The following is a 57,120-nucleotide window of genomic DNA, read 5'->3' on the forward strand; positions in this document are numbered from 1 at the left end:
GGCGCCACCAGCAGTTCGTATTCGACAGAGGGCAAGCCGGCGCTGGTGCGCTCCGGCGTGGGAAAAGCGAGGTTCTTCTGTGAAAACAGGCTAGTAACGCCGGCGGCGTTGGCCCCATGATAAGCGCCCTCGAACTTGAGAATCTTGGGGCGTCCAGTAAATGCGCGAGCCAGTTGCTGGCAATACATGGTGGCTTCGGTGCCCGATGCGCAGAATCGAAGGTGCTCGGCAGCCGGACTGATTCTGCAGATCTCTTCGGCAAGTTGCAGCACCGGCTCATTCAGATAGGCAAAATTCGACCCTTTCGTCGCCTGTTCGCGGACCGCCTCGACCACTTCGGGACAGGCGTGGCCGACCAGACACGAGCCCCAACCCATCGAGAAATCGATCAGCTCACGCCCCTCGGTGTCCCACAAACGGCTCCCGAGGCCAGAGCGAATCGTCAGCAGCGCGTCGTGCGGCAGCCCGAACTCGCCGTTCGATATGCCTCCGGGGAAAACTTCCAATGCCCTGCTCCGCACGTCGCCGGGCACGCTTTGATGCCCGCCGTCTACCCTATGTTCCTGTGTCATTGCCGCTCCTATGCTCACGTAGTCCCGAGAATAGTGACAAGCGTAGATTCCGCGCTCCCAACGGTCAAATTAATATGACTGCAATTTTTTAACATTAGAATTAATAGTCCTACCTTGGGAGGATTTGATGCGCTATTTCCAGTTGCGCGCGTTTGACGCAGTCGCACGAGAACGGAGTTTTTCGAAGGCCGCCAGCCTGCTGGGCCTGACTCAACCGGCCATCACCACGCAAATACGCAATCTCGAGGAGTCGTGCCAGCAAGCCCTGTTCTTGCGGACGCCAGAGGGCGTCTATCTGACCGACGCGGCAAAGCCGCTGTTCGAGTTGACCCGGCAGATGTTCGCGACGGAAGAGCAGATTGAGGACCTCGTGAGCCTCGCCACGGCGTTCAGGCACGGCAGTCTGAAACTTGCCGCGGATGGTCCTCATGTCGCACTCCAGGTGGTTGCTGCATTTAGAGCGCAATATCCGGGCATCGATATTTCCGTCTCCTTGGGCAGCCAGCGCGAAGTGTGGGCCGATCTCCTCGGTTATCGCGTGGACGCGGCGGTAATCGGCAACGCCGCCAGCGACGACCGGGTCATGGCCATTCGTGTCGCGCAGCAGGACATGCGGGTTCTAGTACCGAAAGATCATCCACTGGCGGCTTTTGAGAGCGTTTCGCTTGCCGATCTTAAAGCCCATCCCATCATCCGTCGTGGGTCCGGTTCCAATACCCAAAGACTCATTGACGAAGCCTTGCAGCGTGCCCAATGCGCACTCTCGACCGCGATGGAACTGGGCAGCCGGGAGGCTGTTGTCGAGGCCGTCAAGCAAGGCCTCGGCATCGGGTTCGTCCTCGAACGCGAGGTCCCTGACAGTCCGCGCATTGTCGCCATTCCATTGGTTGAGCTGCGCGCCTGCAACATCGACTCCGTGGTGTGCCTGCACAGTCAACGCAAGCGCGGGATTGTGCAAACCTTTCTGAGCGTGGCAGCGACGCTTGATTTGACGCTAACGTCCAGCGCACCGCGAGCCACCTGACCTCTCACCCATCATAAGTTCAGCGTGATTTCTCGCCGCCAGATGGCTCGACGGTTGCCAGACTCAGAGCTGCACACCCCGCGTCAGCGCGCCATCCACTACGAAATTCGCCCCGCTTACAAAGCTGGCCGCCGGACTTGCAACGAATGCAACCGCGTTCGCGATCTCCTGCGGACGCGCCATGCGTCCGCTAGGATTCAACGCCAGTGCTTCGGCGAATAGCTGCGGATTGTTCTTTTCGATGTGATCCCACACACCCCCTTCAAAGTAAACATTGCCCGGCGACACCGTATTCGCGCGAATGCCCTTTGGCGCGAGCTGGTATGCGAGACCTTGCATGTAGTGGATCAACGCCGCCTTGAACGTACCGTAAGGGCCTGCGGCAAAGTCGATCTCACGGCCCGAGACACTTGAAATCGCGATGATCGAGGCAGCCTTGCTCGCTTCGAGAAACGGCAACGCCGCTTCGACGAGATTCACCGTACCCATCAGGTCGGTTTCGAACTCCTTGCGCCACGACTCGAGGTCATTGCCGATCGACAGCGCACTCACGTTGGCGACGACAATGTCCAGACCGCCCAGTTGCGCCGCAACCTCCCGGGTCCAGTTCTGCAACGCGGGGCCGTTCGAGACATCGACCGACGCGCCGACTACTTTGACAGCGCCGCCGCTATGCTGCGCGAGGGCCGCCACCGTTTGCTCCACCGTCGCGCCGTCACGAGCGCAGATCGCGACATCGGCTCCTTCGGCCGCAAGTGTTTGCGCAATAGCAAGGCCAATACCCTTGGTGCCGCCCGTCACGAGCGCCTTCAAACCTTTGAGTTTCAGATCCATGGGGGCTTCTCCTCAGGCAGCCGGTGCAAGATATTTCTTGCTGATCGCTGCGCCAACCGAATACTTCGGGTCGACGAAATTCCCCAGCCTCACCTGACCGCACTGGCTCAGCATCATGTAGGCATCCCAACGGTCGAAGCCGTATTCGCTCTCCATCCAGCGGACCAGTTCGTTGTACGCGATGCGGGTCGCGTCCTCGAGCGGACGCGCACTGCCGATCGACATCAGCAGCGCATCGGTTTCAAGGCGCGGCCATTCGATATGCCAGCCCTTGATCAGATCGACATGAATCGTGGTCGTGCTGGAGAACTCCACGGCAGTGCCGCAGACCTCTCCATCCCCCTGGCAAGCGTGTGCATCGCCGATAAAAAGGCGCGCACCGGCCGAACGTACCGGCAGATAGGTGATGCTGCCCGGGCCCATATCGGGTACGTCCATGTTGCCGCCGTGATTGTCCGGCGTGAGTGAATTGATCGAGTCGATTTCCGGCGACAGGCTAAGCGTTCCGATGTGCGGCTTGTACGGCAGTGTGACGCGTTTGCTCCAGTAGACACCCTCCTCGTCCACGTCGATCTTGCGGGTAATCTCCGGCAGCGGTTCGTTGAGCGTTGCAGTGTATTCCGTACCCGTCAGCGCCCCGAAGCGCGGAATCAGGCAGCAGGTTCCACGCGGATTGTCGCCGCGCGGCAGCATCGATTCGATGTACACCGCGACCACATCGCCCTTCTCCGCGCCATCGATCATGATCGGGCCGCTCTGTGGATTGAGGAACGGCACCCGCAGCTTCTGGCTCGGGAGATCCTGTTCCGTGAGAATTTTGCCGTCGAACGCGTCGCGCGTCTGGACGATCACGCGGTCTCCCGGTGCGATGCTCAACACCGGCGCTGAGTATGGGCCGATCGTGTAGTGAAAGGTGCCCTGACGCGCTTCCGTGAGTTCATGCGTTTCTCCGACCTCGCCGCGAGCAACGCCGCGTGTGTGCATGATCGATTGTTTGAGCCAGTTCATTGTGGTGTTCCTGTTGCAATGGGGGTTTGTCTAAGTGAACGGTGCGCACGTGGTCGCCGCCGCTTCACACTGAAATTAGCGATCTGACGTTATTGGCTTCCATCTGGTCCCCGCGGCCCGCCGATACCACCTGACCACGCACCAGCACCACGTAGTCGTCAGCCACCGCCTGGGCGAAATCGAAGAACTGTTCAACCAGCAGAATTGACAGCGCTCCCTTCAGCGAGCGGATCACCTCTTCGATCTCCTTAACGATCGATGGCTGGATACCTTCGGTCGGTTCGTCGAGTATCAGCAACTTGGGGTTGGTCAAAAGGGCCCGGCCAATTGCAAGCTGCTGTTGTTGTCCGCCAGAGAGATTGCCCGCAATGCGCCGGCGCATCGTTTTGAGCACCGGGAAGGTATGAAAGACGTCGTCGAACGAAAACTGCTTGCCGCGCGCGGTCTGGTTGCGTTCACCGGCGTATGCACCGATGCGCAGGTTTTCTTCAACGCTCAGCAACGGAAAGATCTCGCGTCCTTGCGGCACGTAGCCGAGGCCAGCCAGCGCGCGCCGGTGCGAAGGCGTGCGGGTGAGCGGCTGGCCTGCCAGCACGATTTCACCGCCCTTGACCGGCAGCAAGCCGACCAGACACTTCAGCAGCGTGGTCTTGCCCACGCCGTTACGGCCGAGCACTACCGTACAGGCGCCTTCGGCCACGTTCAGCGACACGTCGCGCAGCGTGTGACTGCTGCCGTAAAACTGATTGAGTGCGGAAATCTTAAGCATACTCACCGTCCCAGATAAACCTGAATCACGCGTGGATCGTTACGCACGCTGTCCATCGATCCTTCACCGAGCAACCGCCCTTCATGCAGTACGCTCACGAGGTCCGCGATTTCCCCGACGAAATCCATGTCGTGCTCGATCACGACCACGGCCCGTTCGGGCGATTTGAGCCGTGCGATCAGTTCAGCCGTGCGCGCGGTTTCGTGATCGGTCATGCCGGCGACCGGTTCGTCGAGCAAGATCACCTGTGGGTCGGCGACAAGCAGCATGCCAATCTCGAGCCATTGCTTCTGGCCATGCGATAGCGTGCCGGCGATACGGTGCCCTTCGCTCTCCAGACCGATCGTCTCGAGCACTTCATCGATACGTCGATGCTGTCGTGCGCCAAGACGCGAGCGGACCATATCCGCATAGCCGCGGCCGTTGCGAATCGCGAGCTCGAGATTTTCGCGGACCCGCAGCGCTTCGAATACGCTTGGCTTCTGGAACTTGCGGCCAATGCCGAGACGCGCGATCGAGGTTTCGTCGAGCGCCGCGAGATTCGTGACTTTGTTCAGAAAGACCTCGCCGGCCGCGGGCCGGGTCTTACCGGTGATCACATCCATCAAGGTGGTTTTTCCCGCACCATTCGGGCCGATGATCGCGCGGATCTCGCCATAACGGAATTCCATCGACAGATTGGTGATGGCCGCAAAACCGGAAAACCTGACGGACAAGCCGTTGATATAGATTGCGGTGGGAGACACAGGCTGGTTCATTGACGGCCACCTTTGCTCTCGCTGCCCGCGGCCTTGAAGGTGCCCCACACACCGTTGCTGAAATAAACGACGATCACCAGTGTGACGCCGGCAAGAATGAACGGCCACACTGCAGGCAATTGCGCCGTCAGCCAGAACTTGAGGCCATTGACGACGATCGCGCCCACAATCGCACCGATCAGCGTCCCTCGCCCACCGATGGCCACCCACACGGCGATCTCGACGGACAGCTCGGGCGACACGATAGTTGGGTTGACGATACCGACCTGAGGCACGTACAGCATGCCGGCCAACGCTGCGAGGACAGCCGAGAGGCACCATGCAAACAGCTTCAAGGTATGCGTGCGATAGCCGAGAAAGCGCATCCGGGCTTCGTCATCGCGTACCGCGATCAAAGCGCGGCCAAAGCTGGAGCGTGCAAGATAGCGCGCCCCGACATAAGCGGCTACCAGCAGCAAACAGGAACAGACCGCGAGGCCGATCTGCGTCGTCACGCCAGCGAGCTTGTAGCCCGCGAGACTGGTAAACCCCGTCATGCCGTTGTTGCCGCCGAACCCGACGTCGTTGATAAACAGCAGCAACATCAGTGCATACGTCAGGGCTTGCGTAATGATCGACAGGTACACCCCGTTGATGCGCGAGCGGAAAGTCACGAAGCCGAAAACGCCCGCTACCAGCGTCGTCACGACAATCGTGAGCAATATGGTCACGTCGAGCCGCGAAAATAACTTCCACGCGGCCGGAAAGTCACTCGCCCCCATGTATTGCAGGAAATCGGGCAACACATGGGTCTCGGCGTAGGCGCCGTTGAGCAGATAAATGGCCATCAGATAGCCACCTATGCCGAAAAATATGCCGTGCCCGAGACTCAGGATGCCTGCATAACCCCAGACCAGATCGAGTGCTAGCGCGAGTAGCGCAAAACACATGATCTGGCCGATCAGGTTGATGCCGAACAACGACAGATGCAACGCGTTCGACTCGGGGATCACGAAATATGCGAGGGGCAGATAGAGCGCCACCAGGACCAGCACGGGAACCATGCCGAGCTCCACTGTCTGGCCCAGCCATCTGGTTGCGGATGAGGACACGGTGAATCTCCTGCTGGTGCGCGGATCGGGAAACGTATTCATACGCGGGTCTTCAATGCAAAGAGTCCTTGAGGGCGCTTCTGGATGATCAGCACGATCATCAGAAGCACGACGACCTTGGCGGCCACCGCGCCATAGAACGGTTCGATAAACTGGTTGATTTCGCCGAGCGCGAGCGACGACACGACCGTGCCCGCAAGGCTGCCTGCGCCCCCCAACACGACGACCATGAACGAGTCGACGACGAAGCCCGTGCCCATCGACGGATTGACACTGGCAATCTGGGTCAACACGACGCCGGCAAGTCCAGCGAGGCCGGCGCCAAGGCCAAACGCAACGCGGTCCACACGCTCAGCCGGCACGCCTAGGCAGCGTGCCGTGTCGCGCAGTTGCGTCGTCGCGCGCATCAGCAGTCCCAGCTTCGTGAAGCGAATCAACGCAAACGTCGCGGCGAAGATAAGCAGCGCGAGCACGATCGCAAAGATGCGATTGAAGGTCACGAAGAAGCCCGGCGCAACCTGCATGCCGCCATTGAGGAACCCCGGCGTGATGAATTCCACGTTTTGCGAGCCGAACAGAACCTGAATCAGCTTGATCAACGCAATGCTGATGGCCCACGTAGCGAGCAACGTCTCCAGCGGCCGGCGATACAGAAACCGGATGACGAAAAATTCCAGCAACATGCCGCATACCGCACAAATCACAAACGCCACCGGAATGGCGACAAAGATATAGGCGTCGAATAGCCCCGGCAAGTGCGCCTGCATCAAGCGTTCGACGAGATAGGTTGAGTACGCGCCGATCATGATGAACTCGCCATGCGCGAGATTGATCACGCCCATCAGACCGAACACGATCGACAGGCCGAGTGCTGTGAGCAGCAAGACGCCGGCGTAGCTCAAGCCGCTAAAGAGGATCGAGAAGACCTTGCCGAACGAAAGCCAGGTGTCCATGCTCAGGATGGCGCGATGCACCGCAGCCAACACCACAGGATCCGAGCGCACCGAATCCTGGGCGGCAAAGTTCGCCAGCGCGGTGCGTGCGGTTTCGCTCGGAACCTCGGCCACCGCCTTGATGGCGGCCAACCGGTCAGCCTGGACGTTACTGTTCAGGCCGCGCTTGGCCAACGCGAGCGTGAGCACAGTTGCAGTGTCCGGATCCCGCTCCTGCTTGATTGCACGTGCAACGATCGCAGGATCGAGCAAGGCAAAGAACTTGTCGACTTGACGTGCAGCGGCTGCGCGGGTGTCCTGCTGCGGCGCGAACAGATCCATTTCTGCTGACGCCACCGCGAGTTTGCGCATCATCACGATGCTGGGAACGTACGGCGAATCCGCCGTCGCCGCGCCGCTGGGCTGAAGGCTCACCGCGTCGAGCGCAGGGCTTCCCTGAAGCGTCGCATGGCCATTGGTGCCACACACCAGTGCGCCGTTGCGGATCGCGTCGACAATCCGGCCGGCCCACGCGCGGTCCTGCGCGTTTGGCGACACAACCACCTCGACGAGCTGGCCCAGCGCAGCGGCCTTGTCACCGTCCGGGGCACAGAACGACGCCAAGAGCGCCGCACGGTTCGCTGCGGCGGCAGGCGCTGCGCGTGCCGGTGTGACCCAAACAAGCGCCAGACACGCGATCGTGAGAAAGATCTGCCTGAAATTGATCATGAGTATTTCCGTTCAATCCTGCGATAGGACCGGCGTGGATTGCGTACGCCGGCCCCGACTGCCTCATCGGTTGCGCTACGCCTTGCCGATAAACGGGCTAAATGGCACAGGCTTTACGATGTCTTTCGATTTCCACAGAATGTCGAAGCCCTGATTCGCGTTGATCGAACCGATCATGTCGCCGCGCCACAGGTACTGCGAGGACGCGTCCATTTTCACGGTGTACCCGGCAGGATCGACCATCGACTGGCCTGCAAGGGCCTTGCGCACCGCATCCGTACCGGTCGAATTGGCCTTGGCGGCAGCCTGCGCCCACAGATTGATGCCAAGGTAGGTCGACACCATCGGATCGATCACCATGTCCGGTCGATGCTTCAGGTTGTGCGCGCTCACGTAGTTCTTCCAGTCGCTCTTGAACTGGCGGTTCTGCGGCGTATCGACGTTCTGGAAGTAGCACCAGCAGCTCAGGTGACCAACCAGCTGCTTGGTGTCGAGACCTTCAAGATCGCTATCGACCACGTCCAGTCCGAGAATCGGAATGTCGGTTGCGCGCACGCCCTGGTTGATCGCTTCCTTGAACATCGCCGGGATCGAATCGCCGACCACCGTCATCACGACAATGGCCTGACCGCCCGGCTGCGCGGCGAAGTCTTTGATATCGCGCACAATGGTCTGGAAGTTCGACTGCCCGAACGGCACGTAATGCTCGCGCCACGCCGAGTCGGGAATGTTCTTTGTCTTCAGATAGCCCTTGAGCATCTTGTTGATCGTACGCGGCCATACGTAGTCGCTGCCGATCATATAGAAGCGCTTTGCGCTGCCACCCTGATCGCTCATCAGGTAGTCGATCGCGGGCAGCACTGAACTGCTCGGCGGTGAATTCAGATAGACCACGTTCTTCGACTGCTCTTCGCCTTCGAAGTGAAGCGGATAGAACAGCAGACTGTCCTGCGCCTCGACCACCGGCAACACCGACTTACGCGATACCGACGTCCAGCAGCCAAACAGCGCCGCACATTTGTCGCGCAAGATCAGTTGCTTCGAGAGTTGCGCATACATCGGCCAATCCGATGCGGGATCGACCACCACGCCCTGCAGCTGGCGCCCGAGCACGCCTCCCTTGGCGTTGATCTGGTCGATCGTCATCAACGCAGTGTCCTTGAGCAGCGACTCGCCGTTGGCCATCGTGCCCGACTGCGAAAACAGCAAGCCGAGCTTGATTGGCTCGCTGGTTCCCGCTGCCAGCACAGCCTTAGGCAGCGAGCTGCCCGCGGCAGCGACCAGACCAGAACTGACTGCCGACAGGAAGGTACGTCTTTTCATGTGCTTCACTCCGACATGGATTAGAAATCGCAAACGCAAAAAGCCCGAAACCAGACGAACTGGTTTCGGGCTTTTTTGGCCGGTGCCGATCAAGACGCCTTTGTCTCGAACGACGAAATAGGTGCTGATGTTTCCCGTTGTGCACGACGGGTCAGCGAGAATCTATAAGCAATGGCTATGCCAGCGTGTGCTCCACTCCAACCATCGCACAGCGGAATACCTTGTTGCGAGCCGCACGCAAATTGATCGCTTGCATTTCAGCCCACGAGACCGGCATCATAAATACCAGTTGTTTGCGCAACTGGTTTTGAAGCAGCGCACAACGACGGTGCCTTAGCGCACCAACCACGCGCGGCGCGCACAAGTAACGCACCTCCCAAACGCAACACTGTCTTTCAACATTTCTTCGAATGACCCGTATTGATTCCGCTGGTACGTCAGACCCCATTAAGATAGGTGTCCTCTACTCACGCTCAGGCGTGACCTCGGCTGTCGAGACCACCCAATTGCAAGCCACCATGCTCGCGGCCGCGGAAATCAATCGCGCAGGTGGCGTCCTGGGTCGCGAAGTTGAACTCGTCTGCCTCGATCCGCAATGCCAGCCACGCCGTTATGCAGAGCTTGCGGAACAGTTGATCCTCGAGCACCGGGTGCGAATTATCGTCGGCTGTTATATGTCTAGCACGCGCAAGGCCGTGATACCGATCGTCGAGCGTCACAATGCACTTCTCTTCTACGCGACACCCTATGAAGGCTTTGAATATAGCCGTAATGTGATCTACACCGGCGCGGCACCCAACCAGAACACGCTGCCGCTTGCCGGTTTCATGCTTACGCAATTCGGCTCCCGCGTAAGCATGATCGGCTCGGACTATGTGTGTCCGTACGAATCAAACAGGGTAATGAGCGATCTGATCCTGGAGCGCGGTGGGGAGAAGGTGGATGAGACCTACCTGGCTCTCGATGCGCCGTGGGAGAGTTATCTGGAGGTCGCGAAACAGATCAAGCAGCGCTCACCCGACTTCATTTTCTCGACCGTCGTCGGCGAAGGCATCCCGCACCTGTATCGTGCGTTTGCGCATGTCGGTCTTGACCCGTACCGCATGCCGATTGCCAGTCACATGACTAGCGAAGCTGAAATCGCGGTCATGGGCAACGACCTGGCGCAAGGACATATCACCTCGGCCGCCTATTTCCAGAGTATCGATACGGCCGAAAATCTTGCTGCCGTTGCCCGTTATCAGGCACGCTTCGGCGCCGATCAGCCGACCAATATGTGCTGGGAAGCGGCCTATTTCCAGATGCATTTGCTCGCGGATGCGATCCGTCGCGTCGGGGCGGAAGATCCAACCCTGTTGCTCCGTGTATTGCCCGGTCTTGAATTCGAGGCGCCCCAAGGCCGTGTGCGGATCGATGAACACAATAACCACACCTACTTGCATCCATTGATTGGCCGCGTCAACGCACAGGGCCGCTTCGACATCATAGGCCGCGCACCTGAACGCGTGAAAGCCGATCCTTACGTCGTCTCGCACATCACACCGGAGTGGACCGCGCACGCCCATCCTGAGCTTGCACGCGCCGGAGCAGTCCGATGAAGCGCGCCGCAGAGACGCCGGCGATCCTGCGCGACCTGCGTTCGCTGAAGGTGGTCGTGATTCATCCACAGGATCAGGATGGAGAGGAGTTACTCGCGCAATTGCGACGTATCGGTTGCGACGTAGAGGTATGCTGGCCACGACTCGACAGCCTGCCCTCCGGTACCGGACTGGTGGTCATGGCGATGAGGCCTGAGACCCTTTCGACCGAATTCCCGTGGCTCGGAACCAGTACGTCGCCGCCCGTGATTCCGGTCGTCACGTACGAGAATCCGATCACCATCGAAGCGGTACTGCGCCTGAACGCCTTCGCGACGATACCATCGCCGGTGCGCTCATTCGGCCTGCTGACTGCTATCGCCGTGGCGTTGACCCAATTCAAGGCGTGCCGCATGCGCGAGCGCTACATCGAGCGGCTCGAGCAGAAGCAGGCGAAGCTTCGCGTGATCCAGCAGGCCAAGCAGATTGTGATGAAAGCGCGCGGCGTATCGGAAGAAGACGCCTATCAGTTGCTGCGCTCACAGGCCATGCTCAAGCGCGAGCAGATCGAGACCGTTGCAGGCGAGATCGTCAAGGCACACGAAACGCTCAGCTTTTAGGCTGCGCAGCTTGCGTGCGCGGCTGCAATGAGGATGCCTGATGAGTCTCAGGAAACGCCTGCTCCCAGCCCCCGCCGAGGGCCTTATAGAGAATGACGAGATTGACCGCAGCGCTTGCCTCGCTCTGCGCCAGATCGCTTTCGGCGTTTAGCAGGTCCCTCTGAACCGTGAGCACATTGAGGAAATCGATCGCCCCCTCGCGATAGCGCTGCTGCGCGACCCCGAGCGCGACCTGGTCCTGCTGCACCACCACCTTCAACTGGTCGCGACGCAGCTGCTCGGCATCGTAGGCCGACAGCGCATCATCCACTTCATGCCAGGCTTGCAATACCGTACGCCGGAAGACGATTGCCGCTTCCTGTTGCTGAGCCTTGCGCAACTGGAGCGTCCCCTTGAGTCTTCCGCCCTGGAAAATGGGCAGCGAGATGGAAGGACCAAAGACAAACTGATGCGAGGCCCAATCACCCAGGCTGGAAAGCTGGAGCGACTGGGAGCCAAGGCTGCCCGTCAGCGAGATCTGAGGATAGAAATCAGCCTGCGCGACGCCAATCTCGGCAGTCGCGGCGTGCAGTTGTGCTTCCGCCCTGCGGATGTCGGGACGCCGTCGTACCAGTTCCGACGGAAAGCCGATTGGCGCGCGCTCTGGCAGCGACGGAATTTCGCGCGCGTCCGCCAACGCCTGCCCGAGCGCACCGGGTTCTTCGCCGAGCAGGAAGCTTAGTGCATTGATCAGCGCATCGCGGCGCGTCCGCAGTGGCGGCAGTCGCGCTTCAATCGACGCAACCTGCGCCGACGCGCTGGCGACATCGAGGTTGGTCGTCACACCTTCGGTCAGTCGCAGGCGGGTCAGCTTGACGATGTCGCGGGCGAGCGCGAGATTCTGGTTCGTGATGTCAAGCAGGGTCTGCGTAGCGCGCAACTCGATATAGTCGCGGGCAAGCTCGGCCTGCGCGGAGAGCAGGACAGCGCGGCGGTCCTCAGCCGATGCCTGCACGGCCGCGTTGGCGGCTTCCACGCCGCGCCGCGCATGGCCCCACAGGTCCAGCTCCCAGGACGCGTCGAAACCGTACTGCCACAGGTTGTAGGGCGGCGATCCGCTCGAGCCGGGCAAGCTCGAGACACCGAACGCCGTGCTGCCATTCGCAGATTCGGGCTGGGCGCCGGCAGGCGTAACGCCTAGCAACGAAAGAATGCCATTCGGGCTCGCCTGTTCGCGGTTGTAGGACGCCGCGCCGCCTATCGTCGCGTATTGCTCCGCGCCGGCGATGCGCAATCCGGCGCGGCTTTCCAGGAGCCGCGCCGAGGCGGCCTGCACGTCGAGATTGTCAGTGGCGAGGCGCGACTCCAATCCGACCAGCACAGGGTCGCCCAACAGGGCCCACCACTCGGGCGTAAGGGTTGACTCTACAGCTCGGCTCGGCGCCTCGGCGTGGTTGGCGCGGGTGAAATCACCCGGCGCCGCAACTTTGGGCCGCTGGAAGTTCGGTCCGACCGTGCATCCGGCAAACACGGTACTCAACAACAGCGCTAGCAGAGCCGGCCGAATGGAAAGTAGACGCTGCGTCAATTTGTCCTCGTCCCTTCTACCGATGCATCGCTTGCCGCGACATTCACAGTCGGCTCGACCGAAAGACCTACGCGCAATCGGGCCGCGCCGGGTTGTCCAGGATCGACCGTAATCTTGACCGGCAGGCGTTGGACGATCTTGGTGAAGTTGCCTGTGGCGTTGTCGGGCGCAATCGGCGCGAACGCGACGCCCGTCGCCGGCGCAAGGCTATCGACGTGACCCTTCAGGACAAGGCCCGGAAAGCTGTCCACGGTGATGCGAACCGGCTGATGCGCTCGCATACGGGCCAGTTGGTTCTCCTGAAAATTGGCAATGACATACGCCTGCGACAGCGGCACCACGGCCAACAACGGCGTGCCCGCGCCGACGATGGCGCCCACGCGGATCGAGCGCTGACCGACCATGCCGTCTATCGGCGCGCGGATTTCCGTATAGGAGAGGTTGAGCTTTGCCTGCTCGAGCGCGGCCTGGGCGCGTGCCAACGTTCCGAGCGCCTTATCGCGCCCTGCACGCAGAATCTCAAGCTCCTGTTGGGCCGCGACCAGCGCGGCACGGTCGCGATCCTGGCCGGCTTGCTGCTCATCGAGCGCAGTCGCGGCGTGCTGCTGCTCCTCCATCGTCCCGGCGCCGCCCGCCGAAAGATCGCGGTAGCGCGTGGCGTTGGCACGCGCGAAGCCGATGGCGGCCTCGTCGGAATGCAAGGTCGCTTGCGCCTGTGCGACGAGCGCGGGATGCTGCGCAATCTTCGCATCGAAATCACTCACCGCTGCCATCGCTACCGTCAGGTCGCCTTGCGCGCTGGCAAGAGCGGCACGATAGTCCCGGTCGTCGATGCGGGCCAGAAGCTGGCCCGCTTCTACCACCTGATTATCGTCGACCAGGACTTCTGCAATCTGGCCGGCCACACGCGGCGCGACGAGCGTGTAATCGGCGCTGACATAGGCGTCATTCGTCGTCTCGGCGCCACGTTGGGAAAGCAGCTTTGTGCCACCCCAGCCACAACCGGCTAGTAACAGGGCGATGGCCCCTAGCAGGACCGGCTTCCGGGAGGGTTGACCAGGTAATGACATTTTCGATGCGTTCAACGGGAAGTTGTCTGAGTAGCTGCGCGCGGCGGGCGTACGCGCACAGGCACGATGGGAACGAGCAGCACAAGGGCAGCGGTAATGGCCGCCATGACGAGATAAAGGTCGGCCGACATGAGCACGACCGCCTGCTCGTGAATCCGCGCGGCCAGGTCGGCAAACGCCCCCGTCTGATTGGCGGCTTGCCCGGCGCTCAACGCCGCGCTGCCCAGCCGGTCGACGAGCATCGTGGAGTGGTAGTGTTCGCGCGCGGTGCCAAGCCCTTCCACGAGGCCTGTGCCCACCGCCGCGGCAAAGCCCTTCACCATGTTGAACATGGCGGAGGCGAATGGGCCCTCCGTTGGCGGCAGGCCAGTCGTCGTTTGCATCAGCAGCGGAATCACGGCCATCGGTTCGCCGACCGTCAGAAACGCCTGTAGCAGGTAGAAGTTCTCGCGCACCCAGTCCGAGGTCATGAAGCTGCCGAGGATGCAAGAGGTCGCGATAAGGATCAGGCCAAGCCCCAGCACCCAGCGGCAATCGACGCGTTCGATGTTTAGAATCGCAGCCGTCACCGGCAACGCGATCAGCTGCGGCAGCGCCACGACTAGCGAAAGCGGCGCAATCTGCAGCGGCCGATAGCCACGCACCTCGGCGAGATAGTCGGCCGGGATGACAGCTACGCCCAACAGAATCACCAGTACGCCAGCAAGCGTGATCAGCGAATGAGTGAAATTGCGTCGGGCCAACATCCGCAACTGAAAAAAGGGCAGCGGGTGCGACCACTCGTTCAACAGGAACAGGCAGAACAGCAGGCCTCCTCCACCGAGCATCACGCAGATCAGGGGCGAGTTCAGCCAATCCAGCCGGTCACCCTGGTACAGCCCGATCACCAGCATCGAGATGGCGGGAAAGCCGGTGAGCAAGCCAACCCAGTTGAACGAGCGGATGCGTTCCAGCCTCAGTGGATCTTGCGGCAGGCCATAGGCAATGGCCGCGCTGCTGGCGAGGCAAAGCGGCACCACCTGCCAGAACACCATGCGCCAATTGACGTATTCGGTCCAGAGTGCGGCTAACGGCGTGCCCAGGTTGGGTCCGAACGTAGCGGTGAGCGCATAGCTGGCCAGTCCATAAAGCTTGATGTTGGGCGGCAGGTAGCGCAGCGCTGCCGTCATCAGCATGGGCGGCAGGCACCCTCCGGCGAGCCCCTGCAGTGCTCTCAGGACAGCCAGCGTCTCAACGTTGGGGGCGAGCGGACAAAGGACGCCCAACAATGCGAACATGAGCGTCGCGCCGATGGTGAAACGTCGCAGCGAGAAGGTCACTGAGCACCAGGGCGCGAACGCCATGGCGGACACGTTGGTGGCTTCAAACAGCGCCGTCAGCCAGGTTCCCTCGTCGTGGCCGATAGAGAGTGCGCCGCGCACGTCCGTCATTGCCACATCGGTGACGTGCTCGTTCAGCCCGGCTGCAAGCGAGGCCAGCAGCATGCCCAGCAGTCCGATCGCAATCCGCAGGCCGAACGCGGGCGGAGCAGACAGCGGTGGCGGAGCAGATACGACGGAAATCGGTTGGCTCGGCGCGATTGCCAGAACTTCGGCAGTCGTCATACCGATGGCGCAGCAAACGCGAAGCGGGTGGCAAATAAAGATCGACGCAAACTCGGCACGGCTTACACTCAGCGTGTGTAGTGGATTACCCTTACTCTAGCAATTCCAACTTTGGCCATGTCGTCAAAAATTGCCAATGATCGTCGCAATACGGACAACCCTCTAACGATTTTTTATACAGCTAATCTGACTTCGGAATAGCGACACTCGTCTCACTATGGAAAGTTTTCGAACCATCGAGGATTGTCACCGCACGCCCCGCGCGGTTGCGGCCCTGGCAAGCGATTATCCGCATGGCTATTACATGGCTCTACACCGGCACGTGCGTGCGCAGCTGATTCATGCACTGACCGGCGTGATGACGGTCATGAGCGAGCACGGTAGTTGGGTTGTGCCGACGGGACGCGCCGTGTGGATGCCGGCCGGATCCGACCATGCGGTGCGGTTTTTCGGCGGCGTCAGCATGCGGACGGTCTATGTCGCTCCCGACGTCCGTCCCAGCCTCCCGGGCGGCTGCGAGGTCATCGAGGTGTCGCCGTTTCTGCGCGAGGCCATCGTCGTTGCGACGCGCGTACCGCTGAACTATGAGCTCGGCGGCAGGGATCACCGTGTCATGGAGCTGATTCTCGACGAACTCGAAAGAGCGCCACGGCTGCAGTTGCATGTACCGATGCCTCGAGACCCGCGGCTCGTCCGTCTGTGCGAGCAACTGGTCGCAAGCCCTTCCAATCCGGCGACACTCGCAGACCTTGCTGCCGGCATCAACGTCAGCGAGCGAACGCTCGCCCGCCTGTTTCATCGCGAACTTGGGATGAGCTTCGGCCAGTGGCTGCGCCGCATGCGCCTGTTGCTAAGCCTGCCGCGTCTCGCGGCGGGCGTGTCGGTGTTGCAGGTCGCTCTGGAGCACGGCTATGACAGCCCCAGCGCCTACTCCGCGATGTTCCGGCGGACGCTCGGCATCGCGCCGACTGCATACCTGGATGCGCAATAGAAAAATGTGCCTTTATTTCAGTGACAACAGCAAAGCGAGCAGCGGAACAATAAACGCGGTAACAAGTCCGTTTAACCCGATCCCGATTGCTGCAAAGGCAGCGGCCAGCCCACTGAGCGGCGCGATCTGGGCTGCCGCGACCCCGCTGCCGGCCACCCCGGCAGCGAGGCCCTGCGAACGCCAGTCATCCACGCGCACCCAGCGCAAGACTGTTTGACCGATCACCGCAGCAATAATGCCTCCGGCGATTGCCAGCGCCGCGGTGAGCGCGGGCACACCCCCTACTTCCTGGGCGAGTGACATCGCAATCGGCGTTGTGACCGCTTTCGGGGCCATCGACAATGCGACGTCTCGCCCTCCCCCCATGGCCCACACGACTACAACGCCGCTGAGCGCGGAAGTGAGCGAGCCTGCCAGCAGAGCCAGGCCGAGGCCGCGGACGCTGCGGCGGATGTGGTTGAGATTGAGTGCCAGCGGTACCGCGAGTGCTACCGTTGCAGGGCCCAGCAGGAAATTGATGAACTGCGCGCCGGCGAAGTACTCCGCATAGGACGTATTCGTCCATTTCAGCAGGGCAACCATGGCCAGGATCGCAATCAACACTGGGTTGGCCAGCGGTGAACGACGACACAGACGCTGAACGGCTTGCCCGAATGCAAAGGCGGCAAGCGTCAAGGTCAGCCAGAGCAACGGAGTCAGGGCCAACGGCGCCCACAGGGTGCGAAATATCACTGGACATTCTTCTCGCTGGAATCGTCGTTGGACGGCACCGCGTTGAGATTGCCCCGACGCGTGATTCTGTGCATGACGACACCTGTTACGACGAGGCCAAGTACGGTTGATACGAGCAGTCCCGTCACTATGGGCAGCCATTCGCGCTGCAGTATGCTCAGTTCTGCAATGATGCCCACGCCTGCGGGCACGAAAAGCAATCCCATGTTCGAGATCAGCGCGGTGGCGGCTCTGTCCAGGGCAGACGGACCGCTTTCCGTGGGAGTCAGCCAACCTTGTGCGCGGGTGACCAGTGCGACCGCGAGAATAAACATTCCGATGACCGGACCCGGCAGCGGCAGGTGCAGCAGCCGGCGAAGTACTTCACCCGCAAGCTGCGCTCCGATCAGAACGGTAAGCGCAAACGGCATGCTCAGTACTCCCGACGCGCTACGGTCTTGAGCATTGCGACCAGCACACTCGCCACGATAACGAGGAAGCCGGACGTGTAGATAAGCATGACCGTCATCATTGCCTGTGCTCCTTCAGATATGCCGCAATCGCGGCGTCCATCGCCGGCCGGCAGCATGAGCCGCGGCCTTGAGAACAAGGTACAGGTCAGAGGCACACGAAACTATTCTACGAACGGTTGAAATGCCTGTGTTTTTGGATCGCACACCGACACTTTCGTATATGTCGTGCTATGGCGTGCCCAGCGCAAGATTGAGCAATCGCTCGACCGTGGTGGCATCAACGGGCTTCTCGAGAAAAGCGGCTGCGCCTTTAGCCTCGATTTCTGCCCTCAGGGCAGCAGTCGGGAATGCCGTAATGAAAATGGTCGGAATTGCGTATCCGAGTCCGAGGAGGCGGTCGTGCATTTCGATTCCAGACAAGCCCGGCATCTGTATATCCGAAATCAGGAACGACGTTTCGTCGAGCAAACCTGAATCCAGAAATTCTTCCGCCGATGCAAACACTCGCGCCTGCCACCCCAACGACCGAACCAGGCTCGCGGTCGCAAACCGGGCACCCTGATCGTCATCAACGATAGAAACAACTTGAGAAGACACGAGCGACGGACCTCGAAACACTGGAAGCCAAGCATGTCACACGGAATTGCGTGGATGCGGCTCAGTACAAATCGTAGCTCGCGAGTTACCGCAGGCAAATGATACAAATGTATAAGCGGCTTACCAGACTCTCACGTCAATCCGGTCAATCCTGTCAATCATCTGACAATTTGGATGGTTATGGTCTCCCTTGTCCGGCAGGCAGCGAACTCTTGCCGCAAGCTGTATGGGATGCAGTGACGCGCGCAACAGCGGCGGCGTAAAATGTTTGAGTGCCAGCGGGTGTGACCGCACTCCGGCTACGCGAGGTGTCCAGATGACGACCAGACTGACCAACCGGATGACCGATGAGCCCGAAGCAGCCGACGTCCCCGTCGTCTACGTCGTCGATGACGACAAGGGTATCCGGCGGGCCCTCGAAATGCTGATGCGCTCCGTAGATTTGCGCGTCGAGACGTTCGAGTCCCCAGACGAATTTCTCCGCTTTCCTCGCTCGGCCGGACCAAGCTGCCTGATCCTCGATGTGCGGCTCCGCGGGAAAAGCGGCATGGCTTTTCACCAGGAAATCGTCAATAGCGGCATGCGTATTCCCGTCCTGTTTATAACCGGTCATGGCGACATCGAGATGGGGGTAAAGGCAATGAAGGCCGGCGCACTGGACTTCTTTGCGAAGCCGTTCAAAGATCAGGACATGCTCGACGCAATTGCGCAGGCGCTGGCGCGAGACAGTGAGCGACTCGCGGGAGAGGCTGCGTTATCCGGCTTGCGCGCTTCGTACCAATCCCTTTCACCGCGCGAGAAAGAGGTGATGGGCTTTGTGCTGTCCGGTCTGCTGAACAAGCAGATTGCCTCTGAGATGAGCCTGAGCGAAATCACGGTCAAGGTTCACCGTGGACAGGTCATGCGTAAAATGAACGCGCGCTCGGTGCCGGACCTCGTCCGCATGGCCGAATCGCTAGGCGTCGAGGCCTATGTTCCGCGAGACCATCATCGCTGACACGGCAACGCTACTGATGCGCGGAAACGGTAAATTGAAATGTCATTCCCGGGCCAATATTGCGCGACGCCCACACCTCCCCTCGGTGAGCTTCAACGATCGAACGACAGATGGAGAGTCCCATGCCCATTCCATCTGATTTCGTCGTGTAAAACGCGTTGAAAAGCCGGTCCAGCCCCTCGGGCTCCGTGCCGATGCCGACGTCCTCTACGGCCACGAGCACCTCGTCGGATTCGCGCAGTTCGGTGCGGATGGTTAGCACACGCGCGCGATCGGTGACGCTCGCCATGGCCTGGACACCATTCATCGCAAGATTGATGATCACCTGCTGCAGTTGGACCCGGTCGCCCCGCACCAGGGGCAATCCCGACGCGGGCTGTAGTTGCACTGTCACCCAATATCGGAGCGCCTCCGGCTTTACAAGCGCGACCGCCTCGTCGATGACCTCGTTGATGTCGAGTGGGATCAGCTCCGGATCCGCTCTTCTGGCAAGATCGCGAACGCTCCGGATCACCCCGGCCGCCCGATTGGCTTCTTCGACAACGTAACTCAAGCAGGCGCGCGCCTCGTCTACTTCCGGAACGTCGCGGGTCAGCCAACGCAACCCAGCTACGGCGGTAGTGGAGATGGAAGCGAGAGGCTGATTCACTTCATGCGCAATCGAAGCACTCATCTGTCCAAGGGCTGTTACACGAGCCACGCGGGCGAGTTCCGCCTGTGCCGTTTGCAACGCCTCTTGCGCTTCCCTCGTTGCCGTGACGTCCATCAGTGCACCCACAAGTTCCTCTTCGCCCGATTCGTATTTCGCACGATGGGTCCGGACAATCAGGTGTTTGACCGCTCCATCCGGCATCAGAAGACGGTGCTCGTAGTCCTCGTCCGGTTCGCCACGTGCCGCACGATCAATCTCGTGCAGTACAAATTCCCGGTCATCCGGGTGAACACGTTGGAGGATGAAGTCGAGCGTCGGCTTGACCGTTTCGTCCAAACCAAATATCCGATAGGTCTCCTTAGACCAGACAATGTCGCCGCTAGCTGTCGTCCAGCCAAAGCTGCCAGTATGACTTAGCCGTTGAGCATCAGCCAGATAGGCCTCACTGCGCCGCAACGCGCTTTCAGCGCCTCTTCGGGCGACGCTCAGCCACACCACAAACAGGGCGGTCACCGCCAGCAGGACGATGCGCGGCAAGTCCGTGGGCGCAACCACGAACGAACCGAGCGGCGGGATAAAATAGAAAATAAAACCTGCAACGGACAGTGCGGTCGCGAGCAAACCTGGGCCGAGGCCACCGAACCAGGCACTAAACATGATCGCGCATAGAGACAGCGATACGAACGGACTACTATGCATGCGAGGTTCCAGTAGCAGCGCCGCAACGAGCGCCGCAGCAACTGAAAGAACTACACCTGCATAGTGAGCGAAAGCGGACCGTCTGCACCACTGCAGCGGACTAGACCGGGACATATCTCCTGCCTCCACGAATCAGCAATGCCTCGCGCAAGCCGGCCGGGTCCTTCTCCTGATTGTTGCGCGGGATGCCGACAATCATACAGCCATCGAGCTGTCGTCATCCCACGTCGATTCGCTACTTCACCAGCATGCCAGTCAGCCAGTAGGCCTGACTGAGGGTAATGATGCCGGCGATAACGGCCAGTCCAATGCTGTGCTTCAGCGTGAAGCGGAACAGGTCAGATTCTCGTCCAATCAATCCGACCGCCGCGCACGCGACAGCAATCGACTGTGGCGAGATCATCTTTCCTGCCACTCCGCCCGTGGAGTTTGCAGCGACCAGCAGGATGTCGGACACGCCGATCTGATGCGCGGTGGTCGCCTGCAACGCAGCAAACAGCGCATTTGAAGACGTGTCCGACCCGGTGAGGAACACGCCGAGCCAGCCGAGCAGCGGCGCAAATAGCGGATACGCGGCACCCGTCTTGGCGAGCAGCAGCGCCATCGTCACCGACATGCCCGAGTAGTTCTCGACGAACGCGAATGCGAGGACGAGACCGATCGACAGGATCGGGCGGCGCAGATCCCTCAGCGTTTCAGCGAAGGTGTCGAACGCGGTTTTCGCGGGCATCCGCAGAAACACGATGGCCATGAGCGCTGCAAGCAGGATCCCGGTGCCGGTCGCGCCAACCAGATCGAGCCTGAACACGACATCGAGCGGCGTGGGCGTTGCAACAACCGGCGCACCCCGGATGATCAGGCGATCGATCAATGGCATGTGAAAGGACAGCGTCGTTGCCGCGAGTGCTCCTTTGGCTCCGAACAAGGCCTTGAATCCCCCGAGTCCCCACACCGTAATCGTTGCGGTCAGGAACAGAAACGGCGACCAGGCCCTCACGATCGTACCCGTCGAATAGGGGCTCGGCGTTCTGGACGGACTGAAGCCCCCCGCCATGCCTGCTGCGCCACCGCCGAAAGATGCCGTGCCATTGCCGCTGACCGAAGGCGCGAAGCTCATCTTCGGTTGCCAGACCTTCAGGAACACCCCGAGCGCGACGAGACTCACGATAGCCGACGCGACATCCGGAAGCTCAGGCCCCATGAAGTTCGAAGTGAAATACTGCGTCACCGCGAAGCTGCCACCTGCGACCAACGCGGCAGGCCACGTCTCGCGCACGCCTTTTTTGCCGTCCATGATGAAGACGAGCCAGAACGGCAGAGCGATGGACATAAATGGCAACTGCCGGCCAGCCATGGCACCGATCGAAAACGGATCCAGGCCTGACACCTGGCCCGCAACGATCACCGGAATCCCGAGTGCACCGAATGCGACAGGTGCCGTGTCGGCGATCAGGCAGAGTCCTGCGGCATACAGCGGATTGAAACCGAGCGCGACGAGCAGCGCCGCCGTAATCGCGACGGGCGCGCCGAAGCCGGCCGCGCCTTCGAGAAACGCGCCGAACGAGAAGCCGATCAGCAACATTTGCAGCCGGCGATCGTCAGTCAGGCCCACGATCGAACTGCGGATAATGTCGAACTGTCCCGAGCGGACCGAAACCTTGTAGACGAAAACCGTCGCGACAATAATCCACGCGATCGGCCACATGCCGTAGAAAAACCCGTAGAACGCCGAGGCAAATGCCATGCCGAGCGGCATGTGAAAGATCGCCACCGCGGTTACAAGCGACAGCGCGAGCGTCAGGGCCGCGGCAATATGCCCTTTCACCCTGAGCACGGCCAGACAGATGAAGAACAGAATAATCGGCCCGCTTGCGGCGAGCGCGGAAAGACCAATGCTATCGAGCGGCAAATAGTTCTGATGCCAGACTTCCATGTACACAGTCTCCTTGCGTTATTGATCTTGGTGCGGCCTTCACGGCCGCATCCGTGGTGTGTTACATCTGTGCGCCGATCATCCAGGGCACGAATTCCTCGTTGCCCACGCCGAGTGCTTCGCTCTTGCTCTTTTTTCCCGACGCAACATCGATGATCATTTCAAAAATTTCACGGCCCTTTTGCTCAACCGTGCTGTCGCCGTCCATGATGTCGCCGCAGTTGATGTCCATGTCATCTTCCATGCGCGTGTACATCTTCGTGTTGGTGGCGAGCTTGATCGACGGCGCAGGCTTGGCGCCGAAGCATGAACCGCGTCCGGTGGTGAACAGCACAAGGTTCGCGCCGCTCGCGATCTGTCCGGTTGCACCCATCGGGTCGTAGCCGGGCGCGTCCATGAACACCAGTCCTTTGGCGGTCACCGGCTCTGCGTAACGATAGACGTCCACCAGCGGCGTCGAGCCGCTCTTGGCGACGGCGCCCAATGATTTTTCGAGGATCGTGGTCAAGCCTCCGGCCTTGTTGCCCGGCGTCGGATTGTTGTCGATGCTGCCTTTTTCGCGCTCCGCGTAGTTTTCCCACCAGTGAATGCGCTCGACGATCTTCTGCCCCACCTCCGGTGTGACCGCGCGTCGCGTGAGCAAATGTTCCGCGCCGTAGATCTCGGGCGTCTCGGAGAGAATGGCAGTACCGCCATGTTGCACAAGCAGATCGACGGCAGCGCCCAGTGCAGGATTCGCCGTAATACCTGAATACCCATCCGAGCCGCCGCATTGCAGCGCGATATTCAGGTGCGACACGGGCAGCGGTTCGCGCACAGCGTTGTTCGCGACCGGCAGCATTTTCTCGATAGCGGCAATCGCGGCGTCGACCGTCTTCTGCGTGCCGCCTTGTTCCTGGATGACGAGCGGGACCGTCATCTCGCCCGTCTCGACGCCTTCGGCGACAAACATCGCGCCCATCTGATTCGCCTCGCAACCGAGTCCGATGACGAGCACGCCCGCGAAATTCGGATGCCGCACATAACCGCCGATGGTACGGCGCAGCTGCTGAATGCCTTCACCGTTATGGTCGATGCAGCAACCAAAACTGTGAGTGACCGGAACAATGCCGTCGACGTTCGGCCACGCATCCAGCGCGCCGGGCGCAGAGAAATGCTGCGTGACCAGCTTCGTCACCGTGGCGGAGCAGTTGACGGTGCTGACCACGCCAATGTAGTTGCGCGTCGCCACGCGGCCGTCAGCTCGACGAAAGCCCTGGAACGTCAGCGCGTTCTGCGCGGGCGACACGGCCTTTACATTCGTACCATAGGCGTAGTCGCGCGCGAAATCGCCCATCGAGACATTGTGTGTATGAACGTGCGCGCCGGGCTCGATCGGCTGCGTGGCGAATCCGATGATCTGGCCATAGCGTCGCACCGGGTCGCCTGCCTGTAGCGCGCGCAATGCCACCTTGTGCGCAGCCGGAATATCGTTGGCGACCAGCAGGCCGTCCAGTTCATGCAGAACGGTGCCTGCGGCGATCGCACCACGCGCGATCGCGACGTCGTCATCGCCATGCAGCGTAATGACCAGTGAGGTAGAATCCGCCATGTTTTTCCTCTTGAATTGTGGGGCTTGTAAGCCTTGCGTCGGCAGCGGGATCGGCCGTCCGCGTCTCTCATGAATAGTGGTTTTGTTCACGAGGCGATGCAAATCGGTCAGACCAATTTCTGGAAGCACCGGAATGGGATTTCATAGTCGTTCTTGCAGCGTGCTAGACAGTACCGTCCGGCAGCTCGAAGAGAAAGTGCGTGAAGGCAGTTGGGCCGCTTCGGCGCGTCTGCCGGCGGAACGGGCGCTGGCGGATTCGATGGGAGTGTCGCGCTCGACCGTGCGCGAAGCGATCCAGCGGCTCGTCAGCAAAGGAATGCTCGAAACGAAGGCTGGCAGCGGCGTGTACGTCGTGCAGAAGCAGCCCGTGCGCCTCAGCGCACCGTGGTTACAACTGGTGACGGAAAGCGCGCCATTAAGAGCAGAAATGCTCGAATTCCGGCTGGTTTTCGAGTGCGCGGCGGCCCGCTTCGCCGCGCAGCGTTCGACGGAACAAGAGTTGGACAAACTCCAGACGATTCTCCTGAAGATGCAAAACGCGGTCGCCGCTCACGACGTCGATGCGGAGGCCGTCGTCGACGGCGAGTTTCATACCGCGCTGACGGCCGCATCGCACAACCGGATGCTCGACCAGTTTTATGCGAGCACCATTACGCTGCTTCGCGAGCACATCGCCGCGAATACGTTCGATGCGACGGTCAATAACGCGAACGCTGTGATTCAATCAGCCATGCGGCTACGCCAGCACGAATCCATTTATATGGCGATTCGCGAGCGGAATCCCGACGCCGCGCAACAGGCGATGTTCACCCACATTGCCTTTGTCGGGAAACAGTTCGAGCCGGGGATTTCAACGATCGAACTATCCGCAGAACGCGGCCTCCCAAGCGCTAATCTATAGGGTCACAGCGCCCGTGGCATCCACGTACAGGGCATAGAGTGACTGTCCGGCGGCCATGAACAGGCGGTTGTGCGCAATGCCGCCAAAGCACAGGTTCGCGCAGCGTTCAGGCAGCGCGATGCGGCCGATAGCCGCGCCGTCCGGTGCGAACACCATCACGCCATTCAACTGCGGCCCTGTGCCCCAGCCCGCCCACAGGTTACCGTCCACGTCGCAGCGAAAGCCATCCGGCGCACCGTGTTCGCCACCGTCGACAAAGATGCGGCCGTTGACGAGACGTCTGCCATCCTCCACGTCATATACCCGGATGCAGCGTGGCTTCGATCCGGACTCCACAACGTAAAGGCGACGCTCATCCGGCGAGAAGCACAAGCCATTGGGATTGGCGATGTCGCCAGCGACGACCTCTGCTTCACCGGAGCGCGGATCAAAGCGGTACACGTTGGTCGGCAGTTCCGCTTCCGCTTTGACGCCACCGTAGTCGCTGAGAATGCCAAAGGGCGGATCGGTAAACCAGATGCTGTCGTCGCTCTTGACGACAACATCATTGGGCGAGTTAAGCCGTTTGCCGGCAAAACGATCCATCAGAACGGTCACGGTGCCGTTGTACTCGGTTCGCGTCACCCGGCGGTTGCCATGCTCGCAAGTGATCAGGCGCCCCTGACGATCGCGCGTATTGCCGTTGGCGAAGCCTGACGGTTTGCGAAACACCGAGACCGCGCCGCTTTCTTCATCCCACCGCATGATGCGGTTGTTCGGAATGTCGCTCCATAGAAGGAAGCGGCCATCGCCGAACCACACCGGCCCTTCACCGAAGCGCATGCCCGTCGCAAGGCGCTCCACCGCGGCATTGGTAATGCGGTATTTCAGAAAGCGCGGATCGAGGACTTCTACGGACGGATCGGGATAGGTTTCGCTCTGCCGCCACATGGCTACCTCAGTCATCACTCATCTAACGCTCACGTTCCGGCAGGCTGCCCAGTCAGTCCTTCTTCTGGATATACGCTTCGAACGCCTGCTTGTAGTCCGGGTGCCAGCGCGAAAGCGGCGGGCGATTCTCGACAATGTCTCCCGCAGCCCAAAGGATGCGTCGCTCGTCGAGGGACCGGGGCACATCGTTGTCCGGGCAGAGAATGTAGAAGTCCTTGGCATCCAACCGCTCCATCATGAAATCGACGGTCTGTTCCGCCGTCCAGGCGGCGGCTGGTTTTTCAGTCCGGCCTCGAGCGGCGAGATCGGTGAACACAAAGCCCGGAATCAGCAGGTGCGCACTGATCTGGCATCCCGGCGTGTTGCGCAATTCGTGCTGCAGCGCCTCGGTGAACGCCTTCAGGGCCGCCTTGGAGACGTTATACGCAGGGTCGCCGGGTGGCGTCGTGATGCCCTGCTTCGAGCCGGTGTTAATGATGAGGCCCGGGCGCCCGCGCGCGATCATGCCGGGCACGAAGGTCTGCGTGCCACGGATGACGCCCCACAGGTTGACCTCGAGCACCCGCTCCCAGTTGGCATCCGCCCCGAACATGCTGCTACCCGGTTGAATCCCGGCATTGTTCATGAGGATGTCCGCGCCGCCGAAGCGGTCCTGAACCGCCGCATCGAGCGCGCGCAGATCTTCGACGCGGCTGACGTCCGTCTCGATCGCCATGACACCGTTCGCGCCACGCGGCGACAGCCTGGCTATCTCCTGTGCCGCGCGATTGAGGCGGACCTCATCCACATCCGCAATGCAGACGCGAAGTCCAAGCTGCGCAAAGCGCTTCGCAGCGGCGAGTCCAATGCCGGCAGCGCCGCCCGTGACAACCGCGACGGATCCGGAAGTGAAAGCAGAGTGTGTCATCAGTAGTCCCTCTTGGTTCTTCATACAACGTTAGCTCGCCGGGGCGGCCTGCTCTAGCCGCGCCGCGCCGAATGTCTTCACAACATTCACCCAGTATGCGGCACCCGTGGCCAACGCCTCATCGTTGAAATCGTAATGCGGGTTATGCAGCGGAGCGCTTGGCGTGGGGCCATCCACGCCCATCCACACGTAGGCACCCGGTCTCGCCTGTGCCATGAACGCAAAGTCTTCCGACGCCATCGACGGTTTGCATCCGAGCGTGACAGCCGCCTCACCCACCGTCGCACGTGCCGCATCCAGTGCGATATCGGCTTCCGCAGGCGTATTGACCGTCGCCGGATAGCCGTAGTGGTATGTCAGGCTCGCTTTCGCGCCATGCGCCTGAGCGGTTAGCGTGCCAATTTCCTCGAGCAAAGCACGAATGCGCTCCTGCACCTCGGCCGCGAAACAGCGTACGGTACCGCGGATCACCGCGCGGTCCGGCAATACGTTCCAGGCTTCGCCACCGTGAATCTGCGTCACGCTCACCACGCTCGCCTCTTTCGGGGACACGCGCCGGCTTACGATGGTCTGCAGCGCAATCACAATATAGCTCGCGCAGACCAGCGCATCGATGCCCTCCTCCGGCATCGCCGCGTGCGAGCCTTTGCCGTCGACGAGAATCTCAAACGTATCGAACGAGGCCATCATCGGCCCACGGTTAAGCGCGAAGTGGCCCAGCGGCAGGCCCGGCCAATTGTGCAGACCGAACACCGCGTCGCACGGGAAACGCTCGAACAGCCCATCCTCCACCATCACACGGCCGCCGCCGGCTACCTCCTCGGCAGGCTGGAAGATAACGTGCACGGTGCCCTGCCAATCGGTATCGCGGCTTAATGAAGCGGCTGCGCCCAACAGCATCGCCGTGTGGCCGTCATGCCCGCACGCGTGCATTTTGCCCGTGTTCTGTGAGCGGTGCTCGAATGCGTTGTGCTCCGCCATGGGCAGCGCATCCATATCCGCGCGCAATCCAAGCGCCGGACCGCTGCCGCGTCGCAGTGTCCCCACTACACCGGTTCTGCCGACGCCTTCGGTAACTTCAAAGCCATAGTCCCTCAGCACCGACGCCACCAGCCGCGCCGTGGAGACCTCTTCGAACGCGGTTTCCGGGTGCGCGTGCAAGGCACGGCGCCACGTCGTCATTTTGTCGAGCAATTCAGCTTTAATCATCGTTGCTTACCTCAAGAGCAGACCGCCGCACGGTACCTGGAGCGGCACGTCAAGCGGCAACATGGTTCATGGCGTCCGGCTCAGTCCGCTGGACAAAACGGCGCCGGCGTCAGGAACACCGATTCCTGATGGACGAGATACGGCAGGATGCGTGGCGTGAATGCCTGCCAGCGCGGATCGGCTGCGAGTTTGGCGCGCTGCGCCGCCCGATGCGCGTAATCCTCATAGCCCCAGCAGAACACGATCGAGTTCAACGTGCCTGAATCTTTCGTCCAGCAACCTTTGAGCCGCGCGTACTGAGTGATGATGTCGAGTCCTTCCCGCTCGTAAATGTCCAGGAACTCAGCGACTTTTCCCGCTGTAACCTGATAAGTGCGCATTTCTACCAACATGATTCTCCCTCTTTCAGTCTGCCGTGGCTGAGGACGCGTAGCTAGCCGCGTTTTGTTCGATGTACGCCTTCAGCGCGCCGAAGAACGCGTCGAGATTCTTGCCCGCGGCGGACTGGATCAGGCGGGACCCCACGCTCATCAGCTTCCCGCCAATCTCGACGTCGGCGTCATACACCAGCGCGGTCGCTTCGCCTTGTGGTTCGAGTTGGACGCGGGCCGTGACTTTGGCGAAGCCCACCGCACCTCCGCTGCCCGAACCGACGATCGTGTAGGCTTTAGGTGGATCGAGATCCGACAATTCGACGTTGCCTTTAAACGTTGCGGCCACCGGGCCCACCCTAATCTGCACAGTCGATTCGAAATGGCGGTCGTCGAGCATTTCCAGCGACTTGCAGCCAGGCAGACACGCCTGCAGCACCACGGGGTCGTTCAATGCGCGCCATACGGTTTCTGGCGGCGCGGGCAGGATGCATTGATCAGTGAGCTTCATCGCGGCGCCTCAGTTCTCGTAGAGCTTGAACAACGCCTGGGTGCCGTTGCGTGCATAGCCCTCTTCGCTCAACTTCTTATACAGCCCGCGCACCAGTTCAAGACCCGGCAATTCACGGCCCATGTGACCGGCTTCTTCGTGCGCAATCCGCATGTCCTTGATGAAATGCTCGATGAAGAAGCCGGGCGCAAAGTCGCCATTGGCAATGCGCGGGCCCAGGTTGTTTAGCTGGAAGCCACCGGCCGCGCCGCCGCCAATCGTGCTCAATACCGTGTGGGCGTCAAGACCCGCGCTCTGCGCGTAGGCAAGTCCTTCGCACACGCCCAGCATCGTCGATGCAATGACGATCTGATTGCACAGCTTCGTGTGCTGACCGGCGCCCGGCCCGCCTTGCAGAGCGATGGTGGTGCCGAGGCAGCGCAGCATCGGCTCGACGCGCGCCAGCGCCTCGCTCGAGCCGCCGACCATGATCGACAGACGCCCTTCGCGCGCGCCGATATCGCCGCCGGAGACAGGGGCGTCGAGCATGTGCACGCCGCGCGTCTTGGCGTGGGCGGCCAGTTCTTCGGCCAGTTGCGGACTCGAAGTCGTCATGTCGACCAGCACGGCGTCGCTGCGCGCATGGTTGATCAAGCCGTCGTCGCCCAGGTACAGTGCGCGGACGTCGTCCGGAGTGCCGACGATCGTAAAGATGACATCCGATACCTCAGCCAGTGCTTTCGGGGTCTCGTGCCAGTGCGCGCCGGCCTCGATGAGCGGCTCAGCCTTGGCACGCGTCCGGTTATAGACGTTCAGCGGATAGCCAGCCGCAGCGAGCCGCGAGGCCATCGAGAAGCCCATGATGCCGAGGCCGATAAAGCCAATTGCAGGTTTGGTCGAAGCTTGATTCATGATGGTTGGGTCCATTAGAGGTTGTCGCGCAGCAGGCCGCGCAGCAGCATGGGAGTCAAGGGATGACGGTCGGCGACCACGCCGAACGGCGCGAGCGCATCGTTGACCGCATTGGTTAGCGCACCGAGCGCCCCCATCACCCCGCCTTCGGCCATCCCTTTGATGCCCGCAGCCGTCGCCCGGCTGGGGGTATGCAATGGGATGATTTCGAGGTTGGGCAATTCAGTCGATGTGGCAATCAGATAGTCGGCGAGCGAACCCGTCACGTTCTGTCCCGTCTCGTCGTAACGCATATGCTCGAACAGCGCGCCGGATAGCCCCATCGCCACGGCGCCGTGTTGCTGCCCTTCCACCACCGTGGGATTGAGCAGCGTGCCGCAGTCTTCGGCAATGACGTAACGCGCGATACGGATTACGCCCGTAGAGATGTCCACCTCAACCTCGCATCCGTGCGTCGAATTCGAATAGGTCATCGGCGGGGGATCGTAGGTCAGGTGAAACTCGAGGCCCGGCGTGAGGCCTTGCGGCAGCGCGGTGGGGTCCAGGTAAGCGCGCCTCGCTACATCGACGAGCGTCAAACCGGTGTCGATCCACTCATCGCCATTACGACGCTCGATTCGCGCGTCGATCAGACGAAGTGACTCGGCGTCGGGCAGATCGAGGCAACCCGCGGCGATTGCAAGGACCTTGCGCCGTGCGTCGAGCGCGCACAGGTACAGCGCACCGCCGCCCGCCGTGCCGCTGCGTGCGCCGCGGCTTCCCATGCCGTATGGGGCGACATCGGTATGGCCCATATGAATGCGGACGCTCGACGGATGAACGCCGAGACCCTCGGCCACCGCATTGGCCATCGCGCTTTCATAGCCCTGCCCACTCGGCCCAAGACCCACCGATGCATTCACGGCCCCGCTTGGTTCGATACGGATCCAGCTTGCCTCGTGTCCCGAACCCGGAATACCCGCAGCCTTGTAGAAACGCGAGCCATACGTGGTCGGTTCGACCACATTGCACAGACCCAGCCCCACGTAGCGGCCGGCTTGCCGTGCCGCCTGCTGACGTTCGCGAAATGCGCGGTAGTCGAATGCCGCAACCACTGCCTCAAACGTCTGCGACGGCGTGATGTCAGCGAGCAATTCGCCGGTCGCGGTACGGTACGGCAGTTCTTCAGGGCTCAGCAGGTTGCGGCGGCGGACCTCGACAGGGTCGAGTTTCAGTTCTCGCGCAATGGCGTCCAGGGTGCCGTCCATCACCCAACTGGTGATCGACATCGGGGCACGCATCGGTGCGTTGCCGCATTTATGGCTAAGCACGACCTTCACATCGAACGAGTAGTCCTGCAACCGGTACGGTCCGCTCAGGATCATCGCAACGACGCGCGCCAGGTAGTTCGCCGGGAAAAAACAATAGGCGCCGAAATCCTCGCGTAGCTCGAGATCGAGCGCGAGCAGCGTGCCGTGCTCATCGACCGCAGCGCGGGTCAGGCAGTAGTCCTCACGGGAATTGGCGGCCGCCGTCAGATTCTCGAGTCGATCTTCGCGCCAGCGCACCGACCGTTTCAAATGGCGAGCCAGTGCGGCGACGGTCAACTCTTCGCGGTATAAGGCGATTTTCTGACCGAACGAGCCACCGACGTCAGGCGAAATCACGCTCACCTGTGACTCGCTGAGTTTGAGCCGCTGCGCCAGCTGCGTGCGCAACGGATGCGGCACCTGCGTGCCGATATGGAACGTCAGGTGGTCGCGCCCGGCATCCCATACTGCGGCGCAGCCGCGCGTTTCGATCGGCACGTGGGTCTGGCGTTGCTGGTGAAACGTCGCCTCCACGACCCGGAAAGCGCGCCTGTTCGCACTCTCCGGATCGCCATGGGAATACGTCTGATGCGAAACAAGGTTGCCTGGTACAGCCGGGTCGACCTGCATGGCATTCGGGTCCAATGCTTGCCACATATCGGTGACCGCAGGCAATGGCTCGAACTCGACCAGCACCTGCTCAGCGGCGTCTTCGGCGAGGTACCGGTCCGTCGCCACCACGCAGGCCACCGGATCGCCCTGAAAGCGCGCTACGTCGACGGGCATCGTCGCGAATTCGACCGGCAACAGGCCCTCGACGGGCGGCGCGACGCGCATCGGATTCGTCCACTGGGCCAGCTCGCGCCCGGTGACGACCGTTATGACGCCTGGCATCTGCGCCGCGCCTTGCGTATCGATCGAGATGATTCGCGCGTGCGCATGAGGTGAGCGAACGAAGCACACATGCAGAGCGCCAGGTATTTCGATGTCGTCGAGATAGCGGCCATAGCCTGTCAGGAGGCGATAGTCTTCCGTGCGCGGCGCCGCCTTGTTGAGGTAACGAAACGTTGGCTCAGACATCGGCCGTCTCCGCGCGCAGGCGCTCTGCTGCAAGCAGAATCGCCCGCACGATGTTCTGATAGCCCGTACAGCGGCACAGGTTGCCGGACAGCACCTCACGCACTTCCGCCTCGGATGGAGACGGATTCTCGCGCAGATACGCCTCGAATGTCATTACGATGCCCGGCGTGCAGAAGCCACACTGCAAACCATGACAGTCATGCAATGCCTGCTGCAGCGGAGAAAGACGGCCGTCTTGCGCGACGTCCTCGATGGTCCTGATGCGCGCTTCGTCCATCTGTACCGCGTAGGCAAGACAGGCGCGCGCCGGGCGGTCATTGATCAACACCGTGCATGCGCCACAGACGCCGTGCTCGCAACCGACATGCGTGCCCGTCAACCGGCAATCTTCGCGTAGCACGTCTGACAAAAGCTTGCGAGGCTCGCAATGCACTTCGTGGCGTACACCGTTCACGTCAAGGTAAATTGTTGTCTTGTCCATGGGCGACTTATCCATGTTGCTCAGTGCCCGCGATACCAGCGATACCAGCAGTTACCCGCTGCAATGCTCGCGTCATCAGCGCCTTGACCAGATCGCGCCGATAGGCGGCGCTGATTTCTGCCTGATCGTACGGCTCGATGGCGCCTGCGACTGCATTAGCAATCCTGACGACCGTTCGCGCGTCGGCGGTTTCGCCAAGGAACCCTGCGGCCACGTCGTCCAGTACCAGCGGCACGTCTGCCACGCCGCCCACGCCGATACGCAATGACGAAAACGTATCGCCTGCGAGCACCGCCGTGACCGCGCAGGCCGCGATCGCGAAATCGCCATGCCGTCGGCTAAATACCTCGAAGGCATGCCGTTCGAGAGGCGCCGCCACCGGAAAACGCACAGCACGAATGATTTCCTCGCTAGCCAGATCGGTGGTCATCACCGCGATCAGGAACTGCGCCGCCGGCACCTCGCGGCTACCGTCTGGCCCGACGATCTCGATGCGAGCCCCTAACGTGCTTGCGATGAGAGGCAACTGGGCAGCAGGGTCCGCGTGCGCAAGACTGCCACCGAGCGTTCCGCGTTGACGGATTGCGTAATGTCCGATCGTCGCGGCCGCTTCCGCCAGTAGCGGGCAAACAGCACGCACGATGATGCTGGTGGCAATCTCGTGATGGCGCGTCATCGCACCAATCACGAGCGTACCGGCTTCTAGCGTGACACCCGCCAGTTGAGGCAGCGCGTTCAGATCAATGAGATGTGCCGGTTGCGCGAAGCGCATATTCATCATCGGCGCAAGGCTTTGTCCTCCGGCGATCACCTTGGCATCAAGGCCGTGAAGAGCAAGAAGCGACAGCGCGTCGTCAAGCGTGCGCGGTCGATGATACGAAAATGCAGCGGGTTTCATACGCCTTCGATCCGTCATGAGGTAGCCGCCGTTTCAGCCACCTCTTCCGAAGCGAGGATAACTTCAATAAGTTAAGTCGTCAATTGACGACTTATTATTGGTGAACTTACACGAGCCGGGCAATTGCCCGGCTCGTCTTACTCAGACAGACTCAAGCGGCGCCAGCAGGACCGGCACGCTTGCGAGAAAAGCACGCACGTGCATCGCAATGACCGCATCGGTGGGAGTGGTGTTGTCGTTCGAATAGATGCGGCGCCGGATCGCAAGGTGGGACACAGCGCCGTGCAGCAGCCAGCCCACTTCCGTCAGATGAGACGGATCGAGCGGCACGCTGCGACCCAGCTCGTGGGCTGCCTCAGTGACGATGATCTCCAGCGCATGCGTCACCACTGCATTCGTGTACGTCGGCGCCATCTGCAGGTCTTCCAGCGAAGAATACAGAAACAGCCGCAGCCACCGCCGCGTCAGCAGGGTGTCGTAGTAATCGCGATAGAACGTATTGAGCCTGCTTTCAATCGGCACACTGCGGTCTTTCAATTGAACAAACCACAGCGCCTTGAAGGTCCCGACAATTTCCCGCTTGTAGACTTCGTCGATCAAGGCAGCCTTGTTCGGGAACAGGCTATACAGCAGGCGTTGCGAGACGCCACACGCCTCCGCGATGGCGCGGGTCTGGGCGTTCAGGCCGTGCTCCGCGAAATATTCAGCGGCCTTGGACAGTACCCGCGCCTGACGCTCGGCGCGCGGCAGACGTTGCGGCACCTTTTTCATCGGCCGCTTGACCGGCGCTTGCCGGCCCTTCTTTGCGCGGGCCGATGTTTCGACACTGCTACCGGGCTTGGCCTTCATGACTCTCCTGTACCTGTAGTTCTCATATAAGTCTTCACATGACGACTTATGTTTTGATAGAGTATATCGTCCGGGAGGGTGGTCGAGTCTCGCCATGGCCCGGTCGAACCATGCATTATCTCAGGCCGCCACGCAGCGAGCCCCATCTGTCACGGTTGGCAGCAGCAAACGCACCGGCATCGGGCGTCGAAGGTATGTCAATCAACCCGATTCCGGTTCTCCGCTCATGTCTTTGTCAAACCGCCATTCAGTCATCATCGCGCTGATCGTCGCCAGCGCCTATTTCATGGAGAACCTGGATGCCACCGTGATTGCGACGGCCTTGCCGCACATGGCGAGCACGTTCGGCGTGACGGCAGTGAGCCTGAGTATCGGCATGACCGCCTATCTGCTCGCGCTCGCGGTCTTCATCCCCATCAGCGGCTGGGTGGCGGACCGCTTTGGGCAACGCTCGGTGTTCGGCAGCGCGATTGTTGTGTTCACCGCCGCCTCGATACTTTGCGGGCTCAGCAACGGTCTGGTCGGCTTCACTGCTGCACGGATCCTGCAAGGCATGGGCGGCGCGATGATGGTGCCGGTAGGCCGGCTTGCGGTGCTGCGCAGCACGGAGAAGCGTCACCTGATGCGCTCGATCGCCTATATCACGTGGCCGGGCCTGGCCGCACCGGTGATAGGTCCGGCGTTGGGCGGGTTTATTTCGACGTATTTCAGCTGGCGCTGGATTTTTCTGCTCAACGTACCCATCGGCCTGCTTGGCCTCGCGCTAACCGCTATCTTCATTCCGAACTCCCGTGAGTCCAGCCGCCGTCCCTTCGACGTCCGCGGATTCGTCCTCAGCGGTGTTGCGCTCACCTGTCTCATGTACGGAATGGAACGTGTCGGGCAATTGCATAGCGACTGGCGCATCACGATCGCCGCCCTGGCCTGTGGCGTACTTGCTGCCGTCCTGGCCCTGCGGCATTTTCGGCGCGCTGAGCATCCGCTGATCGATCTTTCGTCGTGGCGCATCCCAACGTTTCGCGTAACGCTCGATGGCGGTTCGTTGTATGTCGTCTCGGTCAGCGTTTCGCCGTTCCTGTTGCCGCTTCTCTTCCAGCTCGGCTTTGGACTGAACGCCTTTGCTGCCGGTCTGCTGGTGCTCGCTTACGCGGCTGGCAATCTGGGCATGAAGACCGTCACCACGCCCGTCCTCAAACGCTTTGGCTTTCGCAACGTAATGATCGTCAATGGCCTGCTCACCGCCGCCACCATCGCGCTGTGCAGCCTGCTCTCGCCGGACACGCCGCGCGCGCTGGTCATGGCCGTGCTGTTCGCCGGCGGCCTGTGCCGATCAATGCAGTTCACCAGCATCAACACGCTCGCATTCGCGGACGTACCGCCGGCGCGGATGAGTTCGGCCAGCACATTCTTCAGCATGGTCCAGCAGATGACCATCGGCCTCGGCATCGCCTTCGGTGCAATCGCCCTGCATGCTGCAGTCCTGATTCACGGCAACCACGCGCAGCTCTCGCTAGCTGACTTTCGGATCGCGTTTCTACTCGTCGCGGCGTTGGTCCTGATCTCCGTGCTCTACTTTATTGGCGTCAAGCCAGATGCCGGCCGAGAGGTCAGCGGCCATATGCGGACCGCGTCGCGATCATGAGAAAACAATCCATACAAACAACCGGCAGCGTCGTCCCTCACAGCGCCTCGCAACAGTTGCTGATCCTCGCGGGCGTTTGCATAGCGGTGCTCGTCCTGCCGCTGAATTTCGGCGGTGCGGCGGTCTCCGCGCCGACCATCGGCACGGCGTTGGGGGGCAGTCCAGTGGCAGTCAACTGGATCCTGAACGCGTTCATGCTGAGCTTCGGCAGCAGTCTGATGGTCGCAGGCGCACTCGCCGATCTGCTCGGACGAAAGCGTATTTTCGCCATTGGCGTGGTGTTCTTTGCGGTGACCTCACTCTGCATTGCTGCTGCGCCGAGTCTATTGTGGGTCGACTTCCTCCGTGCGTTGCAGGGCATTGCGGCCGCCCTGGTGCTGGCCGGCTCGTCGGCGGCGCTTGCCCAGGAGTTCGAGGGGTCTGGGCGCGCCCGCGCGTTCAGCCTGCTCGGCACAACCTTCGGCGTGGGCCTAGCGCTGGGTCCATTGCTCGCCGGATTTCTCACGCAGACGTTCGGTTGGCGATCGTTCTTCCTGGTCGATGCCGCGATTGGCCTCGCGGGTTTCGCACTCGGTGTTCCGAAGCTGAGGGAGTCCTATGACCCCCATGCCAAAGGTCTCGACTGGCCAGGCGCCATCAGCTTTACCGCTGCGCTCACGCTGTTCACCTTCGGCCTGTTGCAAGGGCCAGAGAGCGGCTGGAGCAGTCCTCTGATCATTGGACTGTTCACGGGCGCTGTGGCGATGGCTATCGCGTTCATCTGGATCGAAGGACGCGTTACCCGCCCTATGCTCGACCTGTCGCTGTTTCGCTATCCACGCTTCGTCGGCGTACAGGTGCTGCCGCTTGCGACCGCCTTTTGCTATGTCACCTTGCTCCTTGTGCTGCCGACACGATTCATCGGCATCGAAGGACATACTGCGATCGGCGCGGGCTTAATGATGGTTTCGCTCTCCATGCCCATGCTGTTTGTGCCGCTCACCGCAGCATGGCTCACACGCTGGATGTCAGCCGGACTTATTTCGGCGATCGGCCTGGTCGTTGCGGCTATCGGCATGCTCTGGTTCAGTGGCATCGACCCTGGGGCGCCATCCGCCGCGTTTGCGATTCCGCTGTTCGTCATCGGTGTTGGAGCCGGGCTGCCGTGGGGACTGATGGACGGATTGTCGGTCAGCGTGGTCCCAAAGGAACGCGCCGGTATGGCGACGGGTATCTTCAGCACGACGCGAGTGGCGGGTGAAGGGATGACGCTCGCCGTGGCCAGTGCGATATTGGCGGTGCTCACACGGTCGCGGCTATCCGATGCGCTCGCCGGATTCCGTGTCGCGCCGGCCCATGCGCTCGCTGAAGCCGCCCAGCGGGTGGCCACCGGCGATCTGGTACAGGCTGCGGCGCTTCTGCCGGGACTGGGGCAGCCCGTACTCGCGCAGGCTTACGACGGCGCCTTCCGGGTGTTGATCCACATCCTGGTGGCTATCACGCTCGCCTCTGCGATCATGGTGCTTGGATTTCTTGGCCGGGCACGCGTCCTCGGCCCCAACCTGTGACGTTTGCTCACAGAGTCAATATTTTTCGTGCATTGTCGTCCCCACGGTCAGAGCGCCTAATCAACTTCGAGAGCATTCCGTAACGCGTAAATCTGGGGGAAACCATGGACATTGGCGCGCTCAAACCGGCAATTTCCGATCAACTGATGAAACGGATCGCCTGGCGGCTCGCACCGCTCATGATCGTGATGTATATCGCGAACCAGCTCGACCGCGCCAACATCGGCTATGCCGCGCTGACCATGAACGCCGAGCTCCATATGACGGCGGCGCAATACGGCTTCGCGGCAAGCCTGTTTTTCCTTGGCTATATTCTGTTCGAAGTCCCGAGCAACCTGTGCATGCATCGGTTTGGCGCCCGGGTCTGGATGGCACGCATCCTGTTGAGCTGGGGTCTGCTTTCCTCGCTGACCAGCTTCGTCCCCGACTCCCGCTGGCTCTATATCGCCCGTTTCTGTCTTGGCGCGTTCGAGGCAGGCCTGTTTCCGGGCATGGTGTACTACCTCACGCTATGGATGCCCGCGCGCAATCGCGTATGGATGATGTCTCTGTTCGTGACGGCGATTCCCCTGACCGGCGTGCTAGGCGCACCTGTATCGACGTGGCTGATGGCTCATGCCAACGTGTTCGGCGTGACCGGCTGGCGCGCGATGCTCTTGCTTGAGGGGTTGCCTGCGCTCGTTCTTGGCGTGGTCGTCTGGTTCTGGCTGGCGGACGACCCTTCCCGCGCGCGCTGGCTGTCTGCTGCGGAACAGGCCGAAATCGCTGTGGCACTGGCAACCGAACAGGCTCAGGCCGCAGCCGCCACGTCGCCGACCAGCGTCTGGCGTGCGCTGGGCAATCCGAAGGTCTGGGCACTTGGTACGGTCTATTTCGGCACCAACGCCGGCATCATCGGCCTGCTCTATTTTCTGCCGCAAGTCGTCAAGACGTTTGAACATACGTTTGGCGTGACGTACAGCCTCACGGATATCGGGCTGATCACTGCGGTTCCGTTCGGTGTTGCCGTCGTCGCGACGCTGATCTGGGGCCGTCTGGTAAGCCGCCACAACGTGGGCGCCTGGCATGTGGCGGGCCCGCTGCTGGTGTGCGCGGCCGCGCTTTCGGTCGCGCTGCTGCTGAAATCGCCCTACCAGTCGATCTTCGCACTCTCGATCGGCACGTCGGCGTGCTTTTGCAGCATCACGACCTTCTGGCAGTTGCCGAGCCGCATCCTCACGGATCGTGCCGCAGCGGCCGGCATTGCGCTGATCACGAGTATCGGGGTGTCGTCAGGATTTTTGCTGCCGTATTTTATTGGCTGGGTAAAAGATACGACCGGTACCTTCGTGCTCGCGTTTATCGGCATTGCAGCGACGATGGTGCTCGCTTCCATCATGGTCTTCCTGCTCGAGACGCGCTGGCGCACGGTTGGCCAGGCTCGGCTTGCCAGCGAATGAGCGCCGCCAGCGCATCGTCGTGCCAAGGACTATCATCGACGCATCCATTGCCCATTTCATCTCCCCAGCAAGGATTATCGATGCGCCGCGGTGTCCCCAGTCTTAGCGCCCTGCAAGCTTTCGAAGCGGCGGCGCGCCATGAAAGTTTCTCGAAAGCCGCGGCCGAACTGTCGCAGACGCATGGTGCGGTCTGCAAGAAGGTCAACGAGCTCGAGGCTCACCTGGGCATCACACTGTTCGAACGGGTGCGCCAGCGGCTGGTCTTGTCAGCGGCGGGCGCGGAGTACGCGCGGCGGATTCGTGTCCATCTCGACCAGATTCGCCGCGACACGCTCGAGCTGGTACGTCAGCAAAGCGAAGTCAAAATCCAGCTGGCCGTCGGAGTCACGTTCGCTTCTCAATGGCTGATTCCGCGTCTACATGACTTCTACGAACTCAATCCGGATCTGCAACTTCACATCATGGGCCGCGACCAGCCCACGTTCTTCGACAACTCCAGCTTCGACGCCGCGATCTATTTTGCGCAGAGCCTATGGCCCGCAATGCCGGGACAACCACTCGTCAACGACGACAGGATTCTGGCAGTCTGTGCGCCAGCGTTGATCGGTAAGCGCGATGGTTTGAGCAGCGAAGCAATTAGCGCGCTGCCCTGGATCCACACCCGTGATCTGCCTCGTGCGTGGCTTGCATGGTCCGAAACGGCGTGCTCGAAGGTCATCGAACCTAGCACGTCGAACCAGCACTACGACATGTTCATCATGGCCATCAACGCGGCGCTTTCCGGACTGGGCGTGGCCCTGCTTCCGCGCATTCTGATCGAACGGGAATTGCGCAGCGGCGCGCTTATCCAGGTGCACCCTCACTCGATTCCGAATCCCGAAACCGTCTACTACTCGTTTCCCGAGCAGAAACGCGACTGGGAGCCGCTTAAGCGCTTCGATCAATGGCTGGGCGTAGCCGTTCGCGACTATCGCAACGGCTGCCGCCGCGACCACACGGCAGCCGTCGAAATGACGCTTGCGCCGAGCTGAATACGCCCGGCTCGGCTTCAGGCGAGTTCACGCAGATCAGGGTTGTCACGCAGGAGTTGCTGATAAAGCCCCTGGAAGTTCAGCCACGCGACATAGTCGGATCCCAGTTGGGCGCGCGTCGCCCTCGCATCTTCATCCGATAGTGGCTCTATCGGACCAGCCGCCTCGGCCAGCAGCTGCACCTGGCAGCAACGCTCCATCGCGATGAAGCGGTAAGCCGCGGCGTCGACCGATGAACCCACCGTCAGTAAGCCATGATTAAGCAGCACGGCAGCGCGTTTTGTGCCCATGGTCTCGGCGATGCGGCGGCCTTCTTCGGTGGCGAGCACGACGACGTCGCCGCGAAACAGCACGTGATCGTCATAGAAGAGACAGGCCTCCTGGTTGAGCGGCGCCAGCAAGCGTGCGCGCGCTGAGAACGCACGGCCGAACGGCGTGTGCGTATGCGCCGCTGCGACGACATCCGGATTGGCGCCATGGATTCCGCAATGAATCGCCGCCGCAGCGGCGTTGACCGGCGCGGTCCCATGATAGATGTTGGCATCCTCGTCGATGCACACGAGATCGTCGGGATGGATTGAGGAAAAATGCTGTGCATACGGATTGACCCAGAAGCGGTCGTGAAACTCCGGATCGCGCACCGTGATATGCCCCGCTATGCCCTCGGCAAGCCCGAAGCGCGCGAAGATGCGAAACGCCGCAGCGAGTTTGAGTTTGCGATGCTGGCGCTCTTCCTCAAAGCTTGCGAATACCGGCGGCTCCGGCAAACGTCCGCCAATCGGTTTGGGAATCCGCAACTCGCGGACGTCCGCATGACCCATAACGTGCTCCTTCGTGCTGTTCGAGCATTGATTTTCTTCCGTCCAGAAGTCACGGTCCATCGACGATTTCTCACAAGATTGCGTCTTGCTGTCACAACCGGTAAGCGTCTGCACGCCGCCTATTTCGACCTCGTGCGTGATCGTTGACGGATCGTTGCTGGCACAGATTGGTGAAACTCACTCTTTCAGATTGTCTCAATGACAATTCAATATGGATAACTTAAATTCGCGTTTAGATTATTACCGGTACCACCCACAGCGCCTCTCGTGTGAATTGAACGGGCGCGACGGTCACTCAATATGACCGTTTCAAGGCAACCGGTTCGATCAATAAAAAAATGGAGGATGCCTTATCACGTGAATCACGGAAATCCGATGGTCCTGGTGGTCGGAACGAACGCTCACGCCATATTGATGCATCCGCGCAGTGGCATGCGAGGCGACGACCCTACAAGACAGCGACACATTCACATCGGAAATATTATGAAATTAAAGCCTCTCTCACTAGCCGCGCTGGTTGTGGTTTCATCCGCAGCGAACGCCCAAAGCAGTGTGACCTTGTACGGCACGATCGACACGGCGGTCGCCTATTTCAGTAACCAGAAGGGAGCGAACGGTTCCGGTGGAACGGTTCAGATGGTTTCGGGCACGCTTACCGGCGACAACTGGGGTTTGAAAGGCAACGAAGACCTCGGTGGTGGCCTGTCAGCCATATTCAATCTGCAAGCGGGCTTTAACGTGAACAATGGCGCTGCCGGTCAAGGCGGCCGTATGTTCGGTCGTACCGCAATGGTGGGTCTTGCTGACAAGAGCTACGGCACCGTCACCCTGGGCCGTCAATACGACCCGCTGGTCGACCTGATCCAACCGTTGACAGAGGACGATACGTACGGCTCGGCCTTTGCAACCCCGGGTGACATGGATAACTACGACGACAGTTCCCGCGTCAACAACTCGCTCAAATACACCAGCCCGACTTATGCCGGCCTGCAGGTGTCGGCGATGTACGCCTTCGGCGGGGAAGCCGGCGAAACTAGCGGCGGACAGACCTACGCAATTGCGGCGGCCTATAACCATGGCCCGCTCAATCTGGCTGCCGGTTATCTTCGCGCCAACAACGATGGCACGTCCTCGACATACGATGGCTTTACTTCGACCGGTCTCGACTCGACGGCCATCAACGGTGCATTCATTTCTGCGACCACGTTGCAAATCATCCGCGCCGCCGGCACCTATGCAATCGGTCCGGTTACGCTGGGCGCTGCCTATAGCAACGTTGACTACGGCAACTACGCGGCTGCCCCAGGCGCGAATAACGGCACCCGGTTCAACACGGCGCAGGCGTTCGTTAACTACCAGTTGAACGCTGCCGTCGAACTCGGCGTCGGCTACGACTACACGAAGGGCAGCGGCAACAACGTCGACGCCGGCTACAACCAGGTCAGTCTTGGCGCGGATTACGCGTTGTCCAAGCGCACTGACCTGTATGCTCTGGCGGCCTATCAAAAGGTCTCCGGCAACACCATTGACGCGGGAACCGGTCAGGTGGTGGCCGCAACGGCATCTATTGCCGACTTTGGCAATGACGCCACCACCAACAACCAGACAATGGTGATGCTTGGCATTCGCCACCACTTCTAAGTCGTCTGACTGAGCCGCACCGACGAGCACTTCCGCCTCCGGCCGCAACCCGAATGGACTCAGGGAGTTGCGGCCCACTACTCGTTCGTGCGGCTCAATTGCAGGACATCAGTCTTAACGGGCAAAGCGAATATCGAGCGTGCGCAGCCAGGTCTGCAAGCCGGCATCCTGGATCGGAATCACATAAGCGTTTTCGCTCGACTCATTGAAATGTGCATGCCAGTATCCCGGCGGCGTAACAAACGCCATGCCCGCTTCCCAATCGACACGTGTGGGATTCGCGATATCGCCGTTTTCGTCCAGTTCGGTACCCACCAGTGTATAGACGCCCGCAGCGGCCCCGGCGATGAAGTCGAGTGCGATCGACTGATGGCGGTGCGGCTTCTGCATTGAATTGGGCGGGACGATGCCGAACATGGCCCACAGCACATGCGTGACCGTTCGCGTTTGCGGGAAGTTGGCGTTACCCAGCAATACGCTGATGCGGTTGCGGCGGCCCGCATTGGCTTCCTCTGAGACCTTGCGCAATTCCTCCTGTGCCTGGGCGGCCGGATAGAGCGTCGGCGCAAAACGCGCCCGGACGCCAGTGGTGCCGAGATAGGTCAGCAGCGGCGCGTCGTTGACGTAATAGAGCGTGGCCGTCGCGTCGGCGGACAGCACAGCGTCAGCGCCGCCCGGCAGCGTGAAGAAATCGCCCTGCGCGAAGGCGAAACGGCTCTCGCCCTGCTTCACGCTGCCGTTCCCGCTGATGACATAGCAAACCTGCGAGGTCGCGTTCGGAGCAAGCGTCAAAGCATCGCCTGCGTTGATGCGCAGGAAATTGGCGCTCAAGCCAGGACCGGTCGCAGGACCGGGGCAACCCAGCTCAGCGGAGAGATCGAGCGGCACGACGCGTGTGGCGCCCTCTGCGTATAGCGAAGGCGAGAAGTTGCGGAATGGCACGCGCGAGATGAGCTTCGCGCCAATCGGATTGGCTGATGAGGTGTACTCGAAGTATTCGGCGTCCTGGCTCGTGGTGGCGGTTTCAACGAGGTCCGGGGCGGTGTTTCTGGTCAACATGATGTGCTCCTTAAAGTGAGGGAAGCTTCGCGCAGGTCCCATCGTGGCGGTGCGGCTTGCGTTCGAAAGCTGACCTGACTATAGGTGCGGGTCATTGGCAGAAGAAGTGCTGGGCATTGAAATCATCGTTGCGCAAAGGGGCATACCGTGCGTCCGTTTCTGCAATACAACTGCGCCCGTATCCGTCGCGCGGAGCATCAACCCGCGGTTGAATCGCAGGCGGTACTCGTCCCTTTTCGGGAACGCTCTTTTGCGCATTGGGAGCTTCATCCGGTGCCCAGGGTCCTTTAGTGTGCATGTTCAACTAAGGAAAATCTCTTCATGGAACCCATCGACCTGAATCGCCGCCTGATCATGCTGACGTCCATGCTCAGCGCATTCGCGCCGGAGCTGGCGCAAGCCAGTCCGATCGACGCCAATGAGACATTTGTGCTGTCGCGCGAACAGATCAAGTACGAGCCTTGGGCAGCCGGTCCGCCGCACAGCGGCGAGATGGCGCCACTCTATGGCGACGTCAACAAGCCTGGCCTGTATCTCGTGATGATGAAATGGAATCCCGGCTGGTTCAGCGCACCGCATACGTATGCGACCCATCGGATCCAGGTCGTAGTGTCAGGCACCTGGTGGGTGAACAGCGGTCCTGATTTCGCACCGCACGAGGCGGTACCTGTTCCGGCTGGTGGCTTTGTGAAGCGTGCCGCGCGCACGCCACACTATGACGGCGTACCGGGGCATGTGAAAGAGCCGGTCGTCGTCGCGGTATTCGGAATGGGTCCGGTTGACCTGCAACTTTCGGATCCTGGTAAGCCGGCTTGGCGCCAGGCCTGATTGGCGCTTCGCCGGTCTTGCCGGGATTCCTTATTTGCCGAGTGGTTGCTTGCTCAAACCCGCGTCGGACAACGCACACAGTGCGACCGCGGACCAGTCGCTTTCCGCACCGAGACCTTCCGACCGTAACCTAAGGAAACGGTCGTGAACAAGGCTTGCAAGCGGCAACGGTACCCCGAGCGACTCAGCGGCTTCCAGCATCAGCCGATTGTCTTTCTGACCAAGAGGCAACGCAAAGCCGGCCGGCTGGAAGCGCTGTGACGCAATCAGCGGACCGTAGATCTTGTACGGTGGCGCGTTGAAAGTTGCGCTGGTCAGCAATTCGACGAGATGCATCGGGTCAATGCCCGCCCTGCCCGCTACCGCACATGCCTCGCCCAGTGTTTCGATGATCGCGGACAGCATGAAATTGCCGATCAGCTTGACGAGGTTCGCTTGAGAAGGATCCGAGCCGACGATGCCGACCGACTGCCCAAGAGTTTCAAGCAGCGGAACGGCAATCTTGAGGTGCTCGTCGGCGCCCGCGGCCATGATAAAGAGCTTGCGTGCCGCCGCGGCGTCGGGGCGGCCAAAAACCGGCGCCGACACGAAACCCAGACCTGCTTCGCGATACTTCGTCGCGTGGTCCTGCGCCGTTGCGACGCTGATCGTGCTCATCGAGACGTGTACCGCGCCCGGTTTCAGCGTCGTGGCGATACCCGCTTCGCCGAACGTCACCGCTGTGTGCGCGGCATCATCGGACACCATCGTAAACACGACGTCAGCGGACCGCGCTGCCTCCGCGGGACTGGCGGCAATCCGTGCACCCGCTTCGCGCAACCGTTCAGCACGTGCGGGAGTCCGATTGAAGACATGTACTTCATGTCCCGACTCGATGAGGTTCGCTGCGATTACAGCCCCCATGGAGCCAAGGCCAACAAATCCGATCTTCATGGTAACAATCCAAAGTAATCAGTCAGAGGGACGCGAGGCCGCTTAGACCGCAAGCTCATAGACTCGACGGCTAACTTCGAGCGTCACGTCGCCGCGTTCGCCCAACGCGGTCATGCCGTGTTCCTCGAGTTTCGCGATCAACGTTGCAACGGATTCGCCACTGACCTTGTAATCACGCAGGCGCGTAGCGACCGTCATTCTCTCGAAGAACGCGCGAGTCGCAGCAATCCCCGCGTCGATGCGTTCGTCCTCGCTGCCCTCGGTGATGTTCCATACGCGTTCGGCGTACTGCAGCAACTTCGCGCGCTTCTGCTCCTTGCGCACAGTCAGCATTGCCGGAAGCACGATTGCCAGGGTTTGCGCATGATCGAGGCCATGCAGTGCAGTAATCTCGTGACCGAGCATATGCGTCGCCCAATCCTGCGGCACACCAGCACCAATCAAGCCGTTCAACGCCAGCGTCGCGGTCCACATCAGGTTGGCCCGCACGGCATAGTTTTTCGGCTCGGCCAGGGCTTGCGGTCCGACTTCTGTCAACGTGAGCAACAATCCTTCCGCAAAACGGTCCTGCACCTTTGCATCGACCGGATACGTCAGGTACTGCTCGACGGTATGCACGAACGCGTCGACCACTCCGTTGGCAATCTGCCGGGCCGGCAACGAATAGGTCGTCGTCGGATCGAGCACCGAAAAGAGCGGATAGGTCGCGTCGCTCGTGAAGAACAGCTTGTCGCCGTTCGCACGGTGGCTAATGACGCTGCCATTGTTCATTTCCGAACCGGTCGCCGGCAATGTCAACACGCTGCCGAACGGCACCGCATCGCGCACGGGGGTCTGCTTGGCCAGAATGTCCCACGGTTCGCCATTGAATTTCAGTGCGGCTGCGATGAACTTGGTGCCGTCAATGACCGAGCCGCCACCGACAGCCAGCAGAAAGTCGATGTTCCGCTCGCGCGCGACAGCAACCGCTTGCATCAAGGTTTCGTAGGTGGGATTGGGTTCGATACCTTCGAATACGAACGAGGCTCGCTCGCCGAGCGCCGCCTGTACTTGCGCGAGCACGCCGTTGCTCTTGATGCTGCCGCCGCCACAAGTGATCAGCACACGCGCTTCGCGCGGCACCTGGGTATCGAGCGCAGCGATCTGGCCTTCGCCGAAAATGATGCGGGTGGGGTTATGAAACGTAAAGTTTTGCATTGAATCTGTGTTCCTTACATTGATATGACCGGTGGTCTGGGAACGAATCAAGAAAGATCGCGAATCGAACGTCAATCAATTCGGACTATTGACGACCGGGTATTCACATGACGCAACGTCGGTGGGCGCACGACGGGACCAGTCGATCTTGCCATCCGGTGAGCAGCGGCGAAACGACCGCACTCGCAAATCACATTTGCGCTAATAGTCCAACTCAAGACTGGCCATAAACGTTCGAGGCGCGCCCAGATAAGCCGTGTCAGCACCGGTACTTCCGGCGAGGTTGCCGGTTGTACCGTCTTCGATTGACGAGTAGTAGTAGGCATTGGTCACGTTATTGACCTGGAAACGTAACGTGGCCTTATGCTTCTGGAAGTCCGGCAAGGTATAGCGCACGCCTAGATCCACTGTCGTGTAGGCCGGGGCGAAGGAGTTGTTCGTGTTGGTCGCCGCGCGCGTTCCTTCATGATGTACCGCTCCGGTCAGAGCAAAACCGTAGGCGAATTCCGGATGGTAGTCGAACGCGAGGTCGGCTTTCCAGTTCGGGACGCCCACCACGAGCAAGCCGTTGGTCGCGGCATTTCCGGTTCCCCACAGTCTTGCATCGATATAGGTCACACCGCCAAGGACGGTAAGGTCCCGCGTAAGATTGCCCTGCACAAACAGTTCAACTCCGGCATCTCTTTGAGTGCCGACAACCGAAAAGACATTGGTTGCCGTGTTAGCTTCGGCAAGCGGCCGCGTCATGCGGAAGGCGTCGGCAGTAACGAGCAGATCGCTGGTGACGGCATACTTGGCTCCGACGTCATACTCCGTGTCGTGATACGGTCCCATAAACTGGTTCGCATTCGCCGCGGTAGAGGGTGCCTGGTCGCCCTGCTCTTCGCTCTCAGCGAAAGTTGCATATGCGGTCAATCTGGAGGACGGGGTGTAGATAAGACTGACGGTTGGGCTCAATGCGCCATTTCGCACTTCCGAACTGGTGGTCTGGCCATTCGTATTGAAGCTCTTGCCGTTAAAGAACGAAGTACTCAGTACGCCCTGAAGCGCCAGTTGCGGGGTGAAATGAATCGTGTCGCCGGTCACGATGTTTTCCTGAGTCAGGCTCGCGGACTCATATTCCCCGCCCGTGTTCGGGACGGACGGCAAGGAGAACACAACGGGATTGGCCAGGTTCGCGCTACCCAGGGTCTGGACGATACTGTTCCGATAGGAATACTGTCCATTGACGAAACCATTCGCGCCGATCGAGACATCGTTCTTCATGCCGAAAAGATCGAAATGGCCGTTAAGCGCGGCCATCCAGCTGCTGATTGTAAAGTTCGGCACTGCGGTGAAGTTCTTGACCACCTTGTAATTGCCCGCGTTATCGGTCAACTCATTGGTGATGCCATAGAGGCCACGATCAGCGTTCTGATAAAGGCCACCCACTTCGACGTTCCATTGATCGTTGAAATCGTGCTTGATCTTTACCAGACCAGTGTTAGTGGTAAGTTCCGGGCCCGCACCCGGTTGTCCGTATCCGAGCGTGGCTGGATTGACTGCCGCGGGCAGTACGGTGTTTTTCGTTCCTGGCGTGGCATATTGGATGCCGCCGGGCAGCCCGGCCGCATCCGACGAATAGTGGCTGAAATCCGTTTCGACGACCGTTTGACTGTCGATATGGAAGTCGACGTCCGCGCTGAGGAGCGTGCGATTGATGTTGCTGTCAGGCGCGTAGCTTGCGCCCTCCCCGTGGACGACGTTGAAACGATACCCGACCTGACCATCCGGTCCTACAGTTCCACCGACGTCCGCCGCCTCTGTGAAAACGCCCGTCGAGTCGTAGCCCTCGGTATAGCGAAACAGTGGCTCATCGGTGGGACGCTTCAACAGGTAATTGAATACGCCGGCGGGCGTTTCGGGGCCATACAAGGAACCGGCCAGTCCGTTGAGCACCTCTACCCCGGCGAGATTCTCGGCCGCGACCGCTGTCGTACCGATAATGTTCAAGCCATCGAGCCTCGTGTTCTGCGCGATGCTCCCCATAAAGCCGAGCGACTGCGGACGTGACACCTCGTAGCCCTGCTGATCCCTGATTTCAACCGACGGTAAATAGCGCAGTGAATCGTTGACGCTCTGTACCTGCTGATTGACGAGAAGATCTTCCGGAACGACCGTCACGGAATAAGGTGTATTCAGAATCGACTGGTCGCCAAGCGGACCGAGATTCGCTTTGTCCGTATGAAATTGGGGTTTTTTGGCAGAACCGCTGGAATCAACTGGGGTAGCTGATGCAGCCGCCGTCACGTTGATTCCGGGTATCTGAACCGGGCCGTCGACCTCTTGCGCATAGCCGCTTTCGACGCGCAAAGACATCAGCGCCGCCGCTAATATTAACCGCCTCATCTCTTGTAAAGCCTATTCAATAGATACGCGTACAGGTCGCGCAAAGTTGTCGAAATATATGCACGTATACATCGAGGTTTAAAAAAAAGCGGCGCTGCGACGTCCGCTTTTTCCACCAGGGAAGGGGCTGGAGGATATGTCTGTGTAGATGGTCGAAGGGAGCACAATTCCGGCATCGAACCAGCTACACAGTGCAAATTGATAAAGCTCGGAGAATCATGTCCGACCGCGGCATCGCAGTCGGACACAGCACGCGCCGGATGACCTCACCCGCGTACCCTGGTCACGCTCTGGGCTGATACAGGTCAGTTCATGCCGCCAATGCACGCTGCGGCGGCGCCATGAATTCCGGACCAATGGGATCTTTGACAAAGTGCGCGACGATTGCATCGATTTGCTTAAAGGCCTTCTCATCGAGCTTCCAACCGAAAGCCTCTTCGAATCCATCCAATTGAGCCGGGCGGCGTGCGCCCCAAAGCGCAATCGTCGGACCACGGTCAAGCACCCAGCGTACGGCGAGCGCGAGCACCGACTTGTTGTAGTTATCGCGTGCGAACACATTCAACGCCTTCACGGCCGCAACATACTGCTCGCGACGCGGTTCGAGGAATTTTGGATCGCGCAGACGCAGGTCGTCGCCATCGAACCGGGTCTCGACGCCGATACGCCCGGCCAGCAGTCCGCGGCATAGTGCACCGTAGGCAAGCGCCACCAGTCCGTGTTGTTTCACATACGGCAAGACCTCGCCGTCGATCTCGCGCTCGAACAGGTTATAGGGCGGTTGGGTAGTCGATAGCGGCGCTACACGCCGGAATGCATCCATTTGCGCAGTCGAGAAGTTGCTGACACCAAGGGCACGAACTTTGCCTTCCTTGCGCAGATCGTTCAGCACTTCCGCGGTCTCCTCGATCGGCACCAGCGGGTCTGGCCAATGCACCTGATACAGATCGATGTAATCTGTCCGCAAGCGCCGCAAGGTATCCTCTACCTCATGACGAATGCGTTGCGGCGTAGAATTGCGGAACACCTTGCCGTCATGCCACTCCAGTGCGACCTTGGTGGCGATGACCGCTTTGTGACGATATCCATCAGCCAGCGCCTTGCCGACGATCTCTTCCGATGCACCGAAGCCGTACACGGGTGCCGTATCGATGAGGTTGACGCCGCTGTCGAGCGCCCGGCGAATCACCGCGATTGAATCCTTCTCATCGGTGCCGCCCCACATCCATCCGCCAATTGCCCAGGTGCCGAGGCCGATGCGTGATACCGGTGTCGATAAACCTTCAATTGCGATTGTTTCAATAGTCATGCGATGCTCTTTTGTTAAAGCGCTGCATCCGTGCCGGATGCGGTCTGAAAAACGAAGTCGTGCCCATTGGTTGGGCATGCAGAGCGATTATTTCAGCCACATCCGGCGATCACAAGAAGGCACCTGACGGTTTCATACTTTCCCCATGGAAACTAATTGCTACGACGGCCTTCACGCCGACGACACCCCACAAAAGAAAACCGATGATCTCGCCCGCAACATCATTGAACAGATCGCCGACAAGTGGACAATCCTCGTGATCGACGCACTTGGCACGCACGGCGAGATGCGTTTCTCACGGTTGCGCGACGAGGTGGGTGGGGTGAGCCAGAAGATGCTGACGAAGACGTTGCGCCAACTCGAACGGGATGGCCTCGTATCGCGCTACGTGCACCCGGTGATACCGCCGCGCGTCGATTATCAGCTGACGCCTTTGGGACGCAGCCTGCTGGACAAGGTCTGCGGAATCTGGGACTGGGTCGAAACCCATATGAACGAAATGGAACTCGCGAGAACGCAATTCGACCGTGGGGAGAAACGGACAGAGCGCCCGCGCCCGCTCAACGTTTCTGCTTCCTAGAACCACGTGCCGGTAAGTGACGACAAGCGGTGGCTAGCCTGGCCCATTTCTAGAAATGTCTTTTGCGTAATGCGGACTTCAGGCTTTGCACGGGCACTGCTAACGTAGCTCTTCGCCTCCCCTCAAGGGCGAGTTTTACTCTTATTCCTCCCCACTCTCCTCGGGTGGGGACTTTTTCCCCTGCCTGGACTATTGCAACCCGCTGGTGGTCCGGGAAGCATTGAGCCCTGCGTCGTCGCGGCGATGATTCGTTTGTGCATCATCCGAAATGGGCGACCGGAGCTCGCTTTTACTGAATCTGGAAAGCCGCGCCTTGGCCTCCATCACATGCCGGATCGTAACCGACATGAGTTGCAGGTCATGTATGGCCAGAATCTCTTCAAGCACGCCTGCAAGCTCGGCGCTCACTTCCCATACACCGTCGCACTGCCCCCTGACGCCCGCCTGATCCAATGCGACCTCGGCGCGCCGGTACAAATCCACGGGCGCGTCGCCGAAACCAGATTGCTGCAAACAGTACGTGAGATAGACGACTCTGATCAGCTCACTCAGTTGATGAGCATTCCCCAGACCTCTACGACAGACCGCAAGAGCCAGGTGATTCGCGAGCGAGACGTCGGACACCGCTTGTCTTGTCATTGGCAGCAGCATTGCCTTGCTCAGATGACGCCGACCAGAAGAAGCGCGGCCAGCAGACCGGCGAGTACTATGGGACATTGAACGTGTATCAAAAGAGAGAGTTGCAAAACGGCCCGGATGCGATGTGTAGAGTCAACTCTCGCGATCGGGCCGCGATAATTCTATAGCGACATAGTTGGGGACTTTATTCATAAAACGAACAAGACACCATTGCCATTCAACATGGAATATTTTCGCGGATGACAGTCACCTGGCGATTGCGGCTACGCTCGAGCAACGCGGAGACGAGCCAGAACACGAGGCCGCCGATTGCCAGCAGGCTTCCCACCCATCCCGGCGCGGTCCATCCGTAGCCTGCTGAGATAGCCAGGCCGCCGAGAAACGGTCCGAGCGCGTTGGCGGTATTGAAGGCCGAGTGATTGAGGGCGGCGGCAAGTCCTTGGGCGTCCTCAGCCACATCCATCAAGCGTGTCTGCAGAAGCGTCGCCAGCGCGCCCCCAACGCCAATCAGGAAAACGTCGACGGAGATGGTCCAGACGTTGCCAGCCATCAACGGGAAAAGTGCTAGCGCAATCGCGTTCCACACTAACACCACGCCCGTAGTCCGTATCAAGGCCCGATCAGCGAAGATCGGCACAACGATGTTGCCAACCGTCAAGCCCACGCCGAAGACGCTTAGAACAAACGGGACCGACTGCACAGAAACCCCGGTGACCTCACCCAGAATGTTCGCCAGATAGGTGTAAACGGCGAACATGCCGCCGAATCCAATCGCGCCAATGCCGAGTGTCAGCCATACCTGTGTGCGTCTCAGCGCTCCAAGTTCGCGCAGCGGGCTCGAGTCGGGATGAGCGGGATCCGCCGGTGCCATTAGCCACACGAGCGTCATCGTCAGTACTCCGAGTAGTGCAACGAGGCCGAAACTCCAGCGCCATCCGATAGCCTGTCCTAACCAGTTGGCAAGCGGAACGCCAATGATGGTCGCAAACGTCAAGCCAAGGAAAACGCGCCCTACCGCTACCGTACGCCGATTCTCCGGGACGAGACTGGTCGCCACCAGGGCTGCCACACCAAAGTACGCGCCGTGCGGAAGCCCGCTGAGAAAACGGAAGAACAGCATCCAATGGTAATTGGGCGCCAGTGCGCTCAGCCCATTCGCAAGGGCGAACATGCCCATTAAAAGGGTCAACAAGGTACGACGTGGAAGCCGCGCCCCCAAGACCGCAAAGACCGGCGCACCCACGACCACCCCCAGTGCGTATGCGCTGATGACATGCCCTGCAGTAGGTGCGTCGATTCCGAGGTCGTGCGCAAACATCGGCAGCAGGCTCATCGTCGCGAACTCAGTCGTTCCGATGGCAAATGCGCCAACGGCAAGAGCGAACAAGACCCAAGTTGTCTTTCGCATTGTGTTACCTGTATCACTCATTGCATGCTCTCAGGCCGACCGTGCGACCTCGTCAATAGTTTCAAATGGAGGCGAGGCGGCGATTGTCGCAGAAGTCGCCGCATCACGTATTCGGCGGCTTCCGCTCTTTATTGCACGTGCCTGCAAATCAGTGTTTCAGTTGAGCACGCACGTCCTTTACCTGTCCAGCAGTCACACGTGAAGCGTGATTGCCCCAGTTGGACCTGACGAAGGTCGCCAGTTCGGCGACCTCTGCGTCGTCGTAGCGCCACGCGAACGGCGGCATGGCAAGCGGTGACGGTGCGCCCGCGGTCGACGGCAGACGTGAGCCATTCAGGATGACTGCGATCAGCGAGTCAGGGTGTGCCGCCAGCACCATCGGATTGTTGGCAAGCGAAGGGAACACCCGCGATGCGCCCTGCCCGTTTTGCCGGTGACACGCTGCGCAGCTATCGATGTAGATGCTCGCGCCCGTTCCCGTCGCTGTGCCGGCCATGATCGACCGGAGCGTGGCATCGTTCGCCCGGAACTCAGCTGCATCGTGCTGGCGCGGCGGCAGGCTCTTCAGATATGACGCGATCGCGTGGAGGTCCGCCTCGCTCAGATACTGCGTGCTGTGCTCGACCACTTCGCCCATCGGTCCAGTCACGGCAGAGTGCGGATCCCTGCCGGTCTGCAGCAACGCGACGATATCCTGCTCGGACCACTCACCCAGGCCGGATCCTGCGTCGCCGCGCAAGTTGATCGGCGATGCGTTGTCCAGTGCCGCGCCGGACAGATACAGCGATGTCTTGCCGCTCAGGTCGAGTTCCTGCATGGCCGCTCCACGCGGCGTGTGACACGTGCCGCAATGCGCCAGACCTTGCACGAGGTAGGCACCGCGATTCCACTCGGCGCTCTGGGAATCGACGGGCTGGAAGCGCGAGTCGTCATGAAACGCACGATCCCAGAAGGCCAACGGCCAGCGAATGCTCAACGGCCACACGATGTCCGCGCGGCGGTTAGCCTCGCTCGATGCCGGCACCCTGGTGGTGAAGTACGCGTAGAGATCCTTAAGGTCTGCGTCGCTGACCTTCGCATACGACGTATACGGCATCGCTGGGTAGAGACGCCGTCCGTCCTTCGCTACGCCTTCGCGCATGGCAAGGACGAAGTCGTCGAACGAGTACCCGCCAATGCCATGTTCGCGATCCGACGTGATGTTGCTCGAGTAGATTGTGCCGACCGGCGTCTTGAACGGGTAGCCGCCCGCGAACGGCTCGCCGCCCTTTACGGTGTGGCATGCCATGCAGTCACCCGCGCGCGCTAGGTATTCGCCATGAACCGGGTCGCCCGGACGCGCTGCGACATCCGCAGCTATGCTGACAGCGGGCTTGCTCCACGTAGAGGCCCAGCAGATGCCGACGAGCACCGCGATAGCGGCAATGGGGACGATGATTATCTTTCGCATCATGTCCCCTTATACGTGGACCATCGGCCCGGGGTTCTTCAGGTACTGCGAGCGGATGTTGCTTGCCGCCCAGTACCCGAGACCACCGACGAGGCCAGTCGGGTTGTAACCGATTCCGTGCGCGAAGGTGTTTGCGCCCAGCACAAATACGTTGGACACGTCCCAGCTTTGCAGGTACTTGTTGACCGCACTGGTCTTCGGGTCGGCGCCCATCGGCGTGCCGCCGCACACGTGCGTGCTCTGGTACGGACGCGTGTCCCAATGCATGCCAGGCTTGAATATGCGACCCGAGATGCTTTTGGGATTCATCGCGTGGCCAATTTCCATCACCTTGCTGCCGAGGAACGCTGCCGAGCGCAGGTCGTTGTCATTCCAGTCGAACGTGAGGCGCAGCAGCGGTGTGCCGTAAGCGTCCTTGTATGTCGGATCGAGGTCCGCGTAATACGCACGATTCGCGAGGCTCGAGCTCTGCGACTCGATGCGACCGGTGTGCAGGAAATTGTCCACGACAGCCTGCTTCCACTCGGTTCCCCACTTCGGCGTATCCTCGGGAAGCGGAACACCTCGTACCGGGCCGTTGCCGGTCTGGCGTCCCCAGATCACTCCTCCACCGATGAAGCCAAGCGGACCGTGATCGAAGTTATCAGCATTGAACTCTTCGATGGCCTGGCCGCCGCCACCCGTGCCGATGAACTGGTTGATGTAGACGTCCTTGTCCCAGAACATGTTGACGCTGTTGATGTACTGGTAACAGAGGTTGCGGCCAATCACGCCTTCGTTGGTGTCGACATTGAACGGTGTACCGATCCTGGAGGACAGCATGAGCCGGATGTTGTGCAGGTGAAACGCGGCGAGGATCACCATGTCCGCCGGTTGTTCCACTTCGTTGCCCTCAGCATCGATGTAGGTCACGCCGATTGCGCGTTTGCCGGTGCTGTCGAGGTTCACGCGTGTCACGTGCGAATTCACGCGCAGCTCGAAGTTGGGCTTGCGTAACAGCGCAGGGATGATGGTGGTCTGCGGCGATGCCTTCGAATAGTTCAGGCATCCGTAATCACTGCAGAAGCCGCAGAAATTGCACGGTCCCAGTTGGCATCCGTATTCATTCTGGTAGGCGGCCGATGCGTTCCCTGCTGGCAGCGGGAAGGGTTTGTAGCCCAGGCTCTTTGCGGCGGCGGCGAACAGTCGGCCGGTTGGGTGATCGGCAAGCGGCGGCACTGGGTATTCGCGGGAGCGATAGCCCTCGAAAGGGTTGCCCCCTTCAACCGGGGTGCCCTTGATGTTGCCCGCCTTCCCCGACGTGCCGCACACATATTCGAAGCGGTCGAAGTGCGGCTCGAGCTCATCGTAAGTGACGCCCCAGTCCTGCAGGTTCATGTCTGCCGGGATGAATTTCTCGCCATACCGGTCCTTCACCCTGCTGTACAGGCGCAACTCGTCGGGGCTCACCCGCGACTGCACACCGGACCAGTGTGTACCCGCGCCGCCGACCCCTTCGCCCGGTTTGAACGAGCCGAACTGACGATACGGCAGGGCGACATCGCCCTTCGTGTGGCGGATCGTGACTGTGGTCTTCGCGAGGTTCTGGAGCAGCGCTTGCCTCGCGGAATATTTGACTTCGTCGGTGATCTGCGGGTACGCGAAGTCCGGAATCGTGTCGCGGTTGTCACCCCGTTCAAGGGCTACGACGTCGAGCCCGGCGTTCGCCAGTTCGATCGCCATGATTGCGCCTGTCCAGCCGAAACCGACAATCACCGCGTCTGTGTGCTTTTTTCTGATCGATGCCATTGGCTTAGCCTCGTTTCCCATACATGCTGACCGGCCCGTAGGGGTAAGGCTTCGATTCGACGACCCACTCCAGATAGTCGGCGCGCACGCCGGGGTAGCCGATCATCTTCCACGCAGCCATGTCCTTGTTGCCCCCGTGCATGGGGTCGCAAAAGTACCCCTCCATCACGTTCTTCAGGAGGAAGTCGCTAAAGAACATCTTCAGATTGAACTCGTCCTTGACCGCGCCCGCTTCCATCTGCTTCAAGAATTGCGTTTGTTGTTCAGGAGGCAGTTCGGCGAAGGTTTTGCCGTCGAAGTTCGCGCGGCAATAAGCGTTGATTGCGCGGATGCCGAGCCGGTATTGCTGCCTGGGTGTGAGCTTGGACTGATAGCCGAACTCGGGAGCGGCCTTCACGAACGGCCCCTCCATGTACCAGCGCGATGCGTCGCCGTAGGGCGTCTGCATCTGACGGTCGATGTACTGCGGCGCCCCCAGCTCCACCGCGCCGGGTCCCACATGATCCTTGGGGATCAACCGGTCGCAGGCGGCATTTACAAAGGCCCATTCTTCGGGAGTGAAATAACCAGGCTGGTAGTTGTCCTCGGCCGGCTGGTTAGGTGGCGGCGCGCTCAAGGCGCGGTCTTCGTCGGTGGGGAGAAGCGCCGTCGCGGACGACGAAATCGCCGCAATCGGGGCAATGGCGATCGTTCTCTTGAGAAATGAACGCCGGCTGTTTTGCTCAGGAGTCTTCATTGTTAGATCAAGTCAATGCGGTGATTCGTTCCAGGCGAGCTTGAAAACGTCCACGAAGCCATGCAGCTGGCTCGACTGCTCGTTAAGTGCCTGCGCTGCCGCGCTCGCCTGCTCGACGAGCGCAGCGTTTTGCTGGGTGATCGCATCCATCTGGCTGACCGCGATATCGACCTGCTGGATACCCGCGCTCTGTTCAGTCGCTGCCGCCGAAATCTCGTTCATGATGTCGCTCACCTGTCGCACGG

The 57,120-nt window shown here is 60.6% G+C and carries 52 protein-coding genes (2 of these 52 running past the window's edge); 13 read left to right on the forward strand and 39 right to left on the reverse strand.

Annotation, left to right across the window (positions count from 1 at the left end; translation table 11 throughout):
• On the reverse strand, positions 1–533 hold the 5' portion of the coding sequence (locus P3T40_RS31115; protein WP_429271552.1) for an aspartate aminotransferase family protein. The gene continues 745 nt to the left of window position 1, outside the view; 533 of the gene's 1,278 nt are visible here — the first part of the coding sequence; its start codon is at positions 531–533; its stop codon lies off the left edge, out of view.
• A 166-nt stretch (positions 534–699) separates the two neighbouring features.
• Here P3T40_RS31115 and P3T40_RS31120 point away from each other — a divergent pair, with 166 nt between their 5' ends.
• Positions 700–1,596, forward strand: a complete 897-nt coding sequence (locus P3T40_RS31120; RefSeq protein ID WP_429271553.1) for a LysR substrate-binding domain-containing protein — start codon at positions 700–702, stop codon at positions 1,594–1,596.
• Between the two features lie 63 nt (positions 1,597–1,659).
• Here the strand turns inward: P3T40_RS31120 and P3T40_RS31125 are convergent, their stop codons facing one another.
• The 7 genes from P3T40_RS31125 to P3T40_RS31155 form a co-directional block, all read right to left on the reverse strand.
• The gene (locus tag P3T40_RS31125; RefSeq protein WP_429271554.1) at positions 1,660–2,430 is read right to left on the reverse strand and encodes an SDR family NAD(P)-dependent oxidoreductase; all 771 of its coding nucleotides are present in this window, start codon (positions 2,428–2,430) and stop codon (positions 1,660–1,662) included.
• A gap of 12 nt (positions 2,431–2,442) precedes the next feature.
• A complete protein-coding gene (locus tag P3T40_RS31130; protein WP_429271555.1) occupies positions 2,443–3,438 on the reverse strand; it encodes an acetamidase/formamidase family protein in 996 nt (331 codons plus the stop codon).
• Positions 3,439–3,502: 64 nt separating this feature from the next.
• A complete protein-coding gene (urtE, locus tag P3T40_RS31135; RefSeq protein WP_429271556.1) occupies positions 3,503–4,207 on the reverse strand; it encodes an urea ABC transporter ATP-binding subunit UrtE in 705 nt (234 codons plus the stop codon).
• A 2-nt stretch (positions 4,208–4,209) separates the two neighbouring features.
• Positions 4,210–4,965 carry an urea ABC transporter ATP-binding protein UrtD gene (urtD, locus tag P3T40_RS31140; protein ID WP_429271557.1) on the reverse strand — a complete coding sequence of 252 codons (756 nt, stop codon included), beginning with the start codon at positions 4,963–4,965 and terminating at the stop codon, positions 4,210–4,212.
• Complete coding sequence (urtC, locus tag P3T40_RS31145) at positions 4,962–6,056, reverse strand: urea ABC transporter permease subunit UrtC (protein ID WP_429271558.1); 1,095 nt, start codon at positions 6,054–6,056, stop codon at positions 4,962–4,964. Before urtC ends, urtD begins: the two co-directional genes overlap by 4 nt.
• Positions 6,057–6,094: 38 nt before the next feature.
• Positions 6,095–7,717, reverse strand: coding sequence for an urea ABC transporter permease subunit UrtB (urtB, locus tag P3T40_RS31150; RefSeq protein ID WP_429271559.1), 1,623 nt, complete (start codon positions 7,715–7,717; stop codon positions 6,095–6,097).
• Positions 7,718–7,792: 75 nt separating this feature from the next.
• Positions 7,793–9,040, reverse strand: coding sequence for an urea ABC transporter substrate-binding protein (locus P3T40_RS31155; protein WP_429271560.1), 1,248 nt, complete (start codon positions 9,038–9,040; stop codon positions 7,793–7,795).
• A 410-nt stretch (positions 9,041–9,450) separates the two neighbouring features.
• Here P3T40_RS31155 and P3T40_RS31160 point away from each other — a divergent pair, with 410 nt between their 5' ends.
• The gene (locus P3T40_RS31160) at positions 9,451–10,638 is read left to right on the forward strand and encodes a transporter substrate-binding domain-containing protein (protein ID WP_429271561.1); all 1,188 of its coding nucleotides are present in this window, start codon (positions 9,451–9,453) and stop codon (positions 10,636–10,638) included.
• Positions 10,635–11,237 carry an ANTAR domain-containing response regulator gene (locus P3T40_RS31165; RefSeq protein WP_429271562.1) on the forward strand — a complete coding sequence of 201 codons (603 nt, stop codon included), beginning with the start codon at positions 10,635–10,637 and terminating at the stop codon, positions 11,235–11,237. The genes P3T40_RS31160 and P3T40_RS31165 overlap by 4 nt, the downstream gene beginning before the upstream one ends.
• Here the strand turns inward: P3T40_RS31165 and P3T40_RS31170 are convergent.
• Genes P3T40_RS31170 through P3T40_RS31180 form a run of 3 tightly spaced genes read right to left on the reverse strand, consistent with a single transcriptional unit; the run spans position 11,227 to position 15,478 of the window.
• Positions 11,227–12,804, reverse strand: coding sequence for an efflux transporter outer membrane subunit (locus P3T40_RS31170; RefSeq protein ID WP_429271563.1), 1,578 nt, complete (start codon positions 12,802–12,804; stop codon positions 11,227–11,229). The two genes, P3T40_RS31165 and P3T40_RS31170, sit on opposite strands and share 11 nt — an antisense overlap.
• Complete coding sequence (locus tag P3T40_RS31175; RefSeq protein ID WP_429271564.1) at positions 12,801–13,874, reverse strand: HlyD family secretion protein; 1,074 nt, start codon at positions 13,872–13,874, stop codon at positions 12,801–12,803. Before P3T40_RS31175 ends, P3T40_RS31170 begins: the two co-directional genes overlap by 4 nt.
• Positions 13,875–13,885: 11 nt before the next feature.
• Positions 13,886–15,478, reverse strand: coding sequence for an MFS transporter (locus P3T40_RS31180; RefSeq protein WP_429271565.1), 1,593 nt, complete (start codon positions 15,476–15,478; stop codon positions 13,886–13,888).
• A 217-nt stretch (positions 15,479–15,695) separates the two neighbouring features.
• On the opposite strand from P3T40_RS31180, the gene P3T40_RS31185 reads away from it, so the two are divergent.
• Positions 15,696–16,469 carry an AraC family transcriptional regulator gene (locus tag P3T40_RS31185; RefSeq protein WP_429271566.1) on the forward strand — a complete coding sequence of 258 codons (774 nt, stop codon included), beginning with the start codon at positions 15,696–15,698 and terminating at the stop codon, positions 16,467–16,469.
• Between the two features lie 12 nt (positions 16,470–16,481).
• On the opposite strand, the gene P3T40_RS31190 is transcribed toward P3T40_RS31185, so the two are convergent.
• The 3 genes from P3T40_RS31190 to P3T40_RS31200 form a co-directional block, all read right to left on the reverse strand.
• A complete protein-coding gene (locus tag P3T40_RS31190) occupies positions 16,482–17,159 on the reverse strand; it encodes an LrgB family protein (RefSeq protein ID WP_429271567.1) in 678 nt (225 codons plus the stop codon).
• A 38-nt stretch (positions 17,160–17,197) separates the two neighbouring features.
• Positions 17,198–17,611, reverse strand: a complete 414-nt coding sequence (locus tag P3T40_RS31195; RefSeq protein ID WP_429271568.1) for a CidA/LrgA family protein — start codon at positions 17,609–17,611, stop codon at positions 17,198–17,200.
• A gap of 270 nt (positions 17,612–17,881) precedes the next feature.
• Positions 17,882–18,250 carry a response regulator transcription factor gene (locus P3T40_RS31200; protein WP_429271569.1) on the reverse strand — a complete coding sequence of 123 codons (369 nt, stop codon included), beginning with the start codon at positions 18,248–18,250 and terminating at the stop codon, positions 17,882–17,884.
• Between the two features lie 316 nt (positions 18,251–18,566).
• On the opposite strand from P3T40_RS31200, the gene P3T40_RS31205 reads away from it, so the two are divergent.
• Entirely contained in the window at positions 18,567–19,247 is a 681-nt protein-coding gene (locus P3T40_RS31205; RefSeq protein WP_429271570.1) for a response regulator transcription factor, read from the forward strand.
• 10 nt (positions 19,248–19,257) lie between these two features.
• Here P3T40_RS31205 and P3T40_RS31210 read toward each other — a convergent pair whose 3' ends face one another.
• The 3 genes from P3T40_RS31210 to P3T40_RS31220 form a co-directional block, all read right to left on the reverse strand.
• The gene (locus P3T40_RS31210) at positions 19,258–20,712 is read right to left on the reverse strand and encodes an ATP-binding protein (protein WP_429271615.1); all 1,455 of its coding nucleotides are present in this window, start codon (positions 20,710–20,712) and stop codon (positions 19,258–19,260) included.
• A 121-nt stretch (positions 20,713–20,833) separates the two neighbouring features.
• Positions 20,834–22,531 (reverse strand): lactate permease LctP family transporter, encoded by a 1,698-nt coding sequence (locus P3T40_RS31215; protein WP_429271571.1) that lies wholly within the window; start codon positions 22,529–22,531, stop codon positions 20,834–20,836.
• A gap of 61 nt (positions 22,532–22,592) precedes the next feature.
• The gene (locus tag P3T40_RS31220) at positions 22,593–24,122 is read right to left on the reverse strand and encodes a UxaA family hydrolase (protein ID WP_429271572.1); all 1,530 of its coding nucleotides are present in this window, start codon (positions 24,120–24,122) and stop codon (positions 22,593–22,595) included.
• Between the two features lie 160 nt (positions 24,123–24,282).
• On the opposite strand from P3T40_RS31220, the gene P3T40_RS31225 reads away from it, so the two are divergent.
• Entirely contained in the window at positions 24,283–25,023 is a 741-nt protein-coding gene (locus P3T40_RS31225) for a FadR/GntR family transcriptional regulator (protein WP_429271573.1), read from the forward strand.
• Here P3T40_RS31225 and P3T40_RS31230 read toward each other — a convergent pair.
• From P3T40_RS31230 to P3T40_RS31275, 10 genes are all read right to left on the reverse strand, one after another.
• The gene (locus P3T40_RS31230) at positions 25,018–25,968 is read right to left on the reverse strand and encodes an SMP-30/gluconolactonase/LRE family protein (protein WP_429271574.1); all 951 of its coding nucleotides are present in this window, start codon (positions 25,966–25,968) and stop codon (positions 25,018–25,020) included. The two genes, P3T40_RS31225 and P3T40_RS31230, sit on opposite strands and share 6 nt — an antisense overlap.
• Positions 25,969–26,005: 37 nt before the next feature.
• A complete protein-coding gene (locus P3T40_RS31235) occupies positions 26,006–26,860 on the reverse strand; it encodes an SDR family NAD(P)-dependent oxidoreductase (RefSeq protein WP_429271575.1) in 855 nt (284 codons plus the stop codon).
• Positions 26,861–26,890: 30 nt separating this feature from the next.
• Positions 26,891–28,069 carry a M20 aminoacylase family protein gene (locus P3T40_RS31240; protein WP_429271576.1) on the reverse strand — a complete coding sequence of 393 codons (1,179 nt, stop codon included), beginning with the start codon at positions 28,067–28,069 and terminating at the stop codon, positions 26,891–26,893.
• An 80-nt stretch (positions 28,070–28,149) separates the two neighbouring features.
• Positions 28,150–28,461, reverse strand: coding sequence for an NIPSNAP family protein (locus P3T40_RS31245; RefSeq protein ID WP_429271577.1), 312 nt, complete (start codon positions 28,459–28,461; stop codon positions 28,150–28,152).
• Positions 28,462–28,474: 13 nt separating this feature from the next.
• Entirely contained in the window at positions 28,475–28,951 is a 477-nt protein-coding gene (locus tag P3T40_RS31250; protein WP_429271578.1) for a CoxG family protein, read from the reverse strand.
• Positions 28,952–28,960: 9 nt separating this feature from the next.
• Positions 28,961–29,842: an NAD(P)-dependent oxidoreductase gene (locus P3T40_RS31255; protein ID WP_429271579.1), complete on the reverse strand. Its 882-nt coding sequence runs from the start codon at positions 29,840–29,842 to the stop codon at positions 28,961–28,963.
• A 14-nt stretch (positions 29,843–29,856) separates the two neighbouring features.
• Positions 29,857–32,211 carry a xanthine dehydrogenase family protein molybdopterin-binding subunit gene (locus P3T40_RS31260; protein WP_429271580.1) on the reverse strand — a complete coding sequence of 785 codons (2,355 nt, stop codon included), beginning with the start codon at positions 32,209–32,211 and terminating at the stop codon, positions 29,857–29,859.
• Positions 32,204–32,692: a (2Fe-2S)-binding protein gene (locus P3T40_RS31265; RefSeq protein ID WP_429271581.1), complete on the reverse strand. Its 489-nt coding sequence runs from the start codon at positions 32,690–32,692 to the stop codon at positions 32,204–32,206. Before P3T40_RS31265 ends, P3T40_RS31260 begins: the two co-directional genes overlap by 8 nt.
• Positions 32,693–32,699: 7 nt before the next feature.
• Positions 32,700–33,590, reverse strand: a complete 891-nt coding sequence (locus tag P3T40_RS31270; protein WP_429271582.1) for an FAD binding domain-containing protein — start codon at positions 33,588–33,590, stop codon at positions 32,700–32,702.
• 141 nt (positions 33,591–33,731) lie between these two features.
• Positions 33,732–34,439 (reverse strand): TetR/AcrR family transcriptional regulator, encoded by a 708-nt coding sequence (locus tag P3T40_RS31275; RefSeq protein ID WP_429271583.1) that lies wholly within the window; start codon positions 34,437–34,439, stop codon positions 33,732–33,734.
• 226 nt (positions 34,440–34,665) lie between these two features.
• Between P3T40_RS31275 and P3T40_RS31280 the strand changes: the two genes are divergently transcribed.
• The 4 genes from P3T40_RS31280 to P3T40_RS31295 all read left to right on the forward strand — a co-directional run bounded on the left by P3T40_RS31280 (position 34,666) and on the right by P3T40_RS31295 (position 40,098).
• Positions 34,666–36,081, forward strand: a complete 1,416-nt coding sequence (locus tag P3T40_RS31280; RefSeq protein ID WP_429271584.1) for an MFS transporter — start codon at positions 34,666–34,668, stop codon at positions 36,079–36,081.
• Entirely contained in the window at positions 36,078–37,628 is a 1,551-nt protein-coding gene (locus P3T40_RS31285) for an MFS transporter (protein WP_429271585.1), read from the forward strand. Before P3T40_RS31280 ends, P3T40_RS31285 begins: the two co-directional genes overlap by 4 nt.
• A 104-nt stretch (positions 37,629–37,732) precedes the next feature.
• Positions 37,733–39,067, forward strand: coding sequence for an MFS transporter (locus P3T40_RS31290; protein ID WP_429271586.1), 1,335 nt, complete (start codon positions 37,733–37,735; stop codon positions 39,065–39,067).
• Positions 39,068–39,147: 80 nt separating this feature from the next.
• Positions 39,148–40,098, forward strand: a complete 951-nt coding sequence (locus P3T40_RS31295) for a LysR substrate-binding domain-containing protein (RefSeq protein WP_429271587.1) — start codon at positions 39,148–39,150, stop codon at positions 40,096–40,098.
• Between the two features lie 17 nt (positions 40,099–40,115).
• Here P3T40_RS31295 and P3T40_RS31300 read toward each other — a convergent pair whose 3' ends face one another.
• Positions 40,116–40,919, reverse strand: coding sequence for a class II aldolase/adducin family protein (locus P3T40_RS31300; protein WP_429271588.1), 804 nt, complete (start codon positions 40,917–40,919; stop codon positions 40,116–40,118).
• 483 nt (positions 40,920–41,402) lie between these two features.
• On the opposite strand from P3T40_RS31300, the gene P3T40_RS31305 reads away from it, so the two are divergent.
• Entirely contained in the window at positions 41,403–42,560 is a 1,158-nt protein-coding gene (locus tag P3T40_RS31305) for a porin (RefSeq protein WP_429271589.1), read from the forward strand.
• 114 nt (positions 42,561–42,674) lie between these two features.
• Here P3T40_RS31305 and P3T40_RS31310 read toward each other — a convergent pair whose 3' ends face one another.
• Positions 42,675–43,619, reverse strand: coding sequence for a cupin domain-containing protein (locus P3T40_RS31310; protein ID WP_429271590.1), 945 nt, complete (start codon positions 43,617–43,619; stop codon positions 42,675–42,677).
• 321 nt (positions 43,620–43,940) lie between these two features.
• Here P3T40_RS31310 and P3T40_RS31315 point away from each other — a divergent pair, with 321 nt between their 5' ends.
• A complete protein-coding gene (locus P3T40_RS31315; protein WP_429271591.1) occupies positions 43,941–44,447 on the forward strand; it encodes a cupin domain-containing protein in 507 nt (168 codons plus the stop codon).
• Positions 44,448–44,477: 30 nt separating this feature from the next.
• On the opposite strand, the gene P3T40_RS31320 is transcribed toward P3T40_RS31315, so the two are convergent.
• From P3T40_RS31320 to P3T40_RS31335, 4 genes are all read right to left on the reverse strand, one after another.
• Complete coding sequence (locus P3T40_RS31320; protein WP_429271592.1) at positions 44,478–45,380, reverse strand: NAD(P)-dependent oxidoreductase; 903 nt, start codon at positions 45,378–45,380, stop codon at positions 44,478–44,480.
• Positions 45,381–45,422: 42 nt separating this feature from the next.
• The gene (gene yqhD / locus P3T40_RS31325) at positions 45,423–46,577 is read right to left on the reverse strand and encodes an alcohol dehydrogenase (RefSeq protein WP_429271593.1); all 1,155 of its coding nucleotides are present in this window, start codon (positions 46,575–46,577) and stop codon (positions 45,423–45,425) included.
• A 201-nt stretch (positions 46,578–46,778) separates the two neighbouring features.
• Entirely contained in the window at positions 46,779–48,935 is a 2,157-nt protein-coding gene (locus P3T40_RS31330) for a TonB-dependent receptor (protein ID WP_429271594.1), read from the reverse strand.
• 340 nt (positions 48,936–49,275) lie between these two features.
• Entirely contained in the window at positions 49,276–50,274 is a 999-nt protein-coding gene (locus P3T40_RS31335) for an aldo/keto reductase (protein ID WP_429271595.1), read from the reverse strand.
• 145 nt (positions 50,275–50,419) lie between these two features.
• Here P3T40_RS31335 and P3T40_RS31340 point away from each other — a divergent pair, with 145 nt between their 5' ends.
• On the forward strand, positions 50,420–50,854 hold the full coding sequence (locus tag P3T40_RS31340) for a winged helix-turn-helix transcriptional regulator (RefSeq protein WP_429271596.1): 435 nt from the start codon (positions 50,420–50,422) through the stop codon (positions 50,852–50,854).
• Between the two features lie 189 nt (positions 50,855–51,043).
• Here P3T40_RS31340 and P3T40_RS31345 read toward each other — a convergent pair whose 3' ends face one another.
• The 6 genes from P3T40_RS31345 to P3T40_RS31370 all read right to left on the reverse strand — a co-directional run.
• Positions 51,044–51,505, reverse strand: coding sequence for a hypothetical protein (locus P3T40_RS31345; protein WP_429271597.1), 462 nt, complete (start codon positions 51,503–51,505; stop codon positions 51,044–51,046).
• A gap of 205 nt (positions 51,506–51,710) precedes the next feature.
• Entirely contained in the window at positions 51,711–52,901 is a 1,191-nt protein-coding gene (locus P3T40_RS31350; RefSeq protein WP_429271598.1) for an MFS transporter, read from the reverse strand.
• Positions 52,902–53,049: 148 nt separating this feature from the next.
• On the reverse strand, positions 53,050–54,351 hold the full coding sequence (locus P3T40_RS31355; RefSeq protein ID WP_429271599.1) for a c-type cytochrome: 1,302 nt from the start codon (positions 54,349–54,351) through the stop codon (positions 53,050–53,052).
• A 9-nt stretch (positions 54,352–54,360) separates the two neighbouring features.
• Complete coding sequence (locus P3T40_RS31360) at positions 54,361–56,139, reverse strand: GMC family oxidoreductase (RefSeq protein ID WP_429271600.1); 1,779 nt, start codon at positions 56,137–56,139, stop codon at positions 54,361–54,363.
• Between the two features lie 4 nt (positions 56,140–56,143).
• Positions 56,144–56,875 carry a gluconate 2-dehydrogenase subunit 3 family protein gene (locus P3T40_RS31365; protein WP_429271601.1) on the reverse strand — a complete coding sequence of 244 codons (732 nt, stop codon included), beginning with the start codon at positions 56,873–56,875 and terminating at the stop codon, positions 56,144–56,146.
• A gap of 12 nt (positions 56,876–56,887) precedes the next feature.
• Positions 56,888–57,120, reverse strand: the final stretch of a protein-coding gene (locus P3T40_RS31370; protein WP_429271602.1) for a methyl-accepting chemotaxis protein. 1,336 nt of this gene lie beyond the right edge of the window; 233 of the gene's 1,569 nt are visible here — the last part of the coding sequence; the start codon falls outside the window, past its right edge; it ends in the stop codon at positions 56,888–56,890.

This window comes from Paraburkholderia sp. EB58 (assembly GCF_050436665.1).
Classification (GTDB): Bacteria; Pseudomonadota; Gammaproteobacteria; order Burkholderiales; family Burkholderiaceae; genus Paraburkholderia.

Excerpts from the sequence above, each read along its gene's own strand:
- P3T40_RS31205 (WP_429271570.1), top strand. The coding sequence starts at position 18,567 with ATGACGACCAGACTGACCAACCGGATGACCGATGAGCCCGAAGCAGCC.
- P3T40_RS31125 (WP_429271554.1), bottom strand. The coding sequence starts at position 2,430 with ATGGATCTGAAACTCAAAGGTTTGAAGGCGCTCGTGACGGGCGGCACC.
- P3T40_RS31220 (WP_429271572.1), bottom strand. The coding sequence starts at position 24,122 with ATGGCGGATTCTACCTCACTGGTCATTACGCTGCATGGCGATGACGAC.
- P3T40_RS31160 (WP_429271561.1), top strand. The coding sequence starts at position 9,451 with ATGACCCGTATTGATTCCGCTGGTACGTCAGACCCCATTAAGATAGGT.
- P3T40_RS31300 (WP_429271588.1), bottom strand. The coding sequence starts at position 40,919 with ATGGGTCATGCGGACGTCCGCGAGTTGCGGATTCCCAAACCGATTGGC.
- P3T40_RS31250 (WP_429271578.1), bottom strand. The coding sequence starts at position 28,951 with ATGAAGCTCACTGATCAATGCATCCTGCCCGCGCCGCCAGAAACCGTA.
- P3T40_RS31175 (WP_429271564.1), bottom strand. The coding sequence starts at position 13,874 with ATGTCATTACCTGGTCAACCCTCCCGGAAGCCGGTCCTGCTAGGGGCC.
- urtB (WP_429271559.1), bottom strand. The coding sequence starts at position 7,717 with ATGATCAATTTCAGGCAGATCTTTCTCACGATCGCGTGTCTGGCGCTT.
- P3T40_RS31335 (WP_429271595.1), bottom strand. The coding sequence starts at position 50,274 with ATGACTATTGAAACAATCGCAATTGAAGGTTTATCGACACCGGTATCA.
- P3T40_RS31165 (WP_429271562.1), top strand. The coding sequence starts at position 10,635 with ATGAAGCGCGCCGCAGAGACGCCGGCGATCCTGCGCGACCTGCGTTCG.
- urtD (WP_429271557.1), bottom strand. The coding sequence starts at position 4,965 with ATGAACCAGCCTGTGTCTCCCACCGCAATCTATATCAACGGCTTGTCC.
- P3T40_RS31180 (WP_429271565.1), bottom strand. The coding sequence starts at position 15,478 with ATGACGACTGCCGAAGTTCTGGCAATCGCGCCGAGCCAACCGATTTCC.
- P3T40_RS31350 (WP_429271598.1), bottom strand. The coding sequence starts at position 52,901 with ATGCGAAAGACAACTTGGGTCTTGTTCGCTCTTGCCGTTGGCGCATTT.
- P3T40_RS31215 (WP_429271571.1), bottom strand. The coding sequence starts at position 22,531 with ATGGAAGTCTGGCATCAGAACTATTTGCCGCTCGATAGCATTGGTCTT.
- P3T40_RS31365 (WP_429271601.1), bottom strand. The coding sequence starts at position 56,875 with ATGAAGACTCCTGAGCAAAACAGCCGGCGTTCATTTCTCAAGAGAACG.
- P3T40_RS31230 (WP_429271574.1), bottom strand. The coding sequence starts at position 25,968 with ATGACTGAGGTAGCCATGTGGCGGCAGAGCGAAACCTATCCCGATCCG.
- P3T40_RS31240 (WP_429271576.1), bottom strand. The coding sequence starts at position 28,069 with ATGATTAAAGCTGAATTGCTCGACAAAATGACGACGTGGCGCCGTGCC.
- P3T40_RS31280 (WP_429271584.1), top strand. The coding sequence starts at position 34,666 with ATGTCTTTGTCAAACCGCCATTCAGTCATCATCGCGCTGATCGTCGCC.
- P3T40_RS31330 (WP_429271594.1), bottom strand. The coding sequence starts at position 48,935 with ATGTCTTTGCGCGTCGAAAGCGGCTATGCGCAAGAGGTCGACGGCCCG.
- P3T40_RS31305 (WP_429271589.1), top strand. The coding sequence starts at position 41,403 with ATGAAATTAAAGCCTCTCTCACTAGCCGCGCTGGTTGTGGTTTCATCC.
- P3T40_RS31320 (WP_429271592.1), bottom strand. The coding sequence starts at position 45,380 with ATGAAGATCGGATTTGTTGGCCTTGGCTCCATGGGGGCTGTAATCGCA.
- P3T40_RS31290 (WP_429271586.1), top strand. The coding sequence starts at position 37,733 with ATGGACATTGGCGCGCTCAAACCGGCAATTTCCGATCAACTGATGAAA.
- P3T40_RS31270 (WP_429271582.1), bottom strand. The coding sequence starts at position 33,590 with ATGAAACCCGCTGCATTTTCGTATCATCGACCGCGCACGCTTGACGAC.
- P3T40_RS31265 (WP_429271581.1), bottom strand. The coding sequence starts at position 32,692 with ATGGACAAGACAACAATTTACCTTGACGTGAACGGTGTACGCCACGAA.
- P3T40_RS31130 (WP_429271555.1), bottom strand. The coding sequence starts at position 3,438 with ATGAACTGGCTCAAACAATCGATCATGCACACACGCGGCGTTGCTCGC.
- P3T40_RS31360 (WP_429271600.1), bottom strand. The coding sequence starts at position 56,139 with ATGGCATCGATCAGAAAAAAGCACACAGACGCGGTGATTGTCGGTTTC.
- P3T40_RS31210 (WP_429271615.1), bottom strand. The coding sequence starts at position 20,712 with ATGTCCCGGTCTAGTCCGCTGCAGTGGTGCAGACGGTCCGCTTTCGCT.
- P3T40_RS31345 (WP_429271597.1), bottom strand. The coding sequence starts at position 51,505 with ATGCTGCTGCCAATGACAAGACAAGCGGTGTCCGACGTCTCGCTCGCG.
- P3T40_RS31245 (WP_429271577.1), bottom strand. The coding sequence starts at position 28,461 with ATGTTGGTAGAAATGCGCACTTATCAGGTTACAGCGGGAAAAGTCGCT.
- P3T40_RS31315 (WP_429271591.1), top strand. The coding sequence starts at position 43,941 with ATGGAACCCATCGACCTGAATCGCCGCCTGATCATGCTGACGTCCATG.
- yqhD (WP_429271593.1), bottom strand. The coding sequence starts at position 46,577 with ATGCAAAACTTTACGTTTCATAACCCCACCCGCATCATTTTCGGCGAA.
- P3T40_RS31195 (WP_429271568.1), bottom strand. The coding sequence starts at position 17,611 with ATGCCGTTTGCGCTTACCGTTCTGATCGGAGCGCAGCTTGCGGGTGAA.
- P3T40_RS31285 (WP_429271585.1), top strand. The coding sequence starts at position 36,078 with ATGAGAAAACAATCCATACAAACAACCGGCAGCGTCGTCCCTCACAGC.
- P3T40_RS31185 (WP_429271566.1), top strand. The coding sequence starts at position 15,696 with ATGGAAAGTTTTCGAACCATCGAGGATTGTCACCGCACGCCCCGCGCG.
- P3T40_RS31260 (WP_429271580.1), bottom strand. The coding sequence starts at position 32,211 with ATGTCTGAGCCAACGTTTCGTTACCTCAACAAGGCGGCGCCGCGCACG.
- P3T40_RS31295 (WP_429271587.1), top strand. The coding sequence starts at position 39,148 with ATGCGCCGCGGTGTCCCCAGTCTTAGCGCCCTGCAAGCTTTCGAAGCG.
- P3T40_RS31120 (WP_429271553.1), top strand. The coding sequence starts at position 700 with ATGCGCTATTTCCAGTTGCGCGCGTTTGACGCAGTCGCACGAGAACGG.
- urtE (WP_429271556.1), bottom strand. The coding sequence starts at position 4,207 with ATGCTTAAGATTTCCGCACTCAATCAGTTTTACGGCAGCAGTCACACG.
- P3T40_RS31355 (WP_429271599.1), bottom strand. The coding sequence starts at position 54,351 with ATGCGAAAGATAATCATCGTCCCCATTGCCGCTATCGCGGTGCTCGTC.
- P3T40_RS31275 (WP_429271583.1), bottom strand. The coding sequence starts at position 34,439 with ATGAAGGCCAAGCCCGGTAGCAGTGTCGAAACATCGGCCCGCGCAAAG.
- P3T40_RS31255 (WP_429271579.1), bottom strand. The coding sequence starts at position 29,842 with ATGAATCAAGCTTCGACCAAACCTGCAATTGGCTTTATCGGCCTCGGC.
- P3T40_RS31340 (WP_429271596.1), top strand. The coding sequence starts at position 50,420 with ATGGAAACTAATTGCTACGACGGCCTTCACGCCGACGACACCCCACAA.
- P3T40_RS31310 (WP_429271590.1), bottom strand. The coding sequence starts at position 43,619 with ATGTTGACCAGAAACACCGCCCCGGACCTCGTTGAAACCGCCACCACG.
- P3T40_RS31235 (WP_429271575.1), bottom strand. The coding sequence starts at position 26,860 with ATGACACACTCTGCTTTCACTTCCGGATCCGTCGCGGTTGTCACGGGC.
- P3T40_RS31155 (WP_429271560.1), bottom strand. The coding sequence starts at position 9,040 with ATGAAAAGACGTACCTTCCTGTCGGCAGTCAGTTCTGGTCTGGTCGCT.